46 protein-coding genes and 1 tRNA gene (2 of these 47 running past the window's edge) are annotated in these 57,671 nt (G+C 64.1%); 33 read left to right on the plus strand and 14 right to left on the minus strand.

The window, feature by feature from the left end:
• Both KY496_RS20600 and KY496_RS20605 read left to right on the plus strand, forming a co-directional pair.
• Positions 1-2,631, plus strand: the 3' portion of a protein-coding gene (locus KY496_RS20600; RefSeq protein WP_184237944.1) for an efflux RND transporter permease subunit. The gene continues 504 nt to the left of window position 1, outside the view; the window shows 2,631 of its 3,135 coding nt (coding positions 505-3,135); the start codon falls outside the window, past its left edge; it ends in the stop codon at positions 2,629-2,631.
• Positions 2,632-2,832: 201 nt separating this feature from the next.
• Positions 2,833-3,774, plus strand: coding sequence for a hypothetical protein (locus tag KY496_RS20605; protein WP_005663390.1), 942 nt, complete (start codon positions 2,833-2,835; stop codon positions 3,772-3,774).
• Between the two features lie 62 nt (positions 3,775-3,836).
• On the opposite strand, the gene hemB is transcribed toward KY496_RS20605, so the two are convergent.
• Entirely contained in the window at positions 3,837-4,844 is a 1,008-nt protein-coding gene (gene hemB / locus KY496_RS20610; protein ID WP_219862202.1) for a porphobilinogen synthase, read from the minus strand.
• Between the two features lie 19 nt (positions 4,845-4,863).
• The gene (gene yihA / locus KY496_RS20615; RefSeq protein ID WP_219862203.1) at positions 4,864-5,619 is read right to left on the minus strand and encodes a ribosome biogenesis GTP-binding protein YihA/YsxC; all 756 of its coding nucleotides are present in this window, start codon (positions 5,617-5,619) and stop codon (positions 4,864-4,866) included.
• Between the two features lie 143 nt (positions 5,620-5,762).
• Here yihA and KY496_RS20620 point away from each other — a divergent pair, with 143 nt between their 5' ends.
• The 5 genes from KY496_RS20620 to KY496_RS20640 all read left to right on the plus strand — a co-directional run bounded on the left by KY496_RS20620 (position 5,763) and on the right by KY496_RS20640 (position 11,589).
• Entirely contained in the window at positions 5,763-6,437 is a 675-nt protein-coding gene (locus tag KY496_RS20620; RefSeq protein ID WP_005663386.1) for a c-type cytochrome, read from the plus strand.
• A 119-nt stretch (positions 6,438-6,556) separates the two neighbouring features.
• Complete coding sequence (locus tag KY496_RS20625) at positions 6,557-8,650, plus strand: cytochrome c biogenesis protein ResB (RefSeq protein ID WP_219862205.1); 2,094 nt, start codon at positions 6,557-6,559, stop codon at positions 8,648-8,650.
• A gap of 24 nt (positions 8,651-8,674) precedes the next feature.
• Positions 8,675-9,853: a c-type cytochrome biogenesis protein CcsB gene (gene ccsB, locus KY496_RS20630; protein WP_071360712.1), complete on the plus strand. Its 1,179-nt coding sequence runs from the start codon at positions 8,675-8,677 to the stop codon at positions 9,851-9,853.
• A 132-nt stretch (positions 9,854-9,985) separates the two neighbouring features.
• Complete coding sequence (gene msrP / locus KY496_RS20635) at positions 9,986-10,966, plus strand: protein-methionine-sulfoxide reductase catalytic subunit MsrP (protein WP_219862207.1); 981 nt, start codon at positions 9,986-9,988, stop codon at positions 10,964-10,966.
• Positions 10,966-11,589, plus strand: coding sequence for a sulfite oxidase heme-binding subunit YedZ (locus KY496_RS20640; RefSeq protein ID WP_219862209.1), 624 nt, complete (start codon positions 10,966-10,968; stop codon positions 11,587-11,589). The genes msrP and KY496_RS20640 overlap by 1 nt, the downstream gene beginning before the upstream one ends.
• Positions 11,590-11,601: 12 nt before the next feature.
• Here KY496_RS20640 and KY496_RS20645 read toward each other — a convergent pair whose 3' ends face one another.
• The 3 genes from KY496_RS20645 to KY496_RS20655 form a co-directional block, all read right to left on the minus strand.
• Positions 11,602-13,614 carry an acyltransferase family protein gene (locus tag KY496_RS20645; RefSeq protein ID WP_219862211.1) on the minus strand — a complete coding sequence of 671 codons (2,013 nt, stop codon included), beginning with the start codon at positions 13,612-13,614 and terminating at the stop codon, positions 11,602-11,604.
• A gap of 342 nt (positions 13,615-13,956) precedes the next feature.
• Positions 13,957-15,240, minus strand: coding sequence for a diaminopimelate decarboxylase (lysA, locus tag KY496_RS20650; RefSeq protein ID WP_219862213.1), 1,284 nt, complete (start codon positions 15,238-15,240; stop codon positions 13,957-13,959).
• Positions 15,240-15,443, minus strand: a complete 204-nt coding sequence (locus KY496_RS20655; RefSeq protein WP_218145970.1) for a lipoprotein — start codon at positions 15,441-15,443, stop codon at positions 15,240-15,242. The genes lysA and KY496_RS20655 overlap by 1 nt, the downstream gene beginning before the upstream one ends.
• A gap of 29 nt (positions 15,444-15,472) precedes the next feature.
• Between KY496_RS20655 and cyaY the strand changes: the two genes are divergently transcribed.
• A complete protein-coding gene (gene cyaY, locus KY496_RS20660; protein WP_005663375.1) occupies positions 15,473-15,802 on the plus strand; it encodes an iron donor protein CyaY in 330 nt (109 codons plus the stop codon).
• 63 nt (positions 15,803-15,865) lie between these two features.
• Here the strand turns inward: cyaY and KY496_RS20665 are convergent, their stop codons facing one another.
• A complete protein-coding gene (locus tag KY496_RS20665) occupies positions 15,866-18,199 on the minus strand; it encodes a penicillin-binding protein 1A (RefSeq protein ID WP_040774896.1) in 2,334 nt (777 codons plus the stop codon).
• Positions 18,200-18,562: 363 nt separating this feature from the next.
• Here KY496_RS20665 and KY496_RS20670 point away from each other — a divergent pair, with 363 nt between their 5' ends.
• The 5 genes from KY496_RS20670 to pilQ are packed head-to-tail and all read left to right on the plus strand — an operon-like array spanning position 18,563 to position 23,665.
• A complete protein-coding gene (locus tag KY496_RS20670) occupies positions 18,563-19,585 on the plus strand; it encodes a pilus assembly protein PilM (protein WP_143054454.1) in 1,023 nt (340 codons plus the stop codon).
• Positions 19,585-20,217, plus strand: a complete 633-nt coding sequence (locus tag KY496_RS20675; RefSeq protein ID WP_219862214.1) for a PilN domain-containing protein — start codon at positions 19,585-19,587, stop codon at positions 20,215-20,217. Before KY496_RS20670 ends, KY496_RS20675 begins: the two co-directional genes overlap by 1 nt.
• Positions 20,214-20,909 carry a type 4a pilus biogenesis protein PilO gene (locus KY496_RS20680; RefSeq protein ID WP_005663365.1) on the plus strand — a complete coding sequence of 232 codons (696 nt, stop codon included), beginning with the start codon at positions 20,214-20,216 and terminating at the stop codon, positions 20,907-20,909. The genes KY496_RS20675 and KY496_RS20680 overlap by 4 nt, the downstream gene beginning before the upstream one ends.
• Positions 20,906-21,454, plus strand: a complete 549-nt coding sequence (locus tag KY496_RS20685) for a pilus assembly protein PilP (RefSeq protein ID WP_229520322.1) — start codon at positions 20,906-20,908, stop codon at positions 21,452-21,454. Before KY496_RS20680 ends, KY496_RS20685 begins: the two co-directional genes overlap by 4 nt.
• Positions 21,455-21,466: 12 nt before the next feature.
• Positions 21,467-23,665 carry a type IV pilus secretin PilQ family protein gene (pilQ, locus tag KY496_RS20690; protein WP_219862216.1) on the plus strand — a complete coding sequence of 733 codons (2,199 nt, stop codon included), beginning with the start codon at positions 21,467-21,469 and terminating at the stop codon, positions 23,663-23,665.
• A 7-nt stretch (positions 23,666-23,672) separates the two neighbouring features.
• On the opposite strand, the gene KY496_RS20695 is transcribed toward pilQ, so the two are convergent.
• Positions 23,673-23,951 carry a hypothetical protein gene (locus KY496_RS20695; RefSeq protein WP_219862218.1) on the minus strand — a complete coding sequence of 93 codons (279 nt, stop codon included), beginning with the start codon at positions 23,949-23,951 and terminating at the stop codon, positions 23,673-23,675.
• Here KY496_RS20695 and KY496_RS20700 point away from each other — a divergent pair.
• The 3 genes from KY496_RS20700 to KY496_RS20710 all read left to right on the plus strand — a co-directional run bounded on the left by KY496_RS20700 (position 23,935) and on the right by KY496_RS20710 (position 28,448).
• Positions 23,935-25,587 carry a hypothetical protein gene (locus KY496_RS20700; RefSeq protein WP_219862219.1) on the plus strand — a complete coding sequence of 551 codons (1,653 nt, stop codon included), beginning with the start codon at positions 23,935-23,937 and terminating at the stop codon, positions 25,585-25,587. The two genes, KY496_RS20695 and KY496_RS20700, sit on opposite strands and share 17 nt — an antisense overlap.
• A 105-nt stretch (positions 25,588-25,692) precedes the next feature.
• Positions 25,693-27,303, plus strand: a complete 1,611-nt coding sequence (gene aroKB / locus KY496_RS20705; RefSeq protein ID WP_229520547.1) for a bifunctional shikimate kinase/3-dehydroquinate synthase AroKB — start codon at positions 25,693-25,695, stop codon at positions 27,301-27,303.
• 11 nt (positions 27,304-27,314) lie between these two features.
• The gene (locus KY496_RS20710) at positions 27,315-28,448 is read left to right on the plus strand and encodes a deoxyguanosinetriphosphate triphosphohydrolase (RefSeq protein ID WP_219865146.1); all 1,134 of its coding nucleotides are present in this window, start codon (positions 27,315-27,317) and stop codon (positions 28,446-28,448) included.
• Positions 28,449-28,483: 35 nt separating this feature from the next.
• On the opposite strand, the gene KY496_RS20715 is transcribed toward KY496_RS20710, so the two are convergent.
• The 5 genes from KY496_RS20715 to mutM form a co-directional block, all read right to left on the minus strand.
• Complete coding sequence (locus KY496_RS20715; RefSeq protein WP_219862222.1) at positions 28,484-29,332, minus strand: nucleotidyl transferase AbiEii/AbiGii toxin family protein; 849 nt, start codon at positions 29,330-29,332, stop codon at positions 28,484-28,486.
• Positions 29,307-30,386, minus strand: a complete 1,080-nt coding sequence (locus KY496_RS20720; protein WP_184237959.1) for a type IV toxin-antitoxin system AbiEi family antitoxin — start codon at positions 30,384-30,386, stop codon at positions 29,307-29,309. Before KY496_RS20720 ends, KY496_RS20715 begins: the two co-directional genes overlap by 26 nt.
• A gap of 114 nt (positions 30,387-30,500) precedes the next feature.
• A complete protein-coding gene (gene mutY, locus KY496_RS20725; RefSeq protein ID WP_184237960.1) occupies positions 30,501-31,625 on the minus strand; it encodes an A/G-specific adenine glycosylase in 1,125 nt (374 codons plus the stop codon).
• Between the two features lie 19 nt (positions 31,626-31,644).
• On the minus strand, positions 31,645-33,543 hold the full coding sequence (locus KY496_RS20730) for a dynamin family protein (RefSeq protein ID WP_219862224.1): 1,899 nt from the start codon (positions 33,541-33,543) through the stop codon (positions 31,645-31,647).
• A gap of 19 nt (positions 33,544-33,562) precedes the next feature.
• Positions 33,563-34,396, minus strand: coding sequence for a bifunctional DNA-formamidopyrimidine glycosylase/DNA-(apurinic or apyrimidinic site) lyase (mutM, locus tag KY496_RS20735; RefSeq protein WP_184237962.1), 834 nt, complete (start codon positions 34,394-34,396; stop codon positions 33,563-33,565).
• Positions 34,397-34,504: 108 nt separating this feature from the next.
• Between mutM and KY496_RS20740 the strand changes: the two genes are divergently transcribed.
• The 7 genes from KY496_RS20740 (at position 34,505) to pth (ending at position 40,728) form a co-directional block, all read left to right on the plus strand.
• Positions 34,505-36,376, plus strand: coding sequence for a tetratricopeptide repeat protein (locus KY496_RS20740; RefSeq protein ID WP_184237963.1), 1,872 nt, complete (start codon positions 34,505-34,507; stop codon positions 36,374-36,376).
• Between the two features lie 68 nt (positions 36,377-36,444).
• Positions 36,445-37,050 (plus strand): outer membrane lipoprotein LolB, encoded by a 606-nt coding sequence (locus KY496_RS20745; RefSeq protein ID WP_184237965.1) that lies wholly within the window; start codon positions 36,445-36,447, stop codon positions 37,048-37,050.
• Positions 37,051-37,053: 3 nt separating this feature from the next.
• A complete protein-coding gene (gene ispE, locus KY496_RS20750) occupies positions 37,054-37,953 on the plus strand; it encodes a 4-(cytidine 5'-diphospho)-2-C-methyl-D-erythritol kinase (RefSeq protein ID WP_219862227.1) in 900 nt (299 codons plus the stop codon).
• Positions 37,954-38,018: 65 nt separating this feature from the next.
• Positions 38,019-38,095: transfer RNA gene (locus tag KY496_RS20755), tRNA-Gln, on the plus strand.
• A 146-nt stretch (positions 38,096-38,241) separates the two neighbouring features.
• The gene (locus KY496_RS20760) at positions 38,242-39,192 is read left to right on the plus strand and encodes a ribose-phosphate pyrophosphokinase (protein ID WP_005663342.1); all 951 of its coding nucleotides are present in this window, start codon (positions 38,242-38,244) and stop codon (positions 39,190-39,192) included.
• 197 nt (positions 39,193-39,389) lie between these two features.
• Positions 39,390-39,977 (plus strand): 50S ribosomal protein L25/general stress protein Ctc, encoded by a 588-nt coding sequence (locus KY496_RS20765; RefSeq protein WP_005663341.1) that lies wholly within the window; start codon positions 39,390-39,392, stop codon positions 39,975-39,977.
• Between the two features lie 166 nt (positions 39,978-40,143).
• Positions 40,144-40,728 (plus strand): aminoacyl-tRNA hydrolase, encoded by a 585-nt coding sequence (gene pth / locus KY496_RS20770; protein ID WP_071360692.1) that lies wholly within the window; start codon positions 40,144-40,146, stop codon positions 40,726-40,728.
• A 24-nt stretch (positions 40,729-40,752) separates the two neighbouring features.
• Here the strand turns inward: pth and KY496_RS20775 are convergent, their stop codons facing one another.
• On the minus strand, positions 40,753-42,633 hold the full coding sequence (locus tag KY496_RS20775; protein WP_184237969.1) for a DUF3857 and transglutaminase domain-containing protein: 1,881 nt from the start codon (positions 42,631-42,633) through the stop codon (positions 40,753-40,755).
• Between the two features lie 131 nt (positions 42,634-42,764).
• Between KY496_RS20775 and KY496_RS20780 the strand changes: the two genes are divergently transcribed.
• From KY496_RS20780 to KY496_RS20810, 7 genes are all read left to right on the plus strand, one after another.
• Positions 42,765-43,814 carry a patatin-like phospholipase family protein gene (locus tag KY496_RS20780; protein ID WP_229520323.1) on the plus strand — a complete coding sequence of 350 codons (1,050 nt, stop codon included), beginning with the start codon at positions 42,765-42,767 and terminating at the stop codon, positions 43,812-43,814.
• Positions 43,815-43,918: 104 nt separating this feature from the next.
• Positions 43,919-44,755: a Dam family site-specific DNA-(adenine-N6)-methyltransferase gene (locus KY496_RS20785; protein ID WP_184237973.1), complete on the plus strand. Its 837-nt coding sequence runs from the start codon at positions 43,919-43,921 to the stop codon at positions 44,753-44,755.
• Positions 44,755-47,082, plus strand: coding sequence for a DGQHR domain-containing protein (locus KY496_RS20790; protein ID WP_184237975.1), 2,328 nt, complete (start codon positions 44,755-44,757; stop codon positions 47,080-47,082). Before KY496_RS20785 ends, KY496_RS20790 begins: the two co-directional genes overlap by 1 nt.
• Positions 47,083-47,186: 104 nt before the next feature.
• Positions 47,187-48,278 carry a redox-regulated ATPase YchF gene (gene ychF, locus KY496_RS20795; protein WP_005663337.1) on the plus strand — a complete coding sequence of 364 codons (1,092 nt, stop codon included), beginning with the start codon at positions 47,187-47,189 and terminating at the stop codon, positions 48,276-48,278.
• A 123-nt stretch (positions 48,279-48,401) separates the two neighbouring features.
• Positions 48,402-51,509 (plus strand): DEAD/DEAH box helicase, encoded by a 3,108-nt coding sequence (locus KY496_RS20800; RefSeq protein WP_184237977.1) that lies wholly within the window; start codon positions 48,402-48,404, stop codon positions 51,507-51,509.
• Between the two features lie 100 nt (positions 51,510-51,609).
• Positions 51,610-52,455 carry an MOSC domain-containing protein gene (locus KY496_RS20805; RefSeq protein ID WP_005663332.1) on the plus strand — a complete coding sequence of 282 codons (846 nt, stop codon included), beginning with the start codon at positions 51,610-51,612 and terminating at the stop codon, positions 52,453-52,455.
• Positions 52,456-52,604: 149 nt separating this feature from the next.
• On the plus strand, positions 52,605-53,723 hold the full coding sequence (locus KY496_RS20810) for a diguanylate cyclase (RefSeq protein ID WP_219862229.1): 1,119 nt from the start codon (positions 52,605-52,607) through the stop codon (positions 53,721-53,723).
• A 197-nt stretch (positions 53,724-53,920) separates the two neighbouring features.
• Here the strand turns inward: KY496_RS20810 and KY496_RS20815 are convergent, their stop codons facing one another.
• Positions 53,921-55,900: a monovalent cation:proton antiporter family protein gene (locus KY496_RS20815; protein WP_219862231.1), complete on the minus strand. Its 1,980-nt coding sequence runs from the start codon at positions 55,898-55,900 to the stop codon at positions 53,921-53,923.
• Positions 55,901-56,056: 156 nt separating this feature from the next.
• Here KY496_RS20815 and KY496_RS20820 point away from each other — a divergent pair, with 156 nt between their 5' ends.
• The 3 genes in view from KY496_RS20820 to lptC are tightly spaced (at most 10 nt apart) and all read left to right on the plus strand, a layout consistent with a single transcriptional unit that may run on beyond the window.
• Positions 56,057-57,055 carry an SIS domain-containing protein gene (locus KY496_RS20820; protein ID WP_219862233.1) on the plus strand — a complete coding sequence of 333 codons (999 nt, stop codon included), beginning with the start codon at positions 56,057-56,059 and terminating at the stop codon, positions 57,053-57,055.
• Positions 57,055-57,609 carry an HAD family hydrolase gene (locus KY496_RS20825; protein WP_005663324.1) on the plus strand — a complete coding sequence of 185 codons (555 nt, stop codon included), beginning with the start codon at positions 57,055-57,057 and terminating at the stop codon, positions 57,607-57,609. The genes KY496_RS20820 and KY496_RS20825 overlap by 1 nt, the downstream gene beginning before the upstream one ends.
• A 10-nt stretch (positions 57,610-57,619) precedes the next feature.
• Positions 57,620-57,671 carry the beginning of an LPS export ABC transporter periplasmic protein LptC gene (gene lptC, locus KY496_RS20830; RefSeq protein WP_005663322.1) on the plus strand. Its footprint extends 554 nt past the window's final position, so only the first 52 of its 606 coding nucleotides appear in the window; it begins with the start codon at positions 57,620-57,622; its stop codon lies off the right edge, out of view.

The following is a 57,671-nucleotide window of genomic DNA, read 5'->3' on the forward strand; positions in this document are numbered from 1 at the left end:
GTGCAGGGCGTCTCGCAAGTGTCGATCAACGGCGGCAAGCGCTTCGCCGTGCGCGTGCGCGCCCGTTCCGACCTGATGAACGCCCGCAATATCTCGATGGACGAGCTGGCGGCGGCGCTGCGCGCGGCCAACTCGAACACGCCGCTGGGCATCCTCGACGGCCCGACCCAGGCGCTGACCATCCAGGGCGGCGGCCAGCTGATGCGGGCGGCCGACTTCGCCAACCTGATCATCGCCACCCGCGACGGCCTGCCGGTGCGCCTGAAAGACATCGCCGACGTGCAGGACAGCTACCAGTCGGTCAAGGCCATGGGCAGCCTGAACGGCGAGCGCTCGATCTCGCTGATGGTGCAGCGCCAGCCGAACGCGAACACCGTGCAGGTGGTCGACGCGGTGCGCGCGCTGATCCCGCGCTTCGAAGGACAGCTGCCGGCCTCGATCAAGATCGAGCTGGTGAACGACCGCTCGCTGTCGATCCGCGAAGCGATCCACGACGTCAACCTGACTCTCGGCGGCACCGTGCTGCTGGTGATCCTGGTGATCTTCCTGTTCCTGCACCGCGCCGCCGCCACCTTCATCCCGGCGGTGACGGTGCCGATCTCGCTGCTGGGCGCGCTGTCGCTGCTGTACTGGCTCGGCTACAGCCTGGACAATATCTCGCTGCTCGGCATCACGCTGGCGGTCGGCCTGGTGGTCGATGACGCGATCGTGGTGCTCGAGAATATCGTGCGCCATATGGAGATGGGCAAGAAGCCGATGGCGGCCGCCCTCATCGGCGCGCGCGAGGTGGGCTTCACCATCATCTCGATCTCGATCTCGCTGGTGGCGGTGTTCATCCCGATCTTCTTCATGCCGGGCGTGATCGGCCTGCTGTTCCGCGAATTCGCCGTGATCGTCGGCCTGGCGGTGCTGGTCTCGGCCCTGATCTCGCTGACCCTGGTGCCTATGCTGTGCTCGCGCCTGCTCAAGGATGGCGGCCACGTCGACCCGAAAGACATGTCGTGGATCGGCCGCCGCTTCGAAGCCGGCTTCACGCGCGTGCGCAACGGCTATGGACGCACGCTGGACCTGGCGCTGCGCCACCGTTTCGTGGTGCTGATGCTGGCGCTGGGCACCTTCGTGCTGACCGGCGTGCTGTATTCCACCATGCCGAAGGGCTTCTTCCCCGAAGAAGACATCGGCCAGATCCGCGTGATGGTCGAAGCGTCGGAAGACACGTCGTCGATGGCGCTGGCCGAGCTGCAGGGCAAGGTGGTCGACATCATCCGCGCCAATCCCTATGTGAAGGACACGACCTCGTTCAGCGGCGGCGGCAATACCGGCCGCATGTTCCTGGTGCTGAAGGACCGCGGCGAACGTCCGCCGATGGACCTGGTGATCGACGACCTGCGCAAGGCCACCCGCGCCGTGCCGGGCGTGCAGGTGTTCATGTCGCCGCAGCAAAACCTGCAGCTGGGCGGGCGCCAGAGCAAGGCGCGCTACCAGTACACGCTGCAGAGCGTGTCCGGCGGCGAGATCGGCGGCTGGGCCGAGAAATTCCTGGAAGGCATGCGCAAGGACGAGCGCTTCCGCGACGTCAACAGCGATTCCCAGAACAAGGCGCTGCAGGCGACGGTGGACATCGACCGCGACAAGGCGGCGCTGCTGGGCGTGGAAATGGACGACATCCGCACCGTGATGTACGCCTCGTTCGGCGAACGCCAGGTCTCGACCATTTATTCGACGGCGGCGAGCTACTACGTGATCCTGGAAGCGGCCGCGAGCGACCGCTACTACGACGAAGCGCTGTCGCGGGTCTCGGTGCGCAGCAAGAGCGGCGAGCTGGTCAAGCTGTCGAGCATCGCCTCGGTGCGCCGCACGGTCGGCCCGCTGCAGGTCAACCACCAGGGCCAGCTGCAGGCAATCACCCTGTCGTTCAACCTGGCCCCGGGCGTGTCGCTGGGCGACGCCACCGCCCACATCGAGGAGCTGGGGCGCGAAATGAAGCTGCCGGCCTCGGTCATCGCGACCTATGGCGGCGACGCCGCCGTGTTCCAGGATACGCAATCGAGCCAGCTGATCCTGATCATCGCCGCGGTCGGCGTCATCTACGTGCTGCTGGGCGTGCTGTACGAAAGCTATATCCACCCGCTGACCATCCTGGCCGGCCTGCCGTCGGCGGCCGTCGGCGCGCTGATCACCCTGTGGTTCTTCGACAAGGACCTGACCCTGATCGCCATGATCGGCATCCTGATGCTGATCGGCATCGTCAAGAAGAACGCGATCATGATGATCGACTTCGCGCTCGACGCCCAGCGCAACCTGGGCATGAGCCCGCAAGAGGCGATCCGCGAGGCCTGCATCCTGCGCTTCCGCCCGATCCTGATGACGACCCTGGCGGCGCTGATGGGCGCGCTGCCGATCGCGCTGGGCATCGGCGCCGGCGCCGAGCTGCGCCAGCCGCTGGGTCTGGCGGTGTGCGGCGGCCTGATCTTCTCGCAAGTCATCACCCTGTACATCACCCCGGTGATCTACCTGTACCTGGACCGCTACAGCGGCACCGGCCCGTTGACCGACGAGCAGATCGCCAGGGCCGACCAGGACCACGTGGCGCATCCGGCCACGCCGGCCCACCCCGTGCACCCGGCCTGAGCGGCAATCATGTGCGCCGGCCGGCCGCCAGTATCGGAACATTCATTGTCTGATACTGGCGGCCGGAAACATTTGGTAACAACCATCAACGGCCTGGACAGCGCACCCGGGCGCCGCGCGTGGTGCGTCGGCGCCGCAAAACGGTTAGACTGCGGCTCTCTGCCGTTTTTTTAGACGTGGCTTCCAGGAAATCGATCGATCTTGCGTGACCATTCCCACACCTACGACCAGGACAGCGAAGTGTGTTCCCATTGCGGGCAGCCACTGCCTCCGACGGGGCCGCGCTATGGGCTGGGGCTAGCCTACGGGCGCAAGAAGCCGAGCCGCTTTGGCGTGGCGGGCACGATCGCCGTCCACCTGTTGCTGGTGCTGCTGTGGTTCTATGAACCGAAGGAGCAGGACCAGCGCACGGCGCGGCCGGCCTCGGAAGACCAGGGCGACAGCCAGGTGGTCTATGTGGCGCCGCTGCAGGAAACCTCACCCGTCGAGGCGGCGCCGCGGCCGACGCCGCGTCCCTTGCCGGCGCCGCCGGTGCCGCGCGTGGAACAGGAGCGCATCATCGTCCAGCGCCTGCCGGACACCATCACGGTTCCCGACGAGCGTCCCGCGCCGCCGGCTCCGCCGCAACCGCAGCGCCAGCAGCCGCCCACCGAAGTCCCGCCCGACATGGACATGGCGGCTTACGTGAAGGCCCAGCGCGAGCGCCGCGGCGCCCCGACCGGCGCCGAAGTGCCGGCCCAGGAAAGCGACGCCGCGCGCGGCACCCGCAACGCGCTGGCGAACATCGCCGCCATCAACGGCCGCGGCACCGACGACAGCAACGAGACGGGCGGCATCTTCTCGGTCTCGAACAAGACCTTCAACACCATGGACCTCAAGTTCCGCGGCTGGAACCCGAGCTTCAAGCGGCGCTGGCTGACGGCGGTGACGGTGGAGCAGGGCAGCGAGCGCGATATCGAGACCGCCGTCATCAAGAAGATGATCGAGCTGATCCGGCGCGAGAAGAAGGGCGACTTCGAGTGGGATTCGCACCGCCTGGGGCGCGTGGTGAAGCTCAGCGCAAGGCCGCAGGATACGGATCAGCTGATGACCTTCCTGTACAAGGAGATGTTCCCGGATTACAGGCCGGTGCCGGGACGCTGAGGCATTGTCGACGCCAACAAAAAACCGTGCCTCGGCACGGTTTTTTCATGAGCGCGGCGCGATCAGCCCGCCTTCAGCTTGCGCGCGATATCCAGCGCAAAATACGTCAGCACGCCATCGGCGCCGGCGCGTTTGAAGGCCATCATCGACTCCATCATGACCTTGTCGTGATCGAGCCAGCCATTCAGTGCTGCCGCTTTCAGCATCGCGTACTCGCCGCTGACCTGGTAGGCGAAGGTCGGCACCTTGAACTCGTCCTTCACACGGCGCACCACGTCCAGGTAGGGCATGCCGGGCTTGACCATCACCATGTCGGCGCCTTCGGCCAGGTCGAGCGCCACTTCGCGCAAGGCCTCGTCGCTGTTGGCCGGGTCCATCTGGTAGGTGTTCTTGTCGGCCTTGCCCAAGTTGGCGCTGGAACCCACGGCGTCGCGGAACGGGCCGTAGAAGGCGGATGCATACTTGGCCGAATAGGCCATGATGCGGGTGTGGATGTGGCCCTGCGCTTCGAATGCCTGGCGGATGGCGCCAATGCGGCCGTCCATCATGTCCGATGGCGCCACGATGTCCACGCCGGCCTCGGCGTGGGTGAGCGCCTGCTTCACCAGCATCTCGATCGTCTTTTCGTTGACGATGTAGCCGTTCTCGTCCGGCAGGCCGTCCTGGCCGTGGGTCGTGTACGGGTCGAGCGCGATGTCGCTGATCACGCCCAGTTCCGGGAAGTTCTTCTTCAGTTCGCGCACCACACGCGGCACCAGCCCGTCCGGGTTGGTCGCCTCGATGCCGTCATAGGTCTTGACCGACTGGTCGACCAGCGGGAACAGCGCCATGGCGGGGATGCCGAGCGAAACGCATTCTTCGGCAACTTTCAGCAGCAGGTCGAGCGAGACGCGTTCGACGCCCGGCATCGACGCCACCTGCTGGCGCTGGTTCTGGCCTTCCAGCACGAACACCGGGTAGATCAGGTCGGCGGAGGTGATGGTGTTTTCGCGCATCATGGCGCGCGAGAATGGGTCGCGCCGCATGCGGCGCGGGCGGGCCGCCGGATAGGCGGAGGTAATAATGGTCATCTTGATCGTCCTTGCAAAATCAGGCGGCAGGGTTATCGTCGTCCGCCGACGGCGCAGCACTTTCTTCGTTGCCGGTGTCTTCCTCTACTTCTTCCTCGTATTCTTCCTCGCTGCCGCTGAGTCCGGCCAGTTCCAGGATCTTCGCGTCCGCCTCCTCGATGCCGATGCGCTTGAGCGCCGAGAACAGCTGCACCGTGAACGGGAAGCCATTGCCTTCTTCATCCACGTAGCTGTCGAGCACGGCGCGCGCTTCGCGCAGGGCATTGGTCGACTCGTTGCGATTGAGCTTGTCGGCCTTGGTCAGGATGCAGTGGATCGGCTTGCCGGTCGGGGCGAACCACTCCAGCATCTGGACGTCGAGGTCGGTGAAGGGACGGCGCGAATCCATGATCAGGATGAGCGCCGCCAGCTGGTCGCGGCGCTGGACGTAGTCGCCCAGCAGCTTCTGCCAGTGCAGCTTGGCGGTGCCCGAGACTTCGGCATAGCCATAGCCCGGCAGGTCGACCAGCAGCGCTTCGATCTCGTCGACCCGGACCGCATCCTTGCGGTGCTGGCCCACGTGGGCGCCGCCGATCGAGAAGTAATTGATGTGCTGGGTACGGCCAGGCGTCTTGGAAGCGAACGCCAGACCCTTCTGGTTGGTCAGGATATTGATCGCTGTGGATTTGCCGGCGTTCGAGCGCCCGGCGAAGGCGATTTCCGGTACTTGCGTGCCTGGCAAATCGCGCAACTGGTTAACGGTCGTGAAGAACCGGGCTTGCCATAATCTGGACATTGGGAGAGGGATTAAGGGCCATGAAATGGCGTTGGGGAAACAAAGCTATTGTACAATAAGGGGTTGATTGCTGCTCCGCCCACTGGCGGGTAGATCAAAGCGCTGCACTGAACTTTCAATCTTGACTTTATAAGGTGCCAGTTATGAATCGGTTGACGTCCCCCTTGCTTAAAACATTGTTGGTTACTTCGCTGACTGTTTTTGGGGGACTACCGGCGGCGATGGCGGCGTCCGCCGCAACCGCGCCAGCGGTCAAAGCCGATCCAGCCAAGGGCGGCGCCCTGTACGAAGCGGGCGACGCCGCGCGCGGCCTGCCGTCCTGCCTGTCCTGCCATGGCGCGGCCGGCAATTCGACGATCGCGATCAATCCGAAACTGTCGGGCCAGTTCGCGACGTATACCCACAAGCAGCTGGTCGACTTCACGACCGCGCACCGCCAGCAGCCGATCATGACGACCTATGCCAAGATGCTGACGGAGCAGGAGAAGAAGGATATCGCAGCCTGGCTCGCGACGCAGGCGCACAAGCCCGGCGCGGCGAAGAACAAGGAAACCGTGGAGCTGGGCCGCAAGATCTATCGCGGCGGCATTGCGGAAAAAGGCGTGGCTGCCTGCGCCAGCTGTCATGGCGCCACCGCCAACGGCATCCCGGCGCAATACCCGCGCCTGGCCGGCCAGCACCAGGATTACACCACGGCCCAGCTGGAAGCATTCAAGACCGGCACCCGCGCCAACAGCCCGCAGATGACGGTGCTGTCGCAACGGATGTCGCCGGAAGAGATGCGTGCAGTGGCAGACTATATCGCCGGCCTACGCTAAAAGTGTCGCTTTAGCGCTACGCATGAGCATGAGATGAACGGAAGAGGGCGGCAGCGTCGAGCTGACGCCCTTTTTTCCACGCGCGGGTCCGCTTTCGCGCAGGATGAAAGTTGTAGAGTATGAGCACCACCGGAATTGAACTGAATACCCGCCGCCCCTGGCTGGCCGAGGCGGTTGAGCTGATCTCCTCGATGCGCTTCGCGATCAGCCTGCTCACCATCATCTCCATCGCCTCCGTCATTGGCACCGTGCTCAAGCAGAACGAGCCGATGCCCAATTACGTGAACCAGTTCGGGCCGTTCTGGTTCGAGATCTTCGACAAGCTCGGCCTGTACAACGTCTATTCGAGCTGGTGGTTCCTGGTCATCCTGGTGGTGCTGATCGTCTCGACCGCGCTGTGCGTGGTGCGCAACACGCCGAAGATGTTGCGCGATATGCGCAGCTGGCGCGAGAACGTGCGTGTGGAATCGCTGCGCAATTTCCACCACAAGGCCGACTGGCAGGCGCCGCTGTCGCGCGCCGCGCTGGCCGAGCAGAGCGCGTTGCGCCTGCGCCACGCCGGCTATGCCACCAAACTCGTCGAGAAGGAAGGCGCCGTCCTGGTCTCGGCCAAGAAGGGCGCCGGCAACAAGTTCGGCTATATCTTCGCCCACACCTCGATCATCGTGATCCTGCTGGGCGGCATGCTGGATTCGGAACTCCCCGTGCGTGTCCAGCAATGGTTCTTTGGCAAGACGCCGTTCACCGGCAGCGGCGTGATCGCCGAGATCCCGGCCCAGCATCGCCTGAGCACCAGCAATCCCAGCTTTCGCGGCAATACCGCGATCGCCGAGGGCCAGACCAGCCATACCGCGATCCTGAACCAGCCGTCCGGCGTGCTGGTGCAGGAATTGCCGTTCGGGATCGAGCTCAAGAAATTCCACATCGAGTTCTATTCGACCGGCATGCCCAAGCTGTTCGCCAGCGACGTCGTGGTGCACGACCTGGAAAACGGCCACAAGTTCGAGTCGACGATCAAGGTCAACCATCCGCTGATCTACAAGGGCATCGCCGTCTACCAGTCGAGCTTTGACGATGGCGGCAGCAAGCTCAGGCTGACCGGCTTCCCGATGACGGGCGCCAGCGCGGCCAGCTTCCCGATCGAAGGCGAAGTCAATGGCGCGACCGAGCTCACCTTCGGCAAGGATACCTATGCCGTCGAGTGGTCGGGCTTCCGTCCCTTCAACGTCGAGAACGTCGCCCAGGGCAACGACGCGCGCGCGGTGGGCAAGAACGTCGGCTTCAATGCGCAGCTGTCGGCCACGCTGGGCAAGGCATCCGGCGCGGCGGCCGACCCGGACGCCAACAAGGACCTGAAAAACGTCGGCCCCAGCGTGCAATACAAGCTGCGCGACCACACCGGCCAGGCGCGCGAATACATGAACTACATGCAGCCGCTGACCCTCGAAGGCGCCCAGGTCTACCTGGCCGGCGTGCGCTCGAATCCGTCCGAGAACTTCAGCTTCCTGCGCATCCCGTCCGACGAGCGCCACGGCGTGGGCGACTGGATGCGCCTGCGCGCGGCGCTGTCCGATCCGGCCGCGCGCCAGGAGGCGGCCACCCGCTACGCCAGCCGCGCGCTCAGCGCGGAGCAGCGCGGCGGCGGCGCGCTGGCCGGCCAGCTGAAGGACTCGGCCGCGCGCACGCTCGACATCTTCGCAGGCAGCGACGGCCGCGGCGGTTTCGTCGGCGTGGCCCGCTTCCTGGAACAGATCCCGCAGGCCGAGCAGGAAAAGGCGGCCGGCATCTTCATGAAGATGCTCAACGGCGCGCTGTGGGAACTGTGGCAGGTGGCGCGCGAAAAGAACGGCGATGCCGCGGCGGAGCCGACCGATGCCAACGGCCGCTTCCTGCAACTGGCCACCAATGCCTTGTCGGACAGCTTCCTGTACGGCGCCCCGGTCTATTTGCAGCTGGACGATTTCACCGAAGTAAAGGCGTCGGTGCTGCAGATGACTCGCTCGCCGGGCAAGAATGTGGTCTACTTCGGCTGCCTGCTGCTGACGCTGGGCGTGTTCGCGATGTTCTACATCCGCGAGCGGCGCGTCTGGATCTGGGTGCGCGACGTCGATGGCGGGGCCGAGGCCCTGATGGCGATGAGCACCCAGCGCAAGACGCTCGATTTCGAGCGTGAATACGAAGACCTGTCGGTCAAGCTGCCGCAACCGGCGTAAGCTGGCGACGATCTGGAGAAAATGATGGAACTGTCCCAAACGAAAAATAGCGCCCCGGCGCGCTCGACCGACAAATACCAGGAAAAGGTCGGCTACTTCCGCCGACTGACCGCGGCCGATTGGCTGTACGGCATCGCGCTGCTGGCGGGAGCCCTGTACGCCCAGGTCCAGTACGGCCATTTCATGGACATCTATGAAGAAATCATCCTGATCTGTACCGCGCCGGTATTCGCGGCGCTGGGCTGGTACTGGAAGCCGATGCGCTGGCTGGTGCCGCTGGTCGGCGTGCTGTCGCTGGCCGCGATCTCGATGTATGACGGCAACCTGGCGGCGGCCGAGCAGAAGTTCTTCCTGAAATACATGCTGTCGAGCGGCTCGGCCATCCTGTGGATGAGCGCGCTGTTCATGTTCTCGACCGTGTTCTACTGGGTTGGCCTGTTCAGCCGCGGCAAGTTCGGCGGCGGCGTCGGCGCCAACCTGTGCTGGGCCGCGGTCGTGATCGGCTCGGTCGGCATGATGGTGCGCTGGTACGAAAGCTACCTGATCGGGCCGGACGTGGGCCACATCCCGGTGTCGAACCTGTACGAAGTGTTCATCCTGTTCGCGATCATCACCGCGCTGTTCCACCTGTACTACGAAGAACACTACGCCACTCGCCAGCTGGGTCCGTTCGTGATGCTGATCATCGGCGCCGCGGTCGCCTTCCTGTTGTGGTACACGGTGTCGCGCGACGCCGCCCAGATCCAGCCGCTGGTCCCGGCGCTGCAGAGCTGGTGGATGAAGATCCACGTCCCGGCCAACTTCATCGGCTACGGCACCTTCGCCCTGGCGGCGATGGTCGGCACCGCTTACCTGCTCAAGTCGCACGGCATCCTGGCCGACCGCCTGCCGCCGCTGGAGGTGCTGGACGACGTGATGTACAAGTCGATCTCGGTCGGCTTCGCCTTCTTCACCGTCGCCACCATCCTGGGCGCCCTGTGGGCGGCCGAGGCCTGGGGCGGCTACTGGTCGTGGGACCCGAAAGAGACCTGGGCCCTGATCGTCTGGCTCAATTACGCGGCCTGGCTGCACATGCGCCTGATGACCGGCCTGCGTGGCCGCGTGGCGGCCTGGTGGGCGCTGGTGGGCTTGCTGGTGACCACCTTCGCCTTCCTGGGCGTGAACATGTTCCTGTCGGGCTTGCACTCGTACGGCGAGCTGTAAACCGGCTCCGTGCGCGTGCCGGATGACCGGGCGGCCAACCGTCACCGCGTGGACGGCGTAGCCGTCCACCCTAACGCTGGCTTAAGGGAACTTCGTGTAATGTAAGCAAAACACCAGTTCCCGAGGCCAGCCATGCTGTTCAAACGTCATCCCAACGGACTCGATCTTCCGTTCCCGTCCGAAATCACGCCGCAAGAGGTCTATACCGGGCGGCGCCAGTTTATCGCCCGCATGGCCGCCACGGCGGCAGTCGGCAGCGGCATGTGGGAGATGGCCAACCGCGACGCCTTCGCCCAGGCTGCCCCTGCCCAAAAGCTGGCGGCGCGCGCCAACGTGGCGCTGTCCACCGGCGAGAAGCAGACCCCGTTCAAGGACGCCGCCGGCTACAACAATTTCTATGAGTTCGGCCTCGACAAGGGCGATCCGGCCGAGAACGCGCACACCCTGCGCACCCGGCCCTGGACCGTGCGCATCGAGGGCGAGGTCAACAAGCCGCTCACGCTCGACATCGACAGCCTGCTCAAGCTGGCCCCGCTCGAGGAACGCATCTACCGCCTGCGCTGCGTCGAAGGCTGGTCGATGGTCATTCCCTGGGTCGGCTATTCGCTGTCGAATTTGCTCAAGCAGGTCGAGCCGACCGGCAATGCCAAATTCGTCGAATTCACCACCCTGGCCGACCGCAAGCAGATGCCGGGCCTGAGGAGCGGCGTGCTCGACTGGCCCTACGTGGAAGGCTTGCGCATCGACGAAGCCATGCATCCGCTGACCATGCTCACGATGGGCATGTACGGCCAGGTGCTGCCGAACCAGAACGGCGCGCCGGTGCGCCTGGTCGTGCCCTGGAAATACGGTTTCAAGTCGGCCAAGTCGATCGTGCGCATCCGCCTGGTGAGTCGCCAGCCGCGCACTGCCTGGAACGATTCTGCGCCGCGCGAATACGGTTTCTATTCGAACGTGAACCCAAACGTCGACCATCCGCGCTGGTCGCAGGCGAGCGAACGCCGCATCGGCGAGACCGGCCTGTTCCAGCCCAAGCGCAAGACGCTGATGTTCAACGGCTATGACCAGGTCGCCTCGCTGTACACGGGCATGGACCTGAAGCGCTATTACTGATGGCGCTGCAGCTTTCCAATCAACGGGTCGGATGGGTAAAAACGGCCGTTTTTATCCTCTCGCTGCTGCCTTTCGCGCGCCTGGTGTGGGGGACCGCCACCGGCGCCTTCACCGATCCGCTGGCGGAAATCACCGGCATCAGCGGCGAGTGGGCGCTGTACTTCCTGTGCATCACGCTGGCGGTCACGCCGCTGCGGCGCCTGACGGGCTGGAACTGGCTGGTGAAGCTGCGGCGCATGGTCGGGTTGTTCACCTTCTTCTATGCGCTGGTCCACTTCATCGCCTTCCTGTGGTTCGACCATTTCTTCGACGTCGCCGCGATGCTGGCCGACGTGGTGAAACGGCCGTTCATCCTGGTCGGCTTCATCGCCTTCGTGCTCCTGATCCCGCTGGCGGCCACCTCGACCAATGCGATGATCAAGCGCCTGGGCGGCAAGCGCTGGCAATGGCTGCACCGGCTGATCTACGTGATCGGTCCGCTGGCGATCCTGCACTACTGGTGGATGAAAGAGGGCAAGAGCGACTTCGCGCAGCCGATCCTGTTCGGGGCGATCATGGCGCTGCTGCTGGGCGCGCGGGCATTCTGGCATTTCAGGCGCAAGCCCCAAGCTGCGCGCGTTTGACTGCGGCGCGTCCTACAGGCTGCGCGGCGGCAATGAGGCGTCGATCGTTTTGCTGCGTTCGGCAGTCTGACTGGAGAGTTCTGCGCTCCGCTGTATGGCGCGCCGGAGCTGCAGTTGTGTTTCGGCGAGACCAAACAATGCGATGGATCCTTCATAGGATAGATGCCCTTCGTCGCGGTACAGGGTGACGCCGTCGATACGAGTACGGCAAAACCGGTCGTCGCACAAGATGGCATCGAATCGCACGATTGGCAAGTTCATTTCTTTTTCCGCCCGATCAAGCAATGCCAGTACGTTATGCCCGTGTTGCAGATACTGTTCGCGCTTGATCCTGCATTGTTCGTCGACGCCACCAATCCACTGTCCTCGATCGCGCCGTTCCAGGCAGCGGCCTATATCGAAACCTGACGAGGGAGGTGGTGCAACCAGAATGACATCACGCCCCAATGCACGGATCGCGCTGACGGTCCGCGCCAGGCCGGCATGGCCCCTTGGCAGCGTGCCGGTAACTCGCGCTGGTTCGTCCCCCAACGCAACCCGCTCGATCACGGTCGTGTTTCTCGTATATTGCGTCAACGGGCTGGAAAGAATCACGGTACGAAGCTCCGGGTTTTTCTTCAGATAAGAAAAAACCGTGTCATTGAATTCGATGCACTTTTTCGCCCATTGCTCGCTATTGAACTCGACCGATGCCAGTCCAATCAAAGGACCGCAACGACCCATCGTCGCCTGCACGATGTGTTTCGGATAGATGGATTCGTGTGACAAGCCCGGAACGAGATGCATGGCAAACGAATCTCCCCACACAAGTACCGTTGGTGTTTCTGAATTCTGGCACGATTCGCTGGGAAGAAAATGCGTTGCACTTGCACATGCTGGCGCGAATCCCGTATTGGCGCGCCGGGCAAAGGCATAGTCTTTTTCAGGGTTTTTTGTAATGACAGCCTGCGCTACGCCCAAGGCCATCAATGTCACGCAAGTGGCTGCCACGGCGGGACGATAGTAACCATGCAGATTCCCATGCCTGAAAGGCTCTTCGATATGACGGTGCAGTATCCACGCAAGCAAGAACGATAATACGATCAGCGCAGCGCGGATAAGGTACTGGGTGAGCGTGTTTTCATTGCCAAGTACGATGTTGTTATAGAAGGCAAAAATCGGCCAGTGAACCAGATAAAGGGAATAAGAAATATCGCCAACCTTATGCAGTGTTTCGACGATCACGCCACGTTGCAACAAGGGATGATTCGCCAGTATCACGGCAAGTGTACCCAGGCAGATCAATAATGCCTGCGGACCAGGGTGAAACGAATAGAATGTCAGGATGAGACAGGCCAGGAGCCCGAGTGCGGAAAGAATCGCCAGCTTTCCAGCAAGGATCCTGATCCACCGAATCTCGATCAAAAACACACCCAGCGAACCGATGAGCAGTTCCCATGCCCTGGTCGGCAGCAGGAAAAACGTCGACGCCTCGCCTCGATGGACGTAGCACAGGACCATGCTGGCGAGCGTCAGCAGGGTCAGGACGGGGAGCCAGGCTTTTCTGGGGAAAAACAGGAAGATCGCTGGAAGGATGAAGTAATACTGCTCTTCAACTGCCAATGACCAGACATGCAGGAGCGGTTTTAACTCGGCCGCGCCGGAAAAATATCCGGATTGGCTGGTCAGCACGAAGTTGGCCGAGAAGGTCAGCGCTCCGAATAACTGATGCCAGAAATCCGCGAGTTCCTGAGCACCAAGCAGAAATGGCGCTGCCAGCGATGTGAATAGGAAGGTGACAAAAGCTGCGGGCAGCAGCCGTTTCGCGCGTCGAGCCAGGAACGACTTGTAGCTGAAACTGTCATCCTCGACTGCCTTTTTGATCAGGCTCGTGATCAAGAATCCCGACAGGACGAAAAAAATGTCCACGCCAAGATACCCGCCATTGATTGCACCTATTTTTGCGTGGTAGAAGACCACTGCAAGCACGGCGAGTCCTCGCAATGCCTGGATATCGGCACGAACTTTGGTGACTGATTGAACCATACAAATGTCGAGAAGTTATAAAATATTGCAAAAAAGAATTATACTCATGCTAATGAGTAGTGCAATATATTTAACTTCCCGCCATATTACTTAAACCATTTGTGCCTTAAATACGTCACAAGGTGATATCGGATTGAAGCGAATTCACGTTTTCATCGCGTTATCGACAGCGATGAAACGTCCGATGAAGCGGAATGAAGGGCGCCCTTGTAGAGTTGCTGGCCTGGGCGTTTGGATCGATGTCGCCGTCGTCCGGCGCTGCCGAATGGCGGCTGGCAGAGAGGCGTGGGGCGCCACCGGGAGTCCGGTGGCGCGATGAAGGAATCCCTGTACGGGTTGCCGCTATGCCTGATTCATCATCGTTTCGAGCGCGAACACCTCGGCTGGTGTCTCGCGCCGGCGCACCAGGTGGGTGGCGTCGCCATCGACGATCACCTCGGCCGCGCGGCCGCGGGTGTTGTAGTTCGACGCCATCGTCATGCCATAGGCGCCGGCCGTCATGATGGCCAGCAGGTCGCCCGGCTCGAGCGCCAGCTCGCGCTCGCGCGCCAGCCAGTCGCCCGACTCGCACACCGGGCCGACGATGTCCCACACCAGTTTTTCGCCGTCGCGCGGGGTCACCGGCTGCACGCCCATCCAGGCCTGGTACAGGGTCGGACGCATCAGGTCGTTCATCGCGGCGTCGACGATGCAGAAGTTCTTCTCGGCGCCGGGTTTCAGGAATTCGGTCTTCGTCAGCAGCACGCCGGCGTTGGCCACGATCGAGCGGCCCGGCTCGAAGATCACCTTGATCGGCTGGCCGCCGTGTTTCTCGGCACGCCAGGCGTCGATGCGCTTGAACAGGCGGCCCAGGTAGTCGCCCACCGGCACCGGCGGCTTGTCGCCGGCCACGCCGTAGTCGACGCCGATGCCGCCGCCGATGTCCAGGTGGTGCAGGTGGGTGCCCTCGGCGTGCAGGGTGTCGATCAGCTCGATCAGCTTATCGAGGGCTTCGAGCAGCGGGGCGTCGTCCAGCAGCTGCGAGCCGATATGGCAGTCGATGCCGACCACGTCCAGGTGCGGCAGGCTGGCGGCGGTGCGGTAGGTGTCCAGCGCATCGTCGAAGGCCACGCCGAACTTGTTGGCCTTCAGGCCGGTCGCAATATACGGGTGGGTCTTGGCGTCGACGTTCGGGTTCACGCGCAGCGAGACCGGGGCGCGCATGCCGAGCTTGCCGGCGACCTCGTTCAGGCGGTGCAGTTCGGGGATCGATTCGACGTTGAAGCACAGGATGCCTTTTTCCAGCGCCAGCTGCATCTCTTCGACGGTCTTGCCGACGCCCGAGAAGATGGTCTTGCCCGGGTCGCCGCCGGCCGCGATCACGCGCAGCAGTTCGCCGCCCGAGACGATGTCGAAGCCCGCGCCCTGGCGCGCCAGCAGGTCGAGCACGGCCAGGTTCGAATTGGCCTTCATCGCGTAGCAGACCAGGGCGTCGCGGCCTTGGCAGGCGTCGTGGTAGGCGCTGAAGTTCTCGAGCAGGGCGGCTTTGGAGTAGACGTAGGTCGGCGTGCCGAATTGTTCCGCGATGGCGGACAGCGAAACGTTTTCGGCGTGCAGGACGCCGTCTTGGTGCGAAAAATAGGACATCAGCGGTGCGGGGCAGGGGTGGAGGCGTTGTTCGAAGGGACGGGCTGCGGTGGTTGGTCGACCGGTGCCGCGGGCGGCGCCGACGTCGGCCTTGCCGGCGGCGTCGGCATGTACAGGTCGCCGGTCTGGCCGCAGCCGGACAGGGCGGCAAGCAAAACAGCGGCCGGGAGAAGCGCAAGAGAGGACTTCACGATTAGAATCACGGTTTGATTAGCAGATTTTGGAGTGTAGCATGACCGAAACCGAATTTTTGGACCTTGCCGACCTGACCCTCAAGCAGATCGAGGACGCCTTCGATCGCCTGAACGACGAGGACGTGATCGACGTCGAATGCAAGCGCAGCGGCAACGTGCTGGAGATCGAGTTCATCGACAACGGTTCCAAGATCATCGTCAACAGCCAGGCGCCGTTGCAGGAGATGTGGGTGGCGGCGCGCTCGGGCGGCTACCACTACAAGCGCGTGGGCGACGAATGGCGCAATACCCGCGACGACAGCGAGTTCTTCGCGTCGCTGTCGAAATATGCGGGCGAGCAGGGCGGGGCGCAGGTGTCGCTGGTCTGAAGTACCGGCCATCGACGACAAAGGCGGCCATTGGCCGCCTTTGTCATTTCTGCACCGTGCCGATCAGAACAACTCGTTCCTCACCGCATCACGCTCCTTCTGCTGTTCCGGCGCCGGCGGCGGGCCGACGTCCAGCGTCTCGACCCCGCTGCCCGGCGGCGTCTCGGCATAGTAGTAATCCGACCCGTACTGCACCAGCCCGGCCGGCACCTCGCGCTCGACGTTCGGTTCGCCCTTGAGCGCCTTCTGCATGTAGCCGATCCAGATCGGCAGCGCCAGGCCGCCGCCGGTCTCGCGCGCGCCCAGGTTGCGCGGCTTGTCGTAGCCCATCCAGGCGATGGCCACCACCTTCGGCTGGTAGCCGGCGAACCAGGCGTCGATCGAGTCGTTGGTGGTGCCGGTCTTGCCCGCCAGGTCGGTGCGCTTGAGCGCCATCGCCTTGGCCGCGGTGCCGTGGCGCACCACGTCCTTGAGCATGCTGTCCATCAGGAAGGCGTTGCGGGCGTCGATCACGCGATTGGCTTCAATGCCCGAACGCGCCGGACGCGCTTCGGACAGCACCTTGCCGTCGCTGTCGGTGACCTTCGAGATCAGGTAAGGGCTGATGCGGTAGCCGCCGTTGGCGAACACCGCATAGGCGCCGGCCATCTGCAGCGGCGTGGTCGCGCCGGCGCCGAGCGCCAGCGTCAGGTAGGCTGGATTGCGTTCCGGCTCGAAGCCGAAGCGGCTCGCGAATTCCTGGCCGTAGCGGGCGCCGATCTTGTTCAGCACGCGGATCGAGACCATGTTCTTCGACTGCATCAGGCCGCGCCGCATGGTCATCGGACCTTCGTACTTGTTGTCGTAGTTCTTCGGTTCCCAGGCCTGGCCGCCGGTCTGGCCGGCGTCGAAGCTGATCGGGGCGTCGTTGACGATCGTCGCCGGCGACAGGCCGCGCTCGAGCGAAGCCGAATAGATGAAGGGCTTGAACGAGGAACCCGGCTGGCGCCAGGCCTGCGTCACGTGGTTGAACTTGTTGCGGTTGAAATCGAAGCCGCCGACCAGGGCGCGGATCGAACCGTCCTCGGTATTGGCCGCCACGAACGCCGATTCTACTTCGGGCATCTGGGTGATCAGCCACTTCGACTCGTCGTCCTGCATCACGCGGATCACCGCGCCGCGGCGCACGCGGCGGTTCGGGGCCGCCTTGTCGGACAGCCAGGCGCGCGCGAAGGCCAGGCCCGGGCCCGAGATCGTGATCGTGTCGCCCGAGGCGATGGTCGCCTGGACCTGGGTGGAACTGGCCTGCAAGACGACGGCGGCGATGATGTTGTCGCTGTCCGGATGCTCGGCCAGCTCGGCCTCGATCGCTTCGTCGGCGTCAAGCTTGGCGCCCGGGATCTCGATGAACGATTCCGGGCCGCGGTAGGGGCGGCGGCGCTCGTAGTCCATCACGCCGCGGCGCAGGGCCAGGTAGGCGGCGTCCTGGTCGGCCTTGGTGATGGTGGTGAACACGTTCAGGCCGCGGGTATAGGTGTCTTCCTTGAACTGTTCGTAGACCAGCTGGCGCGCCATCTCGGCCACGTATTCGGCGTGCACGCCGAAGGCGGTGCTGTCCGACTTGATCTTGAGCGGCTCTTGTTTCGCCTGGTTGTATTGCGCCTCGCTGATGTAGCCGAGCGAGTGCATGCGCTGCAGGATGTATTGCTGGCGGGTCTTGGCGCGGGTCGGGTTGACGACCGGATTGTAGGCCGACGGCGCCTTCGGCAGGCCGGCCAGCATGGCCGCTTCGGCCACGGTGATGTCGCGCAAGTCCTTGCCAAAATAGATCTGGGCCGCCGACTGGAAGCCGAAGGCGCGCTGGCCCAGGTAGATCTGGTTCATGTACAGCTCGAGGATCTGGTCCTTGGAGAGGTTCTTCTCGATCTTCCAGGCCAGCAGGGCCTCGTAGGCCTTGCGCTTGAAGGTCTGCTCGGACGACAGGAAGAAGTTGCGCGCGACCTGCTGGGTGATGGTCGAGGCGCCCTGGCGCGAGCCGCTGGTGGCGTTGTGGAAGGCGGCGCGCAGGATGCCCCAGTAGTCGATGCCGCTGTGCTCGTAGAAGCGGTCGTCTTCGATCGACAGCACGGCCTTCTTCATGACGTCCGGGATGTCCTTGAAGTGGACCAGGGTGCGGCGCTCCTCGCCGAATTCGCCGATCAGGACGTTATCGGCTGTAAAGATACGCAGCGGCATCTTGGGCCGGTAGTCGGTGATGGTGTCCAGCGCCGGCAGGTTCGGGTAGGCCATCGCAAGGGCGAACACGACCACCAGCACGCCGATGGCGCCCAGGCCGAACAGGCCGGCGACCGCCATCAGGACCAGGCGTTTGGGGCTGAACTTCGCGGAGGAAGAGGAGGCTGCTTGTTTCTCTTTCATGCTGACTTTCGCTTTGTTGATCCGCCTCATTATAAGGCAGCGGTTTGGTGCCCGATACTCGACGGAGCTTAACGGAACTCAAGGGCAATATTGGCCTGGCAATGAAAACGCCGGAGTGTGGCGCGCACGCCCCGGAATGAAGTGTTCCAGTGCAGAAATTTCTTGTCCGTAGTCATCCTTTGTTGCTACGATCCGATGCGGTGCTGCACGTAAGTACCGGATTTTTATAAGAAAGTTATAAGAAGTAAATAGCTGTTTTATTTACGACAACATGCAATTCCGGGCCTTTCGAGCTCATTCTGCAGCCACAGGAGTGTATTGGTGATCAATCTGGGGTCCTTGTTTGGACAATCGAGTCCGCCGATGGTCGGGCTCGATATCAGCACGTCCGGCGTCCGCCTGGTCGAGCTGGCCGATGCAGGCAAGGGTATCGTGCGCCTGGAGCGCTACGCCACCGAGGCGCTGCCGCGCGGCGCCGTGGTGGACGGCAATATCGAAAACATGGACCAGGTCGCCGACGCGGTGCGCCGGGTCTGGAAGAAGAGCGGCACCCGCGCCCGCCACGTGGCGCTCGGCATGCCGCCCGCCGCCGTGATCACCAAGAAGATCATCCTGCCGGCCGGCCTGTCGGAAGACCAGTTGGAAGTGCAGGTCGAGTCCGAGGCCAGTCAGTATATCCCGTTCGCGCTCGATGAGGTCAGCCTCGACTTCGACGTGATCGGCGCGGCCCCGAATTCGCTGGACGACATGGAAGTGATGCTGGCCGCCGCGCGCCGCGAAAAGGTCGAGGACCGGGTCGCGATCGCGGAAGCCGCCGGCCTTACCGCCACCGTGATGGACATCGAATCGTACGCCGCGCGCGGCGCGCTCGAACACGCCGCCCTGCCGCGGCAGGACCAGATCGTGGCCCTGTTCCAGATCGGCGCCCACGCCACCCACGTGTCGGTGCTGCTGAACGGCGAAGCGGTCTACGAGCGCGAGCAGCCGTTCGGCGGCAATGCGCTGACCCAGGACATCGTGCGCAGCTACGGCATGGCGTTCGAAGAAGCCGAGACGCGCAAGAAGGCGGGCGACCTGCCCGAGAACTACCGCGCCGACATCCTGGCGCCGTTCCTGGAAAGCGCGGCGCTGGAAATCACGCGCGCCATCCAGTTCTTCTACACCTCGACCCCGTATACCCGGATCGACCAGCTGTACCTGGCCGGCGGCTGCGCGCTGCTGCCCGGGATCCTCGACGTCGTGGCCGGCCGCACCCGCCTGCCGACGCTGCTCGCGGCGCCCTTCGAGGGCATGCAGCTCGGCCCCGGCGTGCGCGAACACCAGCTGCGCCAGGACGCCCCGGCCTACCTGGTCGCCTGCGGCCTGGCGCTGCGGAGGTTCGGCTGATGATCCGGATTAACCTGCTGCCCCACCGCGAAGCCAAGCGCAAGCAGAAGCAGGCCGCCTTCGTCGCCCTGATGGCGCTGGGCGGCGTGCTGGGCGCCATCGTGGTGATGCTGGTCGGCGCCTATAACGCGAGCCAGATCTCGGTCCAGAACCAGCGCAACGAGGTCTTGAAAAAAGCCAGCGCGGAGCTGGACAAGAAGATCGGCGAGATCACCAACCTGAAGGAAGAAATCGCCGCGCTGCAGGCGCGCCAGCAGGCGGTCGAAGACTTGCAGGGCGACCGCAACCAGCCGGTCCACCTGCTCGACGAGCTGGTGCGCCAGACGCCGGAAGGCGTGCACCTGAAATCGGTCAAGCAGAGCGGCCAGCGCGTGATCCTGACCGGCAACGCCCAGTCGCAGGAAAGGGTGGCCGAGCTGCTGCGCAACCTGTCGAGCGGCTCGCCGTGGCTGCAGAACCCGGACCTGACCGAGGTCCGCGCCGTCAGCCTGGCCCAGGGCAAGGCCAGCCGCAAGGTGGTCGAGTTCACGCTCGGCGTGTCGATCAAGCGCGCGCGCCTGAGCGACGAGGGCGACGAGGCCGCGCACGGCGACAAGCCGGTCGGGGGCAAGCGCGCGGCGGAGAAGTCATGAACATCGACATCAAAGAGCTCGGCGCCCGGCTGGCGGCGCAGTTCCAGGATCTGCAGGGCCGTCCGCCCGGCCAGTGGCCGCTGGCGCCGCGCCTGCTGTGCGCCGCCGGCGTGATGGCGGCGGTCGTCGGCCTGGGCTACTACTTCTACTGGAGCGACCAGTTCGCGGCCCAGGAACGCGGCGCGCGCGACGAGCAGAAGCTGCGCGAGGAGTACAAGACCAAGATGGCGCAGGCGATCAACCTGGAAGCGCTCAAGGCGCAGAAGGCGCAGGTCGACCAATACGTGGTGCGCCTGGAGAAGCAGTTGCCGAGCAAGTCCGAAATGTATTCGCTGCTGTCCGACATCAACCAGTCGGGCGTGGGCCGCGGCCTGCAGTTCGAGCTGTTCAAGCCGGGCCAGGAAGTGGTGCGCGACTACTACGCCGAGCTGCCGATCGATATCAAGGTGAGCGGCCGCTACCACGACATGGGCGCGTTCGCCGCCGACATGGCCAACCTGCCGCGCATCGTCACGCTGAACAACCTGACCCTGCTGGCCGGCAAGGACGGCAGCCTGGGGCTGCAGGCGGTGGCCAAGACCTTCCGCTACCTCGACCAGGAAGAGCTGGCGGCCCAGCGCGCCGCGCGCGCGGCCGAGAAGAAGAAGGGCAAGAAGGGCAAGGGCAAGGCCAAGACCGGGGGCAAGAAATGATGCGCGCACGAGCGATGGGGCGGATGGGCGCGCTGCTGCTGGCCGGCAGCCTGCTGGCCGCCTGCGGCGACGGCGGCGTGGGCGAGACCCGGGCCTGGATGAAGGGGGTGGAAAAGCAGACCGTGCCGAAGGTCAAGCCGCTGCCGGAGCCGAAGACCTTCGAGCCCTATGGCTACGATCCGCGCGCGGCGCTCGACCCCTTCGATCCGACCAAGCTGCTGGGCGAGATGGCGCGCATGGCGCAGGCCGGCGGCAATGCCAACCAGCCCGATCTCGAGCGGCCGAAGGAATTGCTGGAGACCTTCCCGCTCGACACGATGCGGATGGTGGGGACGATCCAGAAGGGCGGCGTGAACTACGCGCTGCTGCAGGTCGAGCGTTCGCTGTACCGGGTGCGCAGCGGCCAGCGGATTGGACAGAACTACGGGCGCATCACGCGTGTGAGCGAGGGCGCCGTCGAGATCAGGGAATCGGTACAGGACGCCACTGGCGACTGGGTGGAGCGGATGGCCCACATCGAGCTGCAGAGCCGCGCAGCCAAATAAGGAGAGCAGTAGATGACCTTCAACGTCAAGATTCGCTTCGCCCCGCCGGCCTGGCTGGCGCGCGCCGCGGCCGCACTCATGCTCATGATGTGCGCCGGCGCCGCCCTGGCCCAGGGCAATGCGATCGAGTCGATCACGGCCAACCAGCAGGGCAGCAACGTGGTCATCAACGTGACCATGCGCGTGGTCCCGGCGCGTGCGCCGATCGGCTTCGCGATCACCAACCCGTCCCGCATTGCGCTCGATTTCGGCGCCACCGCCAACGCCACCGGCAAGGCGGTGCACGAGCTGAACCTGGGCGACGTGCGCAGCCTGAACGTGGTGCAGGCCGGCGAGCGCACCCGCCTGGTGCTGAACCTGGCGCGCGCCCTGAACTACGCCACCACCATCGACGGCAAGTCGGTGATCGTGACCGTGGAAGGCTCGGGCGGCGTGGCGCGCGCGCTCGACGCCAGCGGCATGCCGGCCGCTGCGGCGGCGCGGGCGTCGCTTCCCGCGACGCGCCCTCAATTGCGCGACCTCGACTTTCGCCGCGGCGCCAATGGCGCCGGCCGGGTCGTGGTCGACCTGCCCGCCAACCAGGTGGCGGTCGACGTGCGCCAGAGCGCCGGCGGCGTGACCGTCGACTTCCTCAATGCGCGCCTGCCGGAGTCGCTGCGCCGGCGCCTGGACGTGACCGATTTCGGCACGCCGGTCACCCGCGTCTCGACCCTGGCCCAGGGCGATAATGTGCGCATGACGGTGGAGGCGCAAGGCGACTGGGAACAGTCGGTATTCCAGAGCGACACCCAGCTCGTGGTCGAGGTGCGCAAGGTGGAAAGCGACCCGAATCGCAGCAGCCCGGGCTCGCGCGACAACCCGCAGGGTTATCGCGGCGAGAAGCTGTCGTTCGACTTCCAGGACGTCGAGGTGCGCGCCGCGCTGCAGGCGGTGGCCGACATCTCGGGCCTGAACATCATCGCCAGCGACTCGGTCACCGGTTCGCTGACCCTGCGCCTGAAGGACGTGCCGTGGGACCAGGCGCTGGACGTGATCCTGACCGCCAAGGGCCTGGACCAGCGCAAGAACGGCAACGTGGTGTGGATCGCGCCGAAGGAAGAACTGCTGACCAAGGAAAAGCTCGAGCTCGAGCAGCGCGCCCAGATCGCCGAACTCGAGCCGCTGCGCTCCGAGATCTTCCAGCTCAATTACCAGAAGGCGGAATCGTTCCGCAACGTGTTCGGCCTGGACGCCGGCGGCGCCACCGCGAGCAGCGATGCGGGCGGGCGCAACCGCGTGCTGTCGCGGCGCGGCAGCGCGATCATCGATCCGCGCACCAACCAGCTGTTCGTGACCGACATCGCGTCCAGGATCGAGGACATCCGCAAGCTGATCCAGAAGACCGACATCGCCTCGAAGCAGGTGCTGATCGAGGCGCGCCTGGTCGAGGCCAACGACGGCTTCTCGCGCAACCTCGGCGCCAAGCTCGGCTTCAACGACCTGCGCACCCAGCGCGGCGGCGACTCCGGCTGGCAGATCAGCGGCAACGAGCGCGTCGCCATCGGCGGCAACCTGGCCGGCGTGGGCCAGGTCACCGGCCAGACCCCGGCGACCACCAGCATCGACAACACCACCATGGTCAACCTGCCGGCGGCCGGCATCGGCGGCGTCCCGGCCTCGACGCTGGCGTTCTCGCTGTTCTCCTCGGCCGCCAACCGCTTCCTGAACCTGGAACTGTCGGCGCTGGAAGCCGACGGCAAGGGCAAGATCATCTCGAGCCCGCGCGTGGTCACCGAGGACAAGCAGGTCGCCGTGATCGAGCAGGGCGTCGAGCTGCCCTACGAGCAGGCGACCAGCAGCGGCGCCACCTCGATCTCGTTCAAGAAGGCCAACCTGCGCCTGGAAGTGACGCCGCAGATCACGCCGGACGGCAACGTGGTGCTGGAAGTGGACGTCAACAAGGATTCGAAGGGTGAAGAGACGCGCGCCGGCTTCGCGATCAACACCCAGCACGTCAAGACCAAGGTGATGGTCGAGAACGGCGGCACGGTGGTGCTGGGCGGGATCTACCAGCAGACCGAGCGCAACAACGTGACCAAGGTGCCGCTGCTGGGCGACGTCCCGCTGCTGGGCTACCTGTTCAAGACCAGCGGCGTCGAGCACAGCAAGACCGAGCTGCTGGTCTTCATCACCCCGAAGATCGTGAACGAGAACGTGGCGGGCACGCGCTGAACCGACCTTAATTTCTTCCCCCAACCGATAATAATACGAAAAACCAGCACATCAAGTACGGCAGCCTGGCGCTGCTCCTGGCCGCGACCCTGTCCGCCTGCGGCGGCGGCGGCGGCAACCCGGGCACACCTAGCGGCAGCGGCGGCAGCGGCACCGGCAGCACGCCGGTCACGCCGGCCGCGCCGACCGTCGGCGTCAGCCTGGTCAATGCCACGGGCAGCGCCAGCACCTCGCTCTCCGGCGCCACCCCGCTGACGGTGCGCGCCCTGGTGCTCGACGCCAACAAGCAGCCGGTGCCGAATGCGCTGGTCACCTTCACCACCGCCGACGACCTGGCCGTGTTCGCGCCGGGCGCCGGCACCGCCCTGACCGACGCCAGCGGCACCGCCAGCATCACCATGCGCGTGGCCAGCCTGGCGGCCAGCGGCGCCGGCACCGTCACGGCCAGCGTCACCGTGGCCGGCACCGCCGTCACCAACACCGCCAACTACGCGGTCAACGCCACCGCGCTGACCTTCAGCGCGCTGCGCCTGGAGCCGGGCAGCATCAATGCCTACGACTCGAGCAAGATCGCGGTCGACCTGCTGGCCAACGGCGCCAGGTACACCGGCCAGGTCAACGTCAACTTCACCTCGGCCTGCGTCGCCGCCGGCAAGGCCACGCTGGCCGCCGTCGTCGCGACCAGCAACGGCACCGCGGAGACGGTCTACCGCGACCAGGGTTGCGGCAACAACGACACCATCACCGTGACCGCCGACGGCGTCGCGACCCCGGCCACGGGTTCGCTCGTGATCGCCCAGCCGGGCGCCGCGTCGGTGCAGTTCGTCGAGGCGCTGCCGACCGACAAGTCGATCGTGATCCGCGGCCAGGGCGGCATCAACCGCACCGAGACCGCGACCCTGCGCTTCCGCGTGTTCGACCTGTTCAATCGTCCGCTGGCCAACAAGCAGGTTGATTTCATCGCCGAACCCGAGAACCTGGTCACCCTGAACAAGACGACCGACCGCACCGACCAGAACGGCGAGGTGATCACCACCGTCAATTCGGGCAACGTGCCGACCTCGTTCCGCGTGCACGCCGTGCTGCCGGGGACCACGCCCGTCATCTCGACCACCTCGGATTCGATCGTCGTGACCACCGGCCTGCCGACCCAGCGCGCGTTCTCGATCTCGACCACCAGCGGCAACGTGGACGGCTGGTCGTTCGACAGCGGCACCACGACCCCGGCCGCCACCGTCAACGTGCTGCTGGCCGACCAGTTCGGCAATCCGGTGGCGGATGGCACGCCGATCGTGTTCCAGACCAATATCGGCGCCGTCGGCACCTCGAGCTCGGGCGGCTGCGTCACCGTCAACGGCGGCTGCTCGGTCCCGTTCCGCACGCAAGAGCCCCGCGTCGCGCTGCCGAACACCCCGGCCACGCCATGCAATACCGGCCCGAATGCGACCCCGGACAGCACCCGTCCGGGCGTGGCCACGATCTGCGCCAGCACCACCGACGGCAGCAATACCCAGTTCGTCAAGACGACGATCACGTTCAGCGACGAAACCCTGGCCCGTGCCTACGTCAACGGCGCCACGTCGCCGTCGACCGGCGACCTGGGCAGCGCCAGCGCCAACGACCCGAAAGTGTTCGTGGTGCAGTTGACCGACCTGAACGGCAACCCGCTGCCGTCCGAGTCGACCGTGGCGGTCACCGGCCTGGTCAACGCCACCCTGGTCGACATCAGCCCGGCCCGCGTGCCGAGCATCTTCGCCGCCGCCGGAACCGGACCGCAGGGTTCGTCGCACCGGATCACCCTGAGCGCCACCGGGACCAAGCCCTGCACCGCGGGCGCCCGGGCGACCTTCAATGTGAGCGTCACCACGCCGCGCGGCGACGTCAGTTCGCTGCCGTTCTCGCTGAACTTCACTTGTCCATAAAATTCGCGGATTGACAGGCGGCCAGTCTATACTGGCCGTCTTTTCATTAGAGCGGGTTTGGTAGTGCCACATCCCAAGAACGACAATATCTTCCTTGTTGGCCTGATGGGGGCAGGGAAGACCACGATCGGACGATTGCTTGCACGCAAGCTCAATCGCCGCTTCGTCGATTCCGACCACGAGATCGAGGCGCGCACCGGCGCCACCATCCCCTGGATCTTCGAGATCGAGGGCGAGGCCTGCTTCCGGCGGCGCGAAGCGGACGTGATCCGCGACCTCTCCGGCCAGCAGGGCCTGGTGCTGGCCACCGGCGGCGGCGCCGTGCTCAATCCGCACAGCCGCGCCCTGCTGGCCGAGCGCGGCACCGTGATCTACCTGCGCGCCTCGATCGGCAGCATCCTGCAGCGCACCGCCCACGACAAGAACCGTCCGCTGCTGCAGACGGCCGACCCGCGCGCGAAGCTCGAAGAGCTGTGGGCCCAGCGCGATCCGCTGTACCGCGAGATTGCGGACCTGGTCATCGACACCGGCCGTCCTAACGTACAATCGATGGTACAAACCATATTGGACCAGCTGGCGGCGCAGGAAATGGCTCGCGCGCGCCGGCTTGCAAGGACATCGATGAACGAACAGGAACGCATCACCCTCAACGTCGACCTCGGCGAACGCAGCTATCCGATCGCGATCGGCCCCGGCCTGCTGGACGACGCCGCGCTGCTCGAACGCCACATCGGCGGCAACAAGGTGGCCATCGTCACCAACACCACCGTCGCGCCGCTGTACCTGGACAAGGTGGCCGGCCACCTGCGCGCTGCGGGCCGCGACGTGGTCGAGATCGTGCTGCCGGACGGCGAAGAGCACAAGAACTGGCAGTCGCTCAACCTCGTCTACGACGCGCTGCTGCAGAACAAATGCGACCGCAAGACCACGCTGGTGGCGCTGGGCGGCGGCGTGATCGGCGACCTGACGGGCTTCGCCGCCTCGAGCTATATGCGCGGCGTGCCCTTCGTGCAGATCCCGACCACCCTGCTGTCCCAGGTCGATTCCTCGGTCGGCGGCAAGACCGGCATCAACCACCCGCTGGGCAAGAACATGATCGGCGCCTTCTACCAGCCGCGCGCCGTCATCGCCGACACCGCGACGCTCGACACGCTGCCGCCGCGCGAGCTGTCGGCCGGCCTGGCCGAAGTGATCAAGCACGGCGCCATCCTCGACGCGACCTTCTTCGACTGGATCGAGGCCAATATCGGGAAACTGATGGCCCGCGAGCCGCAAGCCATCGCCCACGCGATCGCGCGCTCGTGCGAGATCAAGTCCGAGGTGGTGCGCAAGGACGAACGCGAAGGCGGCCTGCGCGCGGTGCTGAACTTCGGCCATACCTTCGGCCACGCGATCGAGAACGGCCTGGGCTACGGCGAATGGCTGCACGGCGAGGCGGTCGGCTGCGGCATGGTGATGGCGGCCGACATGTCGGCGCGCCTGGGCCTGATCGAGCCCGCCGCCGTGGAGCGCGTGCGCGCCCTGGTGCGCGCCGCCGGCCTGCCGGCCGTGGCGCCGGATCTGGGCGAGGCGCGCTGGATCGAGCTGATGGAAGTCGACAAGAAGAACGAGGGCGGGGAGATCCGGTTCATCCTGCTCAAGCCGCTCGGCAGCCCGTCGATCACCACGGCGCCGCTGGACATCCTGCGCTCGACCCTGGCGGCGTGCAGCGGCTGAAGGAGCGCATGATGGACTTCGACGCCGGCCTTGCCCCCTACGCGGCGCACTCGTCGCAGTCGCGCGGACGGCGCCACCCCGAGCCGGGCCCGGGTTCGCGCAGCGAATACCAGCGCGACCGCGACCGCATCATCCATTCGACCGCCTTTCGCCGGCTGGAATACAAGACCCAGGTCTTCCTCAACCACGAGGGCGACCTGTTCCGCACCCGGCTGACCCACAGCATCGAAGTGGCGCAGATCGGCCGCACCCTGGCGCGCAGCCTGCGCCTGAACGAAGACCTGGTCGAAGCCACCGCGCTGGCGCACGACCTGGGCCACACGCCCTTCGGCCACGTGGGCCAGGACGTGCTCAACGACTGCATGAAGGATTTCGGCGGCTTCGAGCACAACCTGCAAAGCCTGCGCGTGGTCGACCACCTCGAAGAGCACTACGGCGCCTTCGACGGCCTGAACCTCACGTTCGAGACGCGCGAGGGCATCCTCAAGCACTGCTCGCTCAACAATGCGCGCCAGCTGGGCGAGCTGGGCCAGCGTTTCATCGACCGCAGCCAGCCCAGCCTGGAAGCGCAGCTGACCAACCTGGCCGACGAGATCGCGTACAACAACCACGACATCGATGACGGCCTGCGCTCCGGCCTGTTGACCATGAAGCAGATGGAAGAGGTGGAGCTGTTCGCGCGCCTGCGCAGGCAGGTCGAGCAGCAATACCCTGGCCTGGCGGGGCGCCGTGCGCTGTATGAGACGATCCGCCTGATGATCACGGCGATGACGGCCGACCTCGTGGAGACTTCACGACAGCGCATCCTGGACGCGAACCCGCGGACCATCGACGACGTGCGCGCCGGTCCGCCGCTGATCCGCTTCTCGGACACTATGCGCGCCGAGACCACGGCCCTCAAGCGCTTCCTGTACGCCAACCTGTACCGCCACTTCCAGGTCAACCGCATGCGGGTCAAGGCGAGCCGCATCGTGCGCGAGCTGTTCCAGGCCTTCCTGGACGATCCGGTGCTGCTGCCGAACGACTACCAGGTCGAGGGCGACCCGATCAAGCAGGCGCGCAAGATCGCCGACTATATCGCCGGCATGACGGATCGTTATGCGATCCGCGAGCATCGGCGGATTTTCTCGCTCGATCATTTCTGAATGGAGGCGGCACCGACCGCACCCAGTGGCGTGGATCAAGCGATGGCCTGCAGCAGAAGGCGCAGGCGCGTCTGAATCCGTGGCTCTGCATCGTCGAGATGGCGCATTGCCTTGGTCATTTCGTTGGATAGCCGGTTGAAGTCACGCTCGACGATCTGTGTCAGCACAGCGATAGTTTGTTCACTTGCGACGCGTCGGATATCCTTGCCTAGCAAATAGACGCCTGCCAGGTCTGGATCGTAGTCGCCGGCTTCGATGACACCATCCTCTTCGTACACACGATCGATATTGCCGGCGGCGGCATAACTGTCCATGAGGTGGATGAGATCGTGAGCATCCTTCGGGTTTTCCAGTCCTCGATCCGACCATGCGACCAGCTTGAGTATGGCAAGTCCCGCAAGAGAGACGACCTTGCCGTCGAAGCCGGGCAGGAATGTCACGCGTTCCGCAGCAGCCAGAACGTCGTCATAACCGGCCAGGTTCATGATGACCTTCATGTCGGGCGGCCAGGCCAGTTCGTCGCTTCCTTGGGTTATTTGTCCGAATGGCACAAGGTCCAGATGGTAGTTGAGATCACCTTGATCGCCCTTGTAGTAAAGGCGCTGTCGTGCCTGCCCACCAGGAATGAAGGTCCCGCGCGCAATGAGCCTTGCCCTGAGCGCATCGAACTGATCCCAGTCCTTGACGGCGATGGCGAAATCCACGTCGTATGTCGCACGCCTGGCGGCAAGTCCGAATACATGGGTGAGCAGGATATCGCGTGCCGTCGCGCCTACAAGCATATAATCGACTTGTTCGGCCTGCGCTTCTTCTGCCACGGCGCGAAGGATGTCGATCGTGACATCATCGATGGGCCGGTCAGCCCTGATTGAACGAGGTGTCAATGAACCTCTCCTTGATCATGCCCGCGGTCTCTTGTGTGCGTGGGTCCAGCAACGCGAGCAGCTCTGAGTACACCAGCAAAGGCGGCGCAGTATCGCGCGCTGTCGTTGGTTTCCAGCGCCAGAATTTCTCCAGTATCTCGATGTCCCCATTGTTGTCTGGCCTGATGCGATACTGCTTGCTCAGTTTCCTGATCATGCCTTCCATATCGTCCGGGCAGACGTACAGGGTTTGCGTGGCCGGCTTGAGGTGCCCGGTCAATCTGGCTGCGGCGACTTCCGATCCCCATACGGCGTCGAATCCCTCCAACTCGGCCTTTTGCCACCAGGACGGTTCGGTAGCGCTGAAACGCCGGCTCTTCAGTTTTGCACGCAGGGTAGTGGGATAGTTGACTGCCCACTCATCGATCAGGCGTTCCGGTTCCAGCAATCTTCTGCGCTCGGAATTCCCTTTATTGATGAGGTAACCGCGGCGCTCCAGATCGTTCAATACGTTATAGGCTGTTCCCAGCGAAACGCCGGCATGGTTTGCAAGCTCCTTGTAGGGCAAATGAACAGCGTCTGGCTTGGCAAGCAGGACAAATCCCATGCGCAGGGCTGCGGCATTCGTGAGTCCTTTTGCGGCCGGTAAAAGCAGTTGGTTGCGCTCCTTTTTTTCGCCGGTGACGAGAACGAAAAGGCCGGGCGCTTGCAAATAGGCGTTGCCGTTCGTGTCGATGAACTGCAGTCCCGTGACACGACAGTATTCGGCCAGTTCTCTAGTAATGTACGGTGCGATCAACAGGCCTGGATGGCCAGTCGTTTGCAATTGGCGCCTGACATGGTCGATGTGTGCTTTGCGGTCGATCAGGAGCTTGCACTCGACTGCGTAACGGGCGGAGCCGTTCTCATGCACAAGATCGATCGTTGCGTCTGGCCGGTACCCGGCTGATGGAGCCGCCTCAAGCTTGGCCATGTGTCCTTCGACATCGACCTTTTCCTTGAGCGCATCGAACGCAGCCAGGATCAGCCCTTCTTGGGCCTCGGCAGGATTATAGGTAATTGCACGATCATTCATTCACTCTTCCTCGTTTCCACAGGCTGTGAATGAAACCATTCTATGCAAGATAGCGAGGATTTTCAATAATTTTTAATTTTCACGTTACGTGAAAATGGATAAAAATTGAAAATTTCAGCTGAACAGACTTGGCGTCGCCAAGTCCAGCAACAGCTTCTTGACCGGCGCCGGCAGCGGCGCTTCCCTGACCACATCCAGCTTCCACCAGACGTGGCCTGGCGCCAGCGCAGCGCGCGCCGTCAGCGTCACCGCGAACGGCGCGATGTGCAGCTTGTAGTGGGTGAAGACGTGCACCAGCGGGCTCAGTGGCCGCACTTCGTCGACCGTGCCGAAGGCGCTTGCCGCAGCTGCGACGTCGGCCGTACAGACCGGCGGCTCGTCCTCGTCCATCGGCACGTGCCCGCCCACCTCCGGCAGCGACAGCAGGCCGCCCCAGATGCCGGTTTGCGGACGCTGTTCCAGCAGCACTTCGCCGCCATCGATCACGACCAGCAGCGCGGTGCGCTTTTCCGGCGTCGCCTTCTTCGGTTTGCGCACCGGCAGGTCGGCGGTGCGGCCGGTGGCGAAGGCCACGCAGCGCGCCTGCAGCGGGCAGCGGCCGCAGTCGGGCCGCGAACGGGTGCACAGGGTGGCGCCCAGGTCCATCAGGCCCTGGGTGTAGGCTTCGATGGCGCCCGGATTGCCGGCCACCTCGGGCAGCAGGGCGTCGGCGCGCCGCCACAGCGCATCCTCGATTGGCTTGAGGCCCGGATAGGCGTCGATCCCGAACACGCGCGCGAACACGCGCTTGACGTTGCCGTCCAGGATGGCGGCGCGCACGCCGCTGGAAAAGGCGGCGATCGCCGCCGCCGTCGAGCGGCCGATGCCGGGCAGGTCGGCCAGCAGCGCCGGGTCGCTCGGGAACACGCCGTCGTAGTCCCGCACCACGCGCTTGGCACAGGCATGCAGGTTGCGCGCGCGGGTGTAGTAACCGAGGCCGCTCCAGTGGGCCATCACGTCGTCAAGTGGCGCTTCGGCCAGCGCGTGGACGGTCGGGAAGCGTTCCAGGAAGCGCGCGTAATAGCCCAGCACCGCGGCCACTTGCGTCTGCTGCAGCATGATCTCGGACAGCCAGACGCGGTAGGCATCCTGGGTGTTTTGCCAGGGCAGGGTGTGGCGGCCATGGCTGCGCTGCCAGTCGATCACGGCCTTCGAGAAGGTCGGATCGGCCAGCTGGTCGAACTCGGTGAGGCGTTTCATGCGGTGTCTTGTGAAGGCGCTAGGCCTCTAATGTAGTGGTGACGCCGGCCGCGATGGCGGCCAGGCGCTGGCGCGTGGATTCGAGCTCGGCCTGGCCGTGCTCGAAGGCGCCGATCTTCTGTTCCAGGCTGTCGCTGGCGTCATGGATGCGCTGGACCGTGGCCTGGCGCTGGCGCAGGTTGTCGCGGTGCTGGCGGATCTGCGCTTCCAGCGGCGCGTTGGCGACCTTCAGCCAGGCTTCGACGTCGGCGTTGGCGGCGCGGTAGACGCGCCGCACGCGCGAAGCGATCGAATCGAAGAAGCGCTCGAGCAGCGTGGCGCGGCTGGTCATCAACAGGGTCGCTGTGCCGAACTGGCGCTCGAACAGCGTTTCGATGGCATCGATCTCGTCGACGTGGCGCGTCAACGATAACGCTTGCGGCAGCGCCAGCGACAGGCCGTGTTCGGCCGCGAAGCGGCGGTGCATGGCGTCCATCATGGACTTGATCTCGTCGACCTTGGCGCAGGCGTCGAGCAGGCCGGCGCGCGCGCCGGCGAAGTAGTTGCGCACCGGCGCGCGCATGCCGGTGGCGAAGCGCGCCGCCGACATCGCGACGCGCACCGTTTCGGTCCGGTCCTGCAGGCCATCCATGCCGACCAGGGTGTACAGCTCGGTCGACAGGCGCGTGAACACGGCGCGCGTGCCCTGCAGCTTGAACAGGCCGGCGTCGAATTCCTTCTTTTCGGCCTCCACCCGGCGCACCATGTGGGCGATCATGCCCTGGTTCTTGCCGCGCAGGCTGCGCAGTTCCTGCAACTGCTCGACCAGTTCGCGCAGGCGCGCCGCCACCAGCAGCTGCTGGCCGGCGGCCAGCAGTTCGAGGTCGGCGCGCAGCTGGCGCGCATTGATCGAGCGCCGCGCCGGGATCAGGTGGTGGAACAGCGCCGATTCGAGCTCGCCCAGGCGGCTGCGCTCGAACAGGTCCATGTCGCCGCCGATGCGTCCGACCAGCGCCTTGTGGGCCGAGACCGGATACACCTGGCCGGCGTCCAGCCCGAGCAGGCGCGCGACGTCGTGCTGCTGGCGCGCGATCTCGGCGTCGACAGAGCTCGGGCTCGTGAGCTCGTCCCACATGGCGTCGATCTTGTTCAGCACCGCCAGCCGGCCCGGCCCGGCGCCGATATGGGTGCGCCAGACGTCGATGTCGCTGCGCGTCACGCCGGTGTCGGCGGCCAGCACGAACAGCACCGCGTGCGCGTTCGGGATCAGGTTCAGCGTCAGTTCCGGCTCGGTGCCGATCGCGTTCAGGCCCGGGGTGTCGAGGATCACCAGGCCCTGCTTGAGCAGCGGATGCGGCAGGTTGATGACGGCGTGGCGCCAGCGCGGGATGTCGATGCTGTCGTCCGCACCGACGCCGGCGGCGAGGTCGGGATCCTGTGGGTCGAACAGGCCGTAGCGCTCGGCCTCTTTCACCGGTACGCGGCGCGTCTGGCTGACCTGGCGCAGCGTCTCGTGCATCGCGCCAGGATCGTCCAGGTCGAGCGGCAACACGGTCCAGGCGCCGGGATCGTCGCGGTAGTCGCCCAGGGACAGCTGGCCGGCGCGGGTCTCGATCGGCAGCAGGCGGATGCAGGGCGGCAGCTGCGCATCCCACAGCAGTTCGGTAGGGCACATGGTGGTGCGGCCGGCGCTGGACGGCAGGATGCGCTGGCCGTAATCGGCGAAGAACAGGGCGTTGATCAGCTCGGTTTTTCCACGCGAGAACTCGGCCACGAAGGCGACCGACAGCCGGTCGTCGCGCAGGCGTCCAAGCGCGCGCGCCAGCACCTGTTCGCCGGCGGCGTCGATCAGTCCGGCTTCGCGCAGGGCTTTGCCATAGCCCTCGAGGCTGGCGGCAACGCTGGCCCGCCGCGCTCCATACTGTTGTAGATCCTGCATCGTTCAGCCCGTTATATTCTTAGCGCTGGCACTGCGCGCAATAAAACGTCGAGCGCTGGCCCTGCTTGATCTGGCGGACCGGCGCCTCGCACTGGCGGCAGGGCACACCAGCACGATCATAGACGAAATATGTCTGCTGGAAATATCCAGACTGCCCATTTACCGCAATAAAGTCACGCAGGGTACTGCCGCCCTGGACGATGGCGGCGGCCAGGATGTCGCGGATCGCCTCGGCCAGCCGGTCGTAGCGCGCGCGGCTGATGCGCGAAGCCGGTGTCTTGGGGCTGATGCCGGCCCGGAACAGGCTTTCGCAAGCGTAGATATTGCCGACGCCCACCACGATGTCGCCGGCCAGCAGCACCTGCTTGATCGGCGCGCTGCGGCGCCGCGTTTCCCGATGCAGCAGGGCGCCATCGAAATGCTCGCCGAGCGGTTCCACGCCCAGGCCGCGCAGCAGGATGTGCTCCTCCAGCGCGCCGTCCTCGCTCGCATGCCACAGCACGGCGCCGAAGCGGCGCGGATCGTGCAGGCGCAGCACTTGCAGCCCTTCCGGGCCATTGACGACGAGGTCGACATGGTCGTGCTTGCGCGGTTCGATGCCCGGCGGCAGCACGCGCAGGTGGCCGGACATGCCCAGGTGGATGATCAGGGTGCCGTGCTCGAAATGAATCAACAGGTATTTGCCGCGCCGGCCGGTGGCCAGGATGCGGCGGCCGGCCAGCAGCCCGGACAGGCCGGGCGGGAAGGGCCAGCGCAGGCCGTCGCGGCGGCAGACGAGCTGCTCGACGACGCGGCCTTCGATATGGGGCGCGACACCGCGCCGGGTGACTTCTACTTCTGGCAGTTCAGGCATGGGGGAGACGAATCGTGTAAAGTCGGGTTGCCGTCGCGGCTGGGCAGCCTGCGGGCCGGGCTGGCGCCAGGAATCCTGGCGCAGCTCATGCGCGGCAGGCGCCTGCGCATGAGCGTAGAATCAAATCAAAACATCAACTCGGATTTTGGACTTGCTTTGAAAAACGCTTTCGCCATTGTAACCGTCTCCGGGCTGCTTGCAGGCCTGCTCTCGGCTTGTGCTGTCTCGCCGCAACAGCAGTCGCTCGCCGCCGGCGAGCAGGCCGGGGCCGGCCAGCAGCAATCCGCACCGCAAGAAGCCGAGCTGGACGAGGAAGAGCTGGCGGCCAAGAAAAAGGCCGAGGAAGAAGCGCGCCTGCCCAAGGTCGAGCTCACGCCCGTCATGCTCGAGCAGTTGATGAAGGCGGAATTCGCGTTTCGCAACGGCGACTGGCAGGGGCCTTATCTAACCGTCTACAACCTGGCCCAGCGCACCGGCGATCCGCGCCTGGCGCGCCGCGCGGCCGAGATGGCGGTGGCCGCCAAGCAGGCCGACGACACCCTGGCCGCGGTGCGCCTGTGGTACCAGCTCGACCCGGAATCCGACGAAGCGACCCAGTATTTCGTCGGCATGGCGGTCACGTCCGACAAGATCGCCGAACTCGAACCGATCTTCGAGCAGCGCCTGCGCGAGGCGACCCCGGCCCGGCGCGGCGTGCTGCTGTTCCAGGTCCAGCAATTGCTGGGCCGTGCGAAGGACAAGGAAGCGGCGATCGCCATGCTCGAGCGCCTGATCGCGCCCTATGACAACACGATGGAGGCGCGCGTCGTGCGCGCCCAGATCGCGCTGGTGCGTGACGACAAGGCGCTGGCGCGCAGCGAGGCCCGGGCGGCCCTGGCGGCCAAGCCCGACGCCGAGATCGCCCTCCTGATGCTGGCGCAGACGACCGAGGACGAGGCGCAAGTGGTGGCCCTGATGCAGAACTTCCTCAAGAGCTATCCGAAGGCGAACGACGTGCGCGCCGCCTATGCACGGGTGCTGGTCAACCGCAAGGATTATCCGGCTGCGCGGCGCGAGTTCGAGCTGCTGGTCAAGGGCCAGCCCGACAACGCCGCCCACCTGTATGCGCTGGGCATCCTGGCCACGCAGATGAACGATGCCCTCGGCGCCGAACAATATTTCACCCGCTTCGTGGAAGTGCTGGGGCGCAATCCAGACGATGAGCGCGATCCTTCGCGCGCGCTGTTGATCCTGTCGCAACTGGCGGAAGAGCGCAATGACCTGGTCGGCGCCCTGCAATGGCTGGACAAGGTGCCGGAAGGGACGGATCCGCAAACCCGCTTCAATGCCCAGCTGCGCCGCGTTCACCTGGTCGGCAAGGGCGGCGACGTGAGCAGCGCGCGGCGCCTGCTGGCCGAGATCAAGACCGACGATCCGGCGCGCCAGGCCCAGCTCATGGCGGCCGAGGCGCAACTGCTGCGCGAAGCCAACCAGCTGCAGGAAGCCTATGCGGTGATGGAAGCGGCCACCAAGCGCTTCCCGAAGAATCCCGACCTGCTGTACGACTTCGCGCTGCTGGCCGAAAAGCTGGGCAAGGTCGACGTGATGGAAGCGCAATTGCGTGAAGTGATGGCGCAGGCGCCGGACAATCACCATGCCTACAACGCCCTCGGCTATTCGCTGGCCGAGCGCAATGTGCGCCTGCAGGAAGCCTACGGCCTGATCGCCAAGGCGCTCGACATGGCGCCGGACGACCCCTTCATCATGGACAGCATGGGCTGGATTCATTATCGGATGGGCAATCTGGCGGAAGCCGAGAAATTCCTGCGCCGCGCCTACGATTTGCGCAAGGACCCCGAGATCGCCGTTCACCTGGGCGAGGTGCTGTGGCAAAAGGGCGATAAATCGGCGGCCGAGAAGCTGTGGCGCGAGGCGCGCGCCAAGGATCCGCAGAACGATACGCTGCGCACCACGCTGGCGCGGTTGCGGCCCGCCTTGTGAAATAATCCAGTCTTGCGGCGGACCGCATTGCGCGGTCCGCTGCGTTTGTCCATTTCCCGATCGTTCCTATGCCACTGACCCGACGTCTTACCCTGCTCGCCGCCGCGTGCTCATTCGCTGCCGCGCTTGCCGGCTGCGCCACCGGCACCGCCAACCTGTCCACCGCCACGGTCGGCGACTACCGCGACACCATCGACCTGTCGGGCAAGCTGTCGGTCAATTACCAGAAGGATGGCCGGCAAGAGTCGATCACCGGCAACTTCAACTGGGAGCAGCGTCCCGGGGCGATCGACGTCGCCCTGATCTCTCCGCTGGGCCAGACCGTAGCCACGATCAATGTCACGCCGAATGCCGCGACCCTGGTCCAGGGCGGCCAGGAGCGCACGGCGGGCGACATCGACAGCCTGACCCAGGAGACGCTGGGCTGGCCGCTGCCGGTATCCGGCCTGCGCGACTGGCTGCAGGGCTATGCGCTGGACGCGCAGGGGCAGCGTTTCCGCGCCTCGCCGGCCAATAACACCGTCACGACCAGGGATGGCTGGCGCCTGCGCTTCGTGGAATGGCAAGACGCTGCCGCGGCCCAGCCGGCGCCGCGCCTCATCCAGGCCGAGCGCGCCGCGTCGGGCGACATCACGGACCTCGCGATCCGCATCGTCATCCTGCCTTCGGCCTGATCCATGCGTTCGCTGCACGATTGCCCGGCGCCGGCCAAGCTCAACCTCTTCCTGCACGTTACCGGCCGCCGCGCCGACGGCTATCACCTGCTGCAAAGCGTGTTCCAACTGATCGACCGCGCCGACCGGCTGCATTTCGACTTGCGCGACGACGAGCAGATTCGCCGCACCAACGACGTGCCGGGCGTGCCCGAAGAGCAGGACCTGGTCGTGCGCGCGCTGCGCCTGTTGCAGGCCGAGTTTGCGCGCCGCCATGGCCGGCTGCCGCCAGGCATCTCCGTCAGGGTGGACAAGGTCTTGCCCATGGGCGGCGGGCTGGGCGGCGGCTCGTCGGATGCGGCCACCGCCTTGATGGCGGCCAATGCGCTGTGGGACGCCGGCCTGGGCCGCGAAGAATTGATGGCGCTGGGCTTGCCGCTGGGCGCGGACATCCCGTTCTTCCTGTTCGGCGAAACCGCGTTCGCGGAGGGCGTGGGAGAGGCCTTGCAGGCGGTGCCGGGGCCGGATTGCTGGTATGTGGTGATCGAGCCGGGTGTGGCGGTGCCGACGCCCGCAATTTTTTCTGCGCCAGATTTGACAAGAGACTCAAAGCCCGTCAGAATAGCGGACTTTTCCAGCCACACCGATTCATGCAGTACGGTTGGTTTTGGGAAAAATGATTTGCAGGACGTGGCGATGCGCCTGTTCCCGCCGGTAGCAGAGGCGGTTGAATGGTTGAGCAGCCATGGCGATGCCAGGATGACTGGCTCAGGGGCGTGCGTGTTTTGCGCGTTCTCCAGCGAAGACGCTGCCGACCAGGTGTTGGCGCAAGTGCCGGGCAAGTGGGCGGCATGGAAAGCGAAGTCGCTGCAGACACACCCGCTGATGAAATCGCTCTTGCAAAATCAGGGAGTTATAGTATAAAATACTGCCTGTCGCAGCGTTGAGTAGCAAGTTAAGATGCTGGCGGCAAGTAGTAAAGATCGTGTAGGGGAATCGCCAAGCTGGTTAAGGCACCGGATTTTGATTCCGGCATACCAAGGTTCGAATCCTTGTTCCCCTGCCAAAGTTTTCTTGTTCTGTCGATGCGTGTGCGTCCAGCAAGAAAATCGCGATGCGGTGCCGAGCGCCACATCAGCATGCTAATCAGCCGGTATATCCGGCTGATTGTTTTTCTACCGTACAAACGCTTTTTACCCTTTAGGACTCCCCATGGCTTACGAAAACCTGATGGTTTTTACCGGCAATGCCAATCCGGCACTAGCAGAGGGGGTCGCAAAAAGCCTCGGCATTCCTCTCGGTAAAGCAGTCGTCTCCAAGTTCTCCGATGGCGAAGTCATGGTCGAGATCAACGAGAACGTGCGTGGCAAGGACGTCTTCGTCCTGCAATCGACCTGCGCCCCGACCAACGACAGCCTGATGGAAATCATGCTGATGGTCGACGCCCTCAAGCGCGCTTCGGCCGGCCGCATCACCGCTGCCATTCCTTACTTCGGTTATGCCCGCCAGGACCGCCGTCCGCGTTCGGCGCGTGTCGCGATCTCGGCCAAGGTCGTCGCGAACATGCTGGAAGAAGCCGGCGTCGAGCGCGTCCTGATCATGGACCTGCACGCCGACCAGATTCAGGGTTTCTTCGACATCCCGGTCGACAATATCTACGCATCGCCGATCCTGCTGGGCGACCTGCAGAAGCGTAACTACGACGACCTGCTGGTCGTGTCGCCCGACGTCGGCGGCGTGGTGCGCGCACGCGCCCTGGCCAAGCGCCTGGGCTGCGACCTCGCGATCATCGACAAGCGTCGCCCGAAGGCGAACGTGTCGGAAGTGATGAACATCATCGGCGAAGTCGAAGGCCGCAACTGCGTGATCATGGATGACATGGTCGACACCGCAGGCACCCTGTGCAAGGCCGCCGAAGTGCTCAAGGAGCGCGGCGCCAAGAAAGTCGTTGCCTATTGCACGCACCCGGTCCTGTCCGGCCCGGCGATCGATCGCATCGCGAGCTCGCCGCTGGATGAACTGGTCGTCACCGACACCATCCCGCTGAGCCCAGCCGGCGCCGCTTGCGGCAAGATCCGCCAGCTGACCTGCGCACCGCTGCTGGCCGAGACCTTCAAGCGGATCGTCAAGGGCGACTCGGTCATTTCGCTGTTCGTCGACTAAGCAGTTTCGACGTCGTATTGCGCGGCGCGCCTGGCTCAACAGCCGGCGCGCCGTTGTAGCATCCAGGATTTCTTGAGCGCGCAGCATTGGCGCTCGTTCTTGACCGTCCCTGGTCGCGGGGATGGTCGCCACTTGGGCAACCGGGCCGGGAAACTTTTTTCCCGACATTCGGGCCCGATTTATTTTTGGAGTTTCACATGAAAGTAGTCGCATTCAACCGCACTCAGCAGGGGACCGGAGCGAGCCGCCGCCTGCGCAACGCTGGCCAGACCCCAGGCATCATCTACGGTGGCACCGAAGCCCCGGCGCTGATCGCCCTGGACGGCAACGCGTTGTACCACGCGCTCAAGAAAGAAGCATTCCACGGTTCCGTGCTGGACCTGGAAATCGACGGCAAAACCCAGCAAGTGCTGCTGCGTGACTTCCAGATGCACGCATACAAGCAACTGGTCCTGCACGCTGACTTCCAGCGCGTCGACACCTCGAAGCCGATCCACACCAAGGTCACCCTGCACTTCGTGAACGCCGAGATCTCGCCAGCAGTCAAGCTGAGCGGCGCCATCGTGTCGCACGTGCTGAACGAAGTCGAAGTGTCCTGCCTGCCAGGCCAACTGCCAGAGTTCATCGAAGTCGACCTGTCGAAGCTGGAAGCCGGCCAGTCGATCCACACCGGCGACCTGGTCCTGCCAGAAGGCGTGACCGCGCTGACCCACGGCCAGAACCTGACCATCGTCACCACCTCGATCCCACGCGGCGCAGCGACTGCTGAAACCGCTGCTGAGTAATATCGGCTGATCGCGCCGCTTCGGCGGCGCATCGATAAAAACCCGCCGCGGCTTGCCCGGCGGGTTTTTTGTTTTCCGCCATCGCCGCGGCCCACATCGAGCATCGTTGTGTACGCCGGACGGCCCGTTTGAGCGATAATCGCGTTTTCTCCAAAGAACACCACGCATGTCCATCCGTCTGATCGTCGGCCTCGGCAACCCTGGCCCGGAATACGAACAAACCCGCCACAATGCCGGCTTCTGGCTGGTCGACAACCTGGCCAACAGCCTGCCGGGTTGCCGCCTGCAGCGCGAATCGCGCTTCAACGCCCTGGTGGCCAAGACCTCGATCTCGGGCAACGACGTCTGGCTGCTCGAGCCGCAGACCTTCATGAACCGTTCGGGCCAGTCGGTCGGCGCGCTGGCGCGCTTCTATAAAATCAATCCGGACGAAGTCCTGGTCGTGCACGACGAGCTGGACCTGATGCCCGGCGTCGCCAAGCTCAAGAAAGGCGGCTCCTCGGGCGGCCACAACGGCCTGAAAGACATCACCGCGGCCCTCGGCACCCAGGAATACTGGCGCCTGCGCCTCGGCATCGGCCACCCGCGCAGCCTCAACCTGCAACAGGGCGTGGCCGACTTCGTGCTGCATCGCCCGCGCAAAGAAGAACAAAGCCTGATCGAGGAATCGATCGACAAGAGCCTGCGCATCATCCCGCTCGCCTGCGAAGGCAAGCTCGACGTGGCGACGATGCAGCTGCATACGGCCTGACGCCGCGCTCTTCGCTTCTTTAGCTCATCCTCCCCGCACCACGACCTGCGAGCGCAGGTCGCGCAGCATGCGCTCGAGCGCCGGCCGCATGCGCCTGTAGTCGTCGGGCGAGCAGGTGGCCGCCGTGTGCCTGAACTTGAGCTGGCGCTTGACCGTCACCAGCGCGCCGCGCCGCTGGTAGTGCGAGCGGTAGGCGAAGTTGGCATCGATCACCTTGACGGCGCGCGGCAGGGCCAGCACCTGCGCGCGCTTCGGCAGGTGGAAGCGTAGTTCATCCTCGGCATCGATCGCCGGGCAGACGAACTCCTGGCGCCGCTCGGGTTCCTGCGTGAACGCGAACACGGCGTCGCCCAATCCTCCCCAGAAGTTGTACGTGGTGGCCAGCCCTGTCGGCCCCGGCAGTTGCGTGAAGCCGCTGCTGGCGCCGCGGAACGACAGGGTATAGTCGTCGGCCACGCCTTCGGTGTCGCCCGGCTCCAGCACGCCGCCGCCCTGTTGCCCCAGCCCTTGCAGCATGCGTTCGACGAAGCGGTCGCGCTCGGCCGCCGGCGTGGCGCGCACCACGCGCCGGTAGGGCTCGGCCTGGGCACCGCTGCTGGTGCGCGTGACCTTGAAGCGGCTGCCGCCGTCGGGCTGGATGTCGAACTGGGTAAACGTACGGCTGCGCGCCTGCTGGAAGAACGGGATCATCGCGAACTCTCCCGAGCGCGCCAGCACCGCCGGCTTGCCGAGCAGCGCGGCGGGCAGGAAGCCGCCCGCCACCGATTCGGCGGTCGGGTCGAGATACAGCTGCAGCGAAGGGATGTAGACGATCGCATGATTGAGCACGCCGAGCGTCGGCACGCCGGGCAGGCGATAGGCGTCGCCGTTATTGACCAGCGCCACCGTGCTGTCGATGCCGGAGCTGGCCAGCAGCGCCTCGAGCAGGGTCGCGTGGTCCTTGCAGTCGCCATAGCGGTTGGCCAGCACGCTCGATGCCGCATGCGGCACCACGCCGCCGGGGCCGAGATAGACGCCGACGTAGCGCACGTTCTTGCGCACCCAGTCGGAGAGGGCGATCGCGCGGGCGCGGCGGTCGAGGGTCGCGCCCGTGATGCTGGCCGCCAGCGCCGCCACCGTGTCGTCGGGCAGCGCCTTGCTGGCGGCGCGCTCCTGATAGGCGCGCGCAAAGGCGGCGTAATCGGCGAAGGTCGAGACCGCGAGCCGCTTGCCGTAGTCGAGATAGCTGACGGAATCGGCCTCCAGCCGCGCATTGTCGCCGTCGACGTAGCGCCAGGCGTAGCGGCGCTTGCCGGGCGCGGGCGCGGGCATGTTCGTGGCGGCGCTCGCCTCGAAGCCGACCGCATCGGCGTGCAGGGGCATCGAGGCCGGCATGTCGTAGACCAGGCGGAAGTCGCGCTGGCGCTGGAAGCGCGCCGAGGTCAGGTCTTCGAAGTGGCCGGGAAACAGCGGCGTATGGCGCCGCACGACGTAGCGCACCGCGACCCTGTCGCCCGCTTCGACATCGGGGAAGACGACGATCTTGAGCCGCGTGTCCTGGAACATCGGGGCGTCGAGCGAGGCGGCTTCTTGCTGGTCGCGGATCTGGTACGGCTGCACCGCCAGGCGCCGGCCGTCGGCCTTCTGAGTATGCGCCTCGACGGAGACGACTTCGTCGAGCGACTGGTTGTAGCCGATATAGAACTGGGCGTGTTCGTGCAGCGCCGCGCGGTTGACGATGGTCTTGGCCTGCTCGACCGTGAGCGTGTAGCCGCCGCCCGTCTCGACCACGAAATGCTGGATGTAGCGGTCCACCACCACCGAGCGGTCGGTGCCGCTGTCGGCCTCGAGCGCGCTTGCCGACGCAGGCAGGCACAGCAATGGACACAGAAGCAGACACAGCATGACGACGAAGCGCAGATGCATGACACTCTCCGGACACGCGACCGGCCCATGTTACGCAGCGGTACGGTGGCAGGATTGATCGGGCGCAAGGGCATGCTTCCTGCGATAATTCCGGCATGAAGTCGCTCACTTTTCATGCCGGGCCAGTGGCCATGGCCCAGATTGCGGAACACGGCTTGCGGGCCCGGGACGTGGCCATCGTGCCGGCCGCGGCGGGCGGCCCGAAGGGGCTGATCTTCCAGTCGCTGGACCAATGGATGTTCGGCGAATGGTTCCCTTCGGCCCCGCGCGAACGCACGCTGATCGGCGCTTCGATCGGCGCCTGGCGCATGGCCGCCGCCTGCCAGAAGGATCCGGTCAAGGCCCTCGCCCTGCTGGGCGAGCTGTATGCGGGCCAGCGCTACACGAGCTTGAAACCTACGCCGCAGGACATCGACGCGGTCGTGCAAGCCTTGCTGGGCGAACTGGTGCGCGGGCATGAAGACGACATCGTCAACCACGAGCATTACCGGCTGCACCTCCTGACCGTGCGCGGACTGCGTTCGCTGGCGTCGCCCGCGCACCGCTACGCCGAGATGCGCGGCTTCCTGTCGGCGGCGCTGCACAACGCCGGCTCGCGCGCCTGGCTCGGGCGCCTGATGGAGCGGGTCGTGATTAGCCATGCACGCAGCCAGGCGCCATGGCTGCGCGAGCGCTTCGACAGTTTCAACACGCATTTCTCGACGCTCACACGCGACAATCTGGCGCCCGGACTGCTGGCTTCGGGCACGCTGCCCCTGCTGATGAAGGCGGTGACCGGCATCGCCGAGGCGCCCGCCGGCAGTTACTGGGACGGCGGCATCATCGACTATCACCTGGCGCTGCCGTATTCGCGGGCGAAGGGCGAGCTGGTGCTGTACCCGCATTTCACCGAGCACATCGTGCCGGGCTGGCTGGATAAGGGATTCCCGTGGAGGAGGGCGGCGCGCGGCGCCAATCGCGGCTGGCTCGACAACGTGCTGCTGGTGGCGCCATCCGATGAATTCCTGCGCACGCTGCCGCGCGGGAAGTTGCCGGACCGGGCCGACTTCAAGTTCTATGGCTTAGATCACAGTGAGCGCGTGCGCAATTGGTGCCGGGCGATCAGGGAGGGTGAGCGGCTGCGCGATGAACTGGCGGAGTTCGTGTTCAAGCCTCACTTAGTTGATGTGAAACGGATCTAACAGTCCCGTTGCAAATTCACATTCCAAACCCCTTCTGCTTATCATTTTGATGACAATCCGCAATTGATAAGGCACAATGATAAAGTTCCTTAGCGAAATCCAGTATGTCTATTTCCCAATCAGTTGTGCAGATAATCAATCAATCCAAAATAAAGCCATTAATAAAATGGCCAGGTGGTAAGAGAGCCTTGGCAGCGAGGATTCTTCCCTTTGTCTCAGGGGTAAGGGGTAGATATTACGAGCCGTTTTTTGGCGGTGGAGCGATTTTTTTTGCGCTAAAACCTAAGTCGGCAGTAATCTCGGATGCGAACGTTGAATTAATTAATTCTTATATTCAGGTTCGGGAGAATCCAGAGCGGTTGATAGATATTCTGAAGACTTTTGAGAATAGCGAAGATTTTTATTATAAAGTTCGTTTGAGTAATCCTGCCGGGCAGTTGGAACGTGCAGCTCGTCTTCTTTATCTAACTAGATTGTCATTTAATGGGATTCATAGAGTGAATCTTAAGGGTGAGTTTAATGTTCCGTATGGGAAAAAAACTCATCTTTCTACCGTTGACGAGTTGTTGGTGAGAAGTGCATCTGAAGCCCTGGCTAATACAAAAATAATGACAGCAGATTTCCAAGAGGCGACCAAGGATGCTGAGGCAGGAGATGTGATTTATTTTGATCCGCCATATACTGTGGCACATGCTAACAACGGATTTGTAAAATATAACGAACGTATTTTTTCTTGGAGCGATCAAATGCGCTTGGCAGCGCATGCAAAAGAACTGGCCAACCGAGGATGTCGTGTTGTTGTAAGTAACGCAGATCATGAGTCGGTTCATAAGTTGTATAGTGGAATTGAGTGTCATATAATTAAGCGCGCATCCGTTATTGCCGCTTCGAGCACGCATCGTAGAGAGATTACTGAATCACTATATTTGTTGGGGACCTAATGTTCGAGAACATGCTTTCGATTGATGAGGCTCGTAGCCTTGCGCGCGTAAAAAATAAAAAGGACATAACGCAAAGTATTCCTCTGAAGCGCCTCGAGCAGGCAATGGCTGACGGTTGGCGACTAGTTAATGAAGGAAAAAGTACAGCCCGGATATCTCGCGAAAAAAGTCAGCTTGTCTTTTTTATAGATAGAGTTTGGTGTCTGCTTTATCGAATGAAATTTTCTTCCTTGTCCGGTGAGGGAGGAGCAAAGTTTCGACTAGATAGGCGTGCCGTTGATGCTCCCGAGAGCCAAATTGCATTACTTGGTATCGACTCAGAGATTGCAATTGCGGCTGAGTGCATTTCACTTGAAAGCTTTTCTAAGGTACCAAATTTGCAAGACCGGATGGAAGGCATTGCGGCATATCGTGAACGGCTAGCGAAAGATGTGCCACAGCAATGGCCTGCTGAGTATAAGCGCCAGATAGCAATCCTGTTCTTTACTCGTAATGTCATTCTTACTGAAGAAGATCGGGATTTCGCAAAAAAGGTAAATATTCATCTTTTTGATGAGCAAGATTTAGAATATTATGAAAAGCTAACTGCGCATGTGGGGCCTGCGGCAAAATATCAATTTTTCTCAGATATATTGCCTGGCAAAGTGATTCCGGGGTTAACTATTACTGTGCCGGCAGTAAAAACGAAAATGGGTGGATATAACTGCTATACATTCCCCATCTCGCCGGAGTTCTTGCTAAAAATTTCTTATGTCTCACATAGATCTAAGGGAAAGGCTTCCGACGTCAACACGTATCAACGGATGATAGGTAAGAGTCGTCTTAAATCAATTCGCGATTATATTTCCGAACGTGGCATATTTCCAACAAACATCGTAGTCAATCTCGAAAAGCGGTGCGTTAGTTTTCAACGCACGAAGCAAGAGAACTCACATGAGGAGACTGATGCAAGTGGTGTTGCGGGCTGGCTAACTCTTAGGCCTGCCTATAAATCAGCCTGGATTATTGATGGGCAGCATCGACTGTTTGCATATTCTGGTCATCCTAACGCTCGTACAGGGCATTTGGCAGTTCTCGCATTTGAAGGTATTAGTGCTGCCACGCAGGCACGCCTTTTTATCGATATCAATGCGAAGCAAAAGAGTGTAAAGCAGTCTTTGCTCCAAGAATTGTTTGCTGAACTTCATTGGGACGCTGATGTTCCATCAACACGTGTTCAAGCGATCGTTTCAAAGGCGATCCAAGTTATGGGGTCTGAAAAAGACTCACCGCTTTACGGGCTAATTCAAACGGCTGATGCTCCGAAGGATTCGAGGCGTTGTATATCACTCGCGAGTCTATTTAAGGCCATTGATAAGGCTGGCTTCTTTATAGTGAAAGAGGCGAAGGGGGAGATTTTAGAGGCTGGTCCATTTTGGCGCGATGATAATGCAGAAACCATGAGGCGTTGTATCGTCGTCATAAAAAAATGGTTAGGCACGATTAAAAGTGGAGCAGAAGATTGGTGGCAACTAGGTGCTGCAGATGGCGGTGGCCTTGCTATGAATGACAGTATTACTGCTTGCATTAATACTCTGAAAAGTGTGCTTCAACATCTAGATCAAACAGGTAAAAAATGCCGAGTTCTCAGCAATGCAGACCTCGCTTCGGCAGTCACTCCGTTTGCTGAGGCACTTGCAACGTATTTTGGAAATTTGACGCCGGACGAGCGTAAGCGATATCGTGAGCTGCGTGGTGTGCAAGGACAAACCGCTCGTACTCGTCGCTGTCAGCAGGTGCTTCGGGAAAAGTTCCCTTCCTTTAATCCGCCCGGTCTTGATGAATTTTTGAAGGGTGAGAAAGAGCAAACTAATATACGAGCGAAACTAATTATTGACAGATTGGAAGTGACGTTAAAGCATGTAGTAATTGATCAGTTAAAGCGCGAATTTTCTTCCGACGAGAATTCTTGGTGGACTGATGGAGTGCCCAAAGCTGTTCGCCTTGCAGTTGCCAACAGGCAGGAAAATGATGACAATCGCCGGGGGTCAAAGGAAGCGTATTTCGACCTTATTGATTACCGTACAATTGCTCATCAATGCTGGCCGGCTTTTCAGGCGTTAATTGGTTTCGGCAAGAAAAACGAAAGTAAAGATAAACAGACTAAGTGGCTGGTCGAAGTGAACGAATGGCGGAATCAGGTTGCGCACGCGTCATCTGGTGTGCATTTAGAGCTGGAGGCGCTTGCTCAGCTTGAACAATACGAAATTCAGCTAAAGAAAAACGTGCGGATTGAAGATGTGGATGACGTGAATGATATCGCTGAGGAAGAGGAGGTGGATGCGTGAGTTGCACGTGTTGCATCGAACTCGATCGGTTTAGAAAAGAGCGCGCCTCTCAAAGGATTGGGGTAGAATCTATCGTTTAGCTTCTAAGTTCAGGTGTTACATTTATGACCCTCAAATGCGGTATCGTCGGCCTGCCCAACGTTGGCAAATCCACCCTGTTCAACGCACTGACCAAGGCCGGCATCCCGGCTGAAAACTACCCGTTCTGCACCATCGAGCCGAACGTGGGCGTGGTCGAGGTGCCGGATCCGCGCATCGACGCGCTCTCCGCCATCGTCAAGCCGGAGCGCGTGGTCAAGGCCATCGTCGAATTCGTCGACATCGCGGGCCTGGTGGCCGGCGCGTCGAAGGGCGAGGGCCTGGGCAACCAGTTCCTGTCGCACATCCGCGAGACCGACGCCATCGTCAACGTGGTGCGCTGCTTCGAAGACCCGAACGTGATCCACGTGGCCGGCAAGGTCAGCCCGATCGACGACATCGAAGTCATCCAGACCGAACTGGCGCTGGCCGACATGGGCACCGTCGAGAAAGCCATCCACCGCGAGCAAAAGAAGGCGCGCTCGGGCGACAAGGACGCGGCCAAGCTGGTCGCGTTGCTGGAGCGCCTGATGCCGCACCTGAACGAAGGCCAGCCGGTGCGCACCATGGGCCTGGACAAGGAAGAGATGGCGATCATCTATCCGCTGCACCTGATCACCGCCAAGCCGGCGATGTTCGTGGCCAACGTGTCGGACACCGGTTTCACCAACAATCCGCTGCTGGACCAGCTGACCGAGTTCGCCAACAAGCAGAACGCCCCGATCGTCGCCATCTGCGCCGCGATCGAGTCCGAAATCGCCGAGATGGACGATGCCGACAAGGTCGACTTCCTGAACGATATGGGCATGGACGAGCCGGGCCTGGATCGCCTGATCCGCGCAGCGTTCAAGCTGCTGGGCCTGCAGACCTATTTCACCGCGGGTGTGAAGGAAGTGCGTGCATGGACGGTGCCGATTGGTGCGACCGCGCCGCAGGCTGCGGGTGTGATTCACACCGACTTCGAGCGCGGCTTCATTCGTGCGCAGACTATTTCGTATGACGACTTCCTCACCTACAAGGGCGAGTCGGGTGCCAAGGAAGCGGGCAAGATGCGCGCTGAGGGCAAGGAATACATCGTCAAGGATGGCGACGTGCTGAACTTCCTGTTCAACGTCTGATCCATCGGGCGCGCGTTGCGCCCAACCCTACGCAAGCCCTTCCTTCCGAAGGGCTTGTTGCTTTTTGGCTTATACAAAAACAATAAGGCATGCCGTCTGGATACGGTTGAGCTACAGGAAAACATGAACGATACAGTCCAGAACCGCTTGCTGCCGTTGCCGTACTGGCGCGCCGCACTGGCCGAAGTCAGCCTGCTGCATCCCGAGGTGGCACCCGACAGCAAACCGATCGCGCTCGTGGAAAATGACGGCGCATGGCGGGTTGCACAAGCCGCCCCCGACCTGGCGAGCTGGATCGAGGCGCAGTTCAATGCCAGCAAGCTGGAGCGGGGCGGCCGCATCCCCTTCGTGCTGATTCCGGCCCGCCTGGCGCTGGAAGCGAGCCATGGCGCCAAGCAGGACGGCGCCGAGCTGCACAAGGGCGCCTCGGTGCTGTGCATTCCCTGCCTGCTGGATCGCCAGGGCGTGCTGTCGCCGGACCCCGAGCGCATGCCGTGGATTCCGCGCGAGCTGCTGGAGCCGACCCTGCAGCGCACGTCGGTCGGCGCGCTGGCCAGCGTCGACGCATTCATCGGCGCGCTGCCGGAACAAGCCACCGGCATGGGCGATACCTTCCACGTGGCGGCGCGCCTGTTCGAAGCCGTGACGGGCGCCGGGCTGCCCGGGCTTTCTGCAATGGCGCCGGCCGATGGGCAGCAACGGCTGCCGGATTTCGCGCTGGACGAGCATCGCCTGGTATCGGGCTGGCATGGCATGCCCTACGAGCCGCCGGTCGTCGCGCGGCATCTCCTGAAGCTGTATGACCGCATCATCGCCGAGGGGCCGCCCACGCCGCTGCTCGACACCTTGCGCACCATTGCCGACCGGCCGGCGCGCGCGCCGTTGCCGCTGCAGCAGACCGCGCCGTATGACGGCCAGACGGTCGGCCACATGCATCCGCTTCACCACTTGTCGCCGTCCCAGCGCATGGCGATGGTCGAGCTGCAGCGCCTGGGCGAGGGGCAGGTCCTGGCGGTGAACGGTCCGCCCGGCACCGGCAAGACCACCTTGCTGCAAAGCGTGGTCGCCCAGCTCTGGGTCGATGCGGCCCTGGCCGGCGGCGATTGTCCGCTGATCGTGGTCGCCTCGACCAATGTGAAGGCGGTCGAGAACGTGCTCGACAGCTTCGCGAAAATCTCGGCCGAGACCGGGCATCGGCGCTGGCATCCCTACGGGCGCGGCTTCGGGCTGTTCCTGGCGTCCGAATCGCGCCAGACCCAGCATCCGGTCTGCACCGGCAAGAGCCACCCCTTCGAGGAGTTCGAGACGCCGGAAATGCTGGCGGCGGCGGAGCGCCATTACCTCGACTGCGCGGCGATGCACTTCAGGCGGCGCGGCGATGGCGTTGGCACCGTGGTCCACGACCTGCACGCCGAACTGAAGGAGCTTGCCGCCCGCCTCGACACGCTGGTGGCGGCGCGCCATACCCTGTTCCATGCGCTCGGCCAGGACGTCGACGACGGCGCCGTTGCCTCGTACCGCGCCTTGCTGGCGACCTTGAACGAGGAACTCACGCGTTGCCGTGAACAGCTGGCGCAACTGCGCGCGCGCCTGGACGAAAGCGAACAGGCCGCCGACGCCGCCTTGCGCGCCTACGAGGCGCGCCGCGACGACATCATGCAGGCCGAGAAGGCATGGGCGGCCTACCTGGCCGACGCCTCGATCTGGCTCGACCTCTTCAGTTTCGTGCCGGCCGTGCGCCGGCGCCGCATGGCGCGCGACCGCCAGGTGCTGATGGCGCATCCGCTGACTGCCGACCTCCAGCACCGCGCCGACGGCGTGCCGGGGCATTTCCATACGCTCAAGAAGGAAGCGCTGCAGCACAAGAACGATGCCGTAGCCGAGCTGCTCGCCTTGAAAGGGGAGCTCGCGCGTCAGGGAGACGACGTCAAGCAGGAGATGGCGCGGGCCGAGACGGAGCGCGCACGCATCACCAGTGCCTTCGCCGCCTGGCGCGACGTGGCCGGCGACGACCCGGAACTGCTCGACGCCAGCCTCGCCAACCTGAACGAACACCTGGACAAGAAGGTACGCGCGCGCATGTTCGCCGTCGCCGACTGGTACTGGTCGGGCCAGTGGATCCTTGAAGTGCGGCACCGGATCAGGAGCGGCATCAGGGATACGAAGGGGCGCAGCAAGCTCGAAGCGAAGTACCGCCGCTTCGCCAAGCTCTCTCCCTGCCTGGTGTCGAATTTCCACATGGCGCCGTCGTTCTTCACCGCCTGGGAAGGCGAAGACATGCCGTTCTGGAATACGATCGACCTGCTGGTGGTCGATGAGGCAGGGCAGGTCTCGCCCGATATCGGCGCGCCGATGTTCGCCCTGGCGCGGCGCGCGCTGGTGGTCGGCGACACCTTCCAGATCGAGCCGGTCTGGAACAGCGGCGAAGCGATCGACCGCGCCAACGCCGTCAAGTTCGGCCTGGCGCCGGCCTTCCACGACCCCGCCTACGAGCGCCTGGAGCAGGCCGGTCATACCCCGGCCAGCGGCAGCCTGATGCGCATCGCCAACCGCAGCTGCACCGTCCAGCAGTACGAGGACGTGCGCGGCCTGATGCTGACCGAACACCGCCGCTCTGTGCCGGAGCTGATCGATTACTGCAACCGGCTGATCTACGCCGGCCGCCTCGAACCGAAACGCGCGTCGCTGCCGCCGGAAGCGCGGATCCTGCCGCCATTCGAGCTGATTCACGTGGGCGGCAGGGACACCCGGCGCGGCGGCAGCCGCTACAACGAGCTCGAGGCGGCCGCGGTCGTCGACTGGCTCAAGGCCCACCGCGCCGACATCGAACGGCATTACCTCGATGGCGCCGGCAAGCCGACGCCGATCTGGCAGCTGGTGGGCATCGTGACCCCGTTCGCCGCCCAGGCGGGCGCCATCGAGCGGCGCCTGCGCCGCGACATGCCGGACCTGCTGCGCAAGGACAGCCGCCTGACGGTCGGCACCGTGCACGCGCTGCAGGGCGCCGAGCGCGCCATCGTGCTGTTCTCGCCGACCTATGGTGACAACTTCAGCGGCGGCGCCTTCTTCGACCAGAAGCCGAACATGCTGAACGTCGCGGTGTCGCGCGCCCGGGACAGCTTCATCGTCATCGGCAACCGCAAGGTGTTCGATGCCGGCCGCACAGCGCTGCCGTCCGGCCTGCTGGCGACGTATCTGGTGGAGCGCAGCCGCGAGACGGTCGAGGGCTAGCGCAAGGGCAGGGCGGATTCCATCGAATCCGCCCTTCGGGATCGTGCCAGCGGCGCCGATTGCTGCCATACTGTTGGCTTCTTACCATCCCGATCACAGCATGGCCACCGTCACCGAACTCCTCCTTTATCCGATCAAGTCCTGCGCCGGCCTGTCCGTGCCAGAGGCGACGCTTGCCCTCGACGGCCTGTCGGCAAGCGGCGTGCACGACCGCGAATGGATGGTGGTCACACGCGAAGGCCTGTTCCTGACCCAGCGCGAATACCCGCGCATGGCGACCATCGCGCCGCGCGTCGAGGGCGATGCGCTGGTGGTCGAGGCGCCCGGCCTGTCGCCGATCCGCCTGCCGCTGGCGCACGACCTCGAGGCGCCGGAAATCGAAGTGCTGATCTGGGACGACCACGTCCTGGCCGCCGACTGCGGCGACGATGCCGCCGCCTGGTTCGCCGACGCCGTCGGCGCCCCGTGCCGGCTGGTGCGCTTCCGTCCCGACGTCGTGCGTCCGAAGATCAGCCCATGGACCGGCGGCCTGCCCGCCGCCGCCCGCTTCTCGGACGGCTACCCGATCCTGCTGATCGGCCAATCCTCGCTCGATGACCTGAACGCCAGGCTGGCGAAAGCCGGCCGCGCCGCGCTGCCGATGAACCGCTTCCGCCCCAACATGGTCGTGGAAGGCATCGACGCCTTCGAAGAAGACTTCGTGGAGACTTTCAGCGATGGCGAGATCAACCTGCGTCCGGTCAAGCCCTGCGCCCGCTGCCCGATTCCGTCGGTCGACCAGGCCACCGGCATTCCCGGCCCCGACCCCCTCGACATCCTGCAAACCTACCGCGCCAACGCCCGCATGGACGGCGCCGTCACGATGGGCATGAACGTCATCGTCCAGGACGGCATTGGCCGCACCTTGCGCGTGGGCCAGGAACTAAACGCCGAGCTTGCTTTCTAAGCACCACGGCAGGTCGAACGCCGGCGACACCGCAACAGTGTCGCAAAATCGCCTATTCCCACATCTTGCACGATATTGACAAGCGGTTTTTCATATCCAAGCAAGATTGGATGGCGTAATGTTACGGTTATTGCTGAAAGGAATGCTCCATGCATGAGCCGAGCGCGTCGACGCGAGAACTGATGGCGGAAAACGAGACCCTGCGCGCGCGCATGGCGTACCTGCTCGAGCAGGCCGAACGCAACCACGAAATCATGTGCCGCCACCAGGCCTTCGACCTGCAGATCGTTGGCGCCGGCAGCTTTCCGGAGCTGGTCGGCACGATCTTCCGCACGCTGCCGGTGATCTCCGAACTGGACACCGTCACCCTGTCGCTGGTCGACCCGGATGCCGACATCTATACCGTCATGCACCGCCTGGGCGTCGATTTCGAGGGGTTCCCCAACCTGATGTTCTGCGAGCATGCGGTCGAACTCGGCTTCGACATGTCGCCCGAGCGCCGTCCGCGTCCTATCCTCGGCGCCTATGCGCCGGGCCAGCACTGCGCCATGTTCCCGCATCCGCCCGCCGGGCTGCAGAGCGTGGCCCTGGTGCCGCTGCTGCGCAATACGCGCCTGATCGGCAGCCTCAACCTGGGCAGCACCGACCCGACCCGCTTCACGCCGAACCTGGGCACCGATTTCGTCGAGCACATGGGGTCGATCATCGCGATCTGCCTCGAAAACGTGATCAGCAACGAGATGCTGAAATACATCGGCCTCACCGATTCGCTCACCGGCGTCTACAACCGCCGCTACATGGACCGCCGCCTGCTCGAAGAGATCGCGCGCGCCCGGCGCCAGGGCTATCGCCTGTCCTGCATGTACATCGACATCGACCACTTCAAGCGCGTCAACGACACGGTCGGCCACCAGGGCGGGGACGACGTCCTGCGCGAGGTGTGCGGCCGCATCAAGGCCGAGCTGCGCATGTCGGATGCGCTGGGCCGCTTCGGCGGAGAAGAATTCGTGGTGCTCTTGATCGACGCCGACCTGGAAAGCGCGAGCATGGTCGCGCAGCGCATTCGCGCCAGCGTGGCCGCCGATCCGGTGAGCCTGAGCGGCGGCGAGCGGGTCGACGTGACGGTGTCGATCGGCGTTGCGGCGCTGTCAGATTTCGCCCGCGACAACGCGATCGAAGGCGTGGCGCAAGAACTCGTGGCATCGGCCGATGCGGCGCTGTACCAGGCCAAGGCCGGTGGCCGCAACAAGGTCGTTACGTTCGCGTAATCGTACACGGTTGGGCCGTACTGACCATAAGTTTAGGTGACGAGGGCTTTGTCGTTAGCCTAACCCCGTCGTCCCCGCGAAGGCGGGGACCCAAGTTTGCGAGCGTCGCGACGACGTTTGCATAACTTAGGTTCCCGCCTCCGCGGGAACGACGTGCTTGAGCAGCGTGACTTGCCCACACGAGGGCGCGGCCAGGATCACAACAACCGGTCCTCGGCCCGGCTGACCGCCTCCCCATCCCCGCGCAACACCACCACGTCGCCGGCGGCCAGCACCACGTCGGGCCGAGGCTCGACATCCTCGCCGCCGCGCCGCAGCGCCGTCACCTCGGCCGCCACGTCCTCCAGCCGCAGCTCCAGCAAGCTCCTGCCCACGGCGCCGGCCTGCGCGTGAAGCCGCACCGAATGCAGGCGCACATGTCCCGGCTCGAGATCGGCGCCGCTGTCGCTCGCGCCGTGGAAGTAGCCGCGCAGGCTTGCGTAGCGGTCGTCGCGCGCCGCCTGCACCCGGTGCACCACGCGCCGCAGCGGCACGCCCAGCGTCACCAGCGCGTGCGAGGCCAGCATCAGGCTGCTCTCCAGCGCTTCCGGCACCACCTCGGTGGCGCCGGCTGCCTTGAGCATCTCCGTGTCGCGGTCGTCGTAGCTGCGCACGATCACCGGCAGCGCCGGCGCCAGTTCGTGCACCAGGTGCAGCACCTTCATGGCGAAGCGGGTGTCGGCGAAGGTGATCACCAGGGCGCTGGCGCGGCCGATGCCGGCCGCCATCAGGCTTTCGCGCCGCGTCGCGTCGCCGTACGAGACGGTGGCGCCGGCGGCCTGCGCGTCCTGCACCCGCTCCGGGTCCAGGTCGAGCGCATGCCAGGGCAGCGCCTCTTCCTTGAGCAAGGCTGCCAGGCTCTGGCCATTGCGCCCGAAGCCGGCAATGATCACGTGGTTCTGGGTCTTCATGGTGCGCGTGGCGAGCTGGGTCAGCTGCAGCGACTGCGTCATCCATTCGTTGGCCGCGAGCTTCATCACGATCCGGTCCATGCTCGCGATGACGAAGGGCGCGAGCAGCATTGACAGCACCATCGAGGCCAGCACCAGCTGCATCACGAACGGGTCGACCAGCTTCGAGCCGGAGGCGTGATTGAGCAGCACGAAGCTGAACTCCCCCGCCTGGGCCAGCGCCAGGCCGGTGCGCATCGCCGTGCCAGGCGCGGCCCCGAAGGCGCGCGCGAGCAGGGCGATCAGGCCGAACTTGAGCAGCACCACCAGCGCCAGCAGGAGCAGCACCAGCCACCAGTGTTCGATCACCATCCGCAGGTCGAGCAGCATGCCGATCGTGATGAAGAACAGCCCGAGCAGCACGTCGCGGAACGGCTTGATATCCTCTTCCACCTGATGCTTATAGGGCGTCTCCGAGATCAGCATGCCGGCGACAAAAGCGCCCAGGGCCAGCGACAGGCCGGCCTGCTCGGTGATCCAGGCCGCGCCCAGGGTCACCAGCAGGAGGTTGAGCATGAACAGCTCCTGCGAGCGGCGCTTGGCGACGACCGTGAACCAGCGCCCCATCAGCTTCTGGCCGAAGAACAGCAGCAGGGCCAGCACCAGCGCCGCCTTGACCGCTTCCACCCCGAGCGTGATCGCCAGGTCTTCCGGATCGCGCGCCAGCGCCGGAATCATGATCAACAGCGGCACCACCGCCAGGTCCTGGAACAGCAGGATGCCGACGCTGCGCCGCCCATGCTCGCTCTCGAGTTCCAGCCGTTCGGTGAGCAGCTTGACGACGATGGCGGTCGACGACATCGCCAGCGCGCCGCCCAGCGCGAAGGCGGCCTGCCAGCCGAGCGCAATGCCGGGCAGGAGCCAGGCCGCCAGCAGGGCGATCCCCATGACGGCCACGATCGTCGACACCACCTGGGCCAGGCCCAGCCCGAACACGATGCGCCGCATCGAGCGCAGTTGGCCAAGCGAGAACTCCAGGCCGATCGAGAACATCAGGAACACGACCCCGAACTCGCCCAGCGCATGGGTGGTGGGGCTGTCCTCGGCCAGGGCCAGGGCATGGGGGCCGATCAGGACGCCGACGGCGAGGTAGCCGAGCATCGGCGGCAGTTGCAGGCTACGAAAAAGCACCACGCCCAGGACGGCGCAGCCCAGCAGGAGGAGGGTGAGTTCAAGACCGGAATGCATTGATGCGATGCTGGGATAAACAGCAAAAGTGTTGATCTTATGGCACTAGCCAGGTGTGGTGCGGCATGCGCTTGTTATCGTTTGTTACGACTGGCAAGTTTTTTGCTTTCCCAATTCGTTTATACTTCCAAAATGAGTGTAACCGATGAAAAAATAATGCCGAAAAGTTTTGACGAGACCCTGGCCCGGCGCGTGTTGGAACTGGGTCGCGAAACGCTGTCGATCGAAGCCGACGCCATCCGCGCCCTGCAGGCGCGCCTGGGCGACGACGACAGTTTCGTGAACGCCGCGCAGCTGATCCTGGCCTGCGACGGCCGCGTGGTCGTGTCCGGGATGGGCAAGTCGGGCCACATCGGCCGCAAGATCGCCGCCACCCTGGCGTCCACCGGCACCCCGGCCTTCTTCATGCACCCGGGCGAGGCCGCGCACGGCGACCTGGGCATGGTCACCAGGAACGACGTCGTGATCGCGATTTCCAACTCGGGCGAATCGTCCGAGATCCTCGACATCCTGCCGGCCGTGAAGCGCCTGGGCGCACGCGTGATCGCCATGACCGGTAAACCAGCCTCGCGCCTGGCCAAGCTGGCCGACGTGCACCTGAACATCGCGGTGGACAAGGAAGCCTGCCCGCTCAACCTGGCGCCGACCACCAGCACCACCGTCACGCTCGCCATGGGCGATGCGCTGGCCGTGGCGCTGTTAGATGCGCGGGGTTTTCGTGAACAAGACTTCGCGCTGTCGCATCCGGGCGGCGCGCTGGGCCGCCGCCTGCTGACCCATGTGCGCGACGTGATGCGCAGCGGCGACGCGGTGCCGAGCGTGGGCCCCGAAACCTCGCTGGTCGAAGCGCTGCTCGAAGTGACCCGCAAGGGCCTCGGCATGACCGCCATCGTCGACGCCGAAGGCCGTCCGGTCGGCGTGTTCACCGACGGCGACTTGCGCCGCGTGATCGAGCGCATGCACGACTTCTCGAACGTCCAGATCCGCGACGTGATGCACGCCAACCCGCGCCGCGTGCGCCCCGAGCAACTGGCGGTCGACGCTGTCGCCGTGATGGAGGAATTCCGCATCAACCAGATGCTGGTGGTCGACGAGGACGACCGCCTGGTCGGCGCGCTGCACATCCACGACCTGACCCGCGCCAAGGTGATCTGATGAGCGACACATTTATCCCGGCCATTACCCCATTGGCCCATATGGAGCGCGCGGCGCGCGTCAAGGTCATGATCTTCGACGTCGACGGCGTGCTGACCGACGGCAGCCTGACCTACGGCCCGGAAGGCGAAGTCACCAAGACCTTCAATGTGCTCGACGGCCTGGGCATCCAGCTGCTGAACAAGACCGGCGTCCAGACCGCGATCATCAGCGCGCGCCTGTCGCCGATCGTCGTCAAGCGCGCGGCCGATCTCGGCATCTCGCACGTCCACCAGGGCATCCACGACAAGCGCATCGGTTTCGCCAAGCTGTTGGAAGCCACCGGCTTCACGGCGGAGCAGTGCGGCTACATCGGCGACGACGTGATCGACCTGCCGCTGTTCGCGCGCGTCGGCTTCGCCGTCGCGGTGCCGTCCGGCCACCCGGAGGTGCAGCACCGCGCGCACTACGTAACGAAAAACGCCGGCGGGCGCGGCGCGGTGCGCGAGGTGTGCGACCTCGTGATGCGCGCCCAGGGCACCTACGACCAGGCGCTCGCGCCGTACTTCGCCTGAGGCTTTAAAAATGGCTACCGTCGTCGTCAACAAGCGCACCGCCCACCGCTGGAATCTCCTGG

It is taken from the genome of Massilia sp. NP310 (assembly GCF_019443485.1).
Lineage (GTDB): Bacteria > Pseudomonadota > Gammaproteobacteria > Burkholderiales > Burkholderiaceae_D > Telluria > Telluria timonae.

Coding starts and splice junctions, on each gene's coding strand:
- msrP (WP_219862207.1), top strand. CDS start 9,986: ATGCTGTTCAAACGTCATCCCAACGGACTCGATCTTCCGTTCCCGTCC.
- mutM (WP_184237962.1), bottom strand. CDS start 34,396: ATGCCTGAACTGCCAGAAGTAGAAGTCACCCGGCGCGGTGTCGCGCCC.
- KY496_RS20675 (WP_219862214.1), top strand. CDS start 19,585: ATGATCCGGATTAACCTGCTGCCCCACCGCGAAGCCAAGCGCAAGCAG.
- aroKB (WP_229520547.1), top strand. CDS start 25,693: ATGGGGGCAGGGAAGACCACGATCGGACGATTGCTTGCACGCAAGCTC.
- KY496_RS20625 (WP_219862205.1), top strand. CDS start 6,557: ATGAGCACCACCGGAATTGAACTGAATACCCGCCGCCCCTGGCTGGCC.
- KY496_RS20825 (WP_005663324.1), top strand. CDS start 57,055: ATGAGCGACACATTTATCCCGGCCATTACCCCATTGGCCCATATGGAG.
- KY496_RS20740 (WP_184237963.1), top strand. CDS start 34,505: ATGAGCGTAGAATCAAATCAAAACATCAACTCGGATTTTGGACTTGCT.
- pth (WP_071360692.1), top strand. CDS start 40,144: ATGTCCATCCGTCTGATCGTCGGCCTCGGCAACCCTGGCCCGGAATAC.
- cyaY (WP_005663375.1), top strand. CDS start 15,473: ATGACCGAAACCGAATTTTTGGACCTTGCCGACCTGACCCTCAAGCAG.
- lysA (WP_219862213.1), bottom strand. CDS start 15,240: ATGTCCTATTTTTCGCACCAAGACGGCGTCCTGCACGCCGAAAACGTT.
- KY496_RS20765 (WP_005663341.1), top strand. CDS start 39,390: ATGAAAGTAGTCGCATTCAACCGCACTCAGCAGGGGACCGGAGCGAGC.
- ispE (WP_219862227.1), top strand. CDS start 37,054: ATGCGTTCGCTGCACGATTGCCCGGCGCCGGCCAAGCTCAACCTCTTC.
- KY496_RS20665 (WP_040774896.1), bottom strand. CDS start 18,199: ATGAAAGAGAAACAAGCAGCCTCCTCTTCCTCCGCGAAGTTCAGCCCC.
- ccsB (WP_071360712.1), top strand. CDS start 8,675: ATGGAACTGTCCCAAACGAAAAATAGCGCCCCGGCGCGCTCGACCGAC.
- KY496_RS20685 (WP_229520322.1), top strand. CDS start 20,906: ATGATGCGCGCACGAGCGATGGGGCGGATGGGCGCGCTGCTGCTGGCC.
- KY496_RS20785 (WP_184237973.1), top strand. CDS start 43,919: ATGTCTATTTCCCAATCAGTTGTGCAGATAATCAATCAATCCAAAATA.
- KY496_RS20775 (WP_184237969.1), bottom strand. CDS start 42,633: ATGCATCTGCGCTTCGTCGTCATGCTGTGTCTGCTTCTGTGTCCATTG.
- pilQ (WP_219862216.1), top strand. CDS start 21,467: ATGACCTTCAACGTCAAGATTCGCTTCGCCCCGCCGGCCTGGCTGGCG.
- KY496_RS20810 (WP_219862229.1), top strand. CDS start 52,605: ATGCATGAGCCGAGCGCGTCGACGCGAGAACTGATGGCGGAAAACGAG.
- KY496_RS20745 (WP_184237965.1), top strand. CDS start 36,445: ATGCCACTGACCCGACGTCTTACCCTGCTCGCCGCCGCGTGCTCATTC.
- KY496_RS20730 (WP_219862224.1), bottom strand. CDS start 33,543: ATGCAGGATCTACAACAGTATGGAGCGCGGCGGGCCAGCGTTGCCGCC.
- KY496_RS20710 (WP_219865146.1), top strand. CDS start 27,315: ATGGACTTCGACGCCGGCCTTGCCCCCTACGCGGCGCACTCGTCGCAG.
- KY496_RS20820 (WP_219862233.1), top strand. CDS start 56,057: ATGCCGAAAAGTTTTGACGAGACCCTGGCCCGGCGCGTGTTGGAACTG.
- KY496_RS20670 (WP_143054454.1), top strand. CDS start 18,563: ATGGTCGGGCTCGATATCAGCACGTCCGGCGTCCGCCTGGTCGAGCTG.
- KY496_RS20680 (WP_005663365.1), top strand. CDS start 20,214: ATGAACATCGACATCAAAGAGCTCGGCGCCCGGCTGGCGGCGCAGTTC.
- hemB (WP_219862202.1), bottom strand. CDS start 4,844: ATGACCATTATTACCTCCGCCTATCCGGCGGCCCGCCCGCGCCGCATG.
- KY496_RS20620 (WP_005663386.1), top strand. CDS start 5,763: ATGAATCGGTTGACGTCCCCCTTGCTTAAAACATTGTTGGTTACTTCG.
- mutY (WP_184237960.1), bottom strand. CDS start 31,625: ATGAAACGCCTCACCGAGTTCGACCAGCTGGCCGATCCGACCTTCTCG.
- ychF (WP_005663337.1), top strand. CDS start 47,187: ATGACCCTCAAATGCGGTATCGTCGGCCTGCCCAACGTTGGCAAATCC.
- KY496_RS20805 (WP_005663332.1), top strand. CDS start 51,610: ATGGCCACCGTCACCGAACTCCTCCTTTATCCGATCAAGTCCTGCGCC.
- KY496_RS20760 (WP_005663342.1), top strand. CDS start 38,242: ATGGCTTACGAAAACCTGATGGTTTTTACCGGCAATGCCAATCCGGCA.
- KY496_RS20645 (WP_219862211.1), bottom strand. CDS start 13,614: ATGGTTCAATCAGTCACCAAAGTTCGTGCCGATATCCAGGCATTGCGA.
- KY496_RS20815 (WP_219862231.1), bottom strand. CDS start 55,900: ATGCATTCCGGTCTTGAACTCACCCTCCTCCTGCTGGGCTGCGCCGTC.
- KY496_RS20720 (WP_184237959.1), bottom strand. CDS start 30,386: ATGAATGATCGTGCAATTACCTATAATCCTGCCGAGGCCCAAGAAGGG.
- KY496_RS20790 (WP_184237975.1), top strand. CDS start 44,755: ATGTTCGAGAACATGCTTTCGATTGATGAGGCTCGTAGCCTTGCGCGC.
- KY496_RS20800 (WP_184237977.1), top strand. CDS start 48,402: ATGAACGATACAGTCCAGAACCGCTTGCTGCCGTTGCCGTACTGGCGC.
- KY496_RS20640 (WP_219862209.1), top strand. CDS start 10,966: ATGGCGCTGCAGCTTTCCAATCAACGGGTCGGATGGGTAAAAACGGCC.
- yihA (WP_219862203.1), bottom strand. CDS start 5,619: ATGTCCAGATTATGGCAAGCCCGGTTCTTCACGACCGTTAACCAGTTG.
- KY496_RS20780 (WP_229520323.1), top strand. CDS start 42,765: ATGGCCCAGATTGCGGAACACGGCTTGCGGGCCCGGGACGTGGCCATC.